Genomic DNA, 57,671 nt, shown 5'->3' with positions numbered 1-57,671 from the left:
CTTTTAAAAATTATAACTAAAATTAATATTGAAATTTTCACGGATCTGCACTTTTTCTGATTCGTTTGTGAAATACCTCAAATGTGCTAATATTCGTGTTGAGAGGAAGCGATTAATTCGCAAATCAGCAATAACCTCCCAGTCTACTTGCACTTGAGGATCTTTACCTTTCTCACGCCTACCCAAATATTGATAGAAGGCATCCAACCTCGACGACAATTTAATTTCACGTGACAATTCGTAAGACAGGTTATTAACAACCGAGAGACCGTTAACCAAATGACTCATCTTATCCTTCGGTACACCAAACTTTGTTTGATTAAACTTGACAGTGTCAGCTACTATGGTTAAACGCGAGGTAATAGGTGACAAAAGCAGCGTAAAGTTACTATTGGGCTTATAGTCCATACCGACTGCAAACGACATGTATGCAGGTGCCATAAAACCAGACACGGGATCTTCGTTATCTTTATCGTAGCCATAAAACAGCTGCGTTTTAAAGTTATACAGAAAACTATAATACCACTTTTCAGATGCTTTATGTCCGTATTTGGTATTGATCTCAATCAGGTCGGTATTTACTCGTCCTTTTTCTGTTTCGGTTGAGATAATGCCAACTTTATGAATAATGTAATTATCCCAATCGTGTTTACCCTCCTTATAGTTGGCCGTCAATCGTAAGTCACTCCCCAGGCTTATGCTACTCTCACCTCCTTTGACCCAATTCTCAACATATCCCTGTGAGAACAGAATATTTTCGGTTCCCTGAAATGTCCATGGCCCCGCTGTTACCTTAATTTTCTCAAGGCTAGGTTGAGCCTCCACCGAATTATCGCGTAATAACAGACTGATACCTTCACGTGCCGAACGGCGTTTTAAATAACCATCACGTCCAATTTTGGGCGGATCAGGAATTGAATCCCACGACAAACCCACCTGATCAAGGTGGCTATATATATAATCCTGATGTACCTCTTTAATGAAGTATTTTTTCGCAAATACCTCTTCACTCTGATTTGAGAAGACTTTTGAATTCATCAACTCTTGAAACTCCTCAATGGCACTTTTACTGTAATCATGAGGTTTAAAGGCAATTACTGGATACTCAGGCACTTTAAATTTTGCACTAAACTTATAGGTTTTAACAGGATAGTCTCGTAACGGTGGAAACAGATTAGTATCAAACAGTTGCTCCTTATCTATCTGCCTTTTAAAATATTCTGCTAAAAACAGCTGCTCAAAAGCAGGGTACCTGGAGGTATTATATTTATACAGTTCTTTCTGCCAATGAGCGGTTCTCTCATTATTTGCCCAATAGCTCCAATCCACCATACTTATTTGTCCTTTCATTGACTGCATACCAAGCCCCAATAAGCTAAACACAAATAAATGAAATAAGTATATCCTAATACATCCCTTCATCCGATAGCGGTTATTTTGAGAATCGTTCATATTAAATTTAAACGCAAAAATAACAGGATATCTTATAAACCCGAAAGCGAAAGGTGTTGTAAATAGTTTAAATGACGCTTGAAATGTTCATATCAAAGCACCAAAACAACCACAAAAGCAACTAAGCCGTAGGTACTGACAACAAACTACTTACAATTATCACTTCAGCCCACCACCAATTAAACCACTCATCAAATGCACATTATAAAACACCAGAACAAAACCAACAAGCATTTAAAACATGACTTATTACAAATTATCACAAGTTCTTTTCTTCAATTGCAATTGTTTTTTACATTTGCAACATGGAGTCTTTTTTGATGGCAAATATTAACATACAATCTGCGTTGTCTGTTCGGGTTTTCATCAATATTAAAAACCGCGACGAGTTTACCTGCTAAGAGCTGGCAGTCTGCCAGTGCCTCTATTTTTCTTTTTTAAGTAATTCATTTGTTCATCGCAACACCTACAGGCTGATGCCGGGTATTGAGCGATCTGAACAACCGATATATTATAAAATCATTAAAAAATATACACAATGGAACTTCCTTTTTCAGAATCGTTCAAGATTAAAATGGTTGAACCAATCCGCAAAAGTACTCGCGAAGAGAGAGAAACATGGATTAAAGCAGCCAAATACAACTTGTTCAACCTTCGTAGCGACCAGGTATTCATCGACCTGCTAACCGACAGTGGTACTGGCGCGATGAGTGACCGTCAATGGGCCGCCATGATGCTGGGTGATGAGAGCTATGCTGGCGCCTCATCGTACTACAACCTGAAAAATGCCATTAAAAACATCCTTGGTTTTGAGTACTTTTTACCTACTCACCAGGGACGGGCTGCCGAAAACGTATTATTCTCTGCCTTAGTAAAAGAAGGCGACGTAGTACCTGGCAACTCTCATTTCGATACTACCAAAGGACATATCGAGTTTAGAAAAGCACGCGCAATTGATTGTACTATTGATGAGGCGTTTGATACTACTGTTGATCACCCGTTTAAAGGCAACCTCGATTTAAACAAGCTGGAGCATGTATTACAATCTCATCCAAAGGAAAACATCCCGATGATTATTGTAACAGTGACTTGTAATTCATCAGGCGGACAGCCTGTATCGATGCAAAACATGCGCGATGTGTATGCCATGGCTAAAGAGTATGGCATCCGTGTATTATTTGACTCTGCACGCTTTGCTGAGAATGCTTACTTTATCAAGCTACGTGAAGAAGGTTATGCTGATAAAAGCATCAAAGAGATTGTTAGGGAAATGTATACCTATGCTGATGGCATGACCATGAGCAGTAAAAAAGATGCTATTGTTAACATGGGCGGTTTCATTGCTTTACGCGAAGAAGAGCTATTCAAAAAGGCCAGTCAGTTTAACATCATCTACGAAGGATTTGTTACCTACGGTGGCATGTCAGGCCGCGACATGAATGCATTAGCTCAAGGTTTAGACGAAGGTACCGAATTTGATTACCTGGAGACACGCATTAAGCAGGTAGCCTACTTAGGTAACAAGCTGAAAGAATTTGGTGTACCGGTGCAGGAACCATTTGGTGGCCACGCAATTTTTGTAGATGCCAAGCGTTTTTTACCACACATCCCAAAAGAAGAATACATTGCTCAAACATTGGCCATTGAGCTATATAAGGAAGCTGGTATCCGAGGCGTTGAGATAGGCACCCTGCTGGCCGACCGCGATCCGGCTACTCGCGAAAACCGATATCCTGCATTAGAACTCTTACGTTTGGCTATTCCTCGCCGGGTATACACCAATAACCACATGGATGTAATTGCTGTAGCACTTAAGAACGTATTCGAACGTCGCAATGAAATTAAACGTGGTTATGCTATCCTGGAGGAAGCACCAATTATGCGTCACTTCACGGTTGAATTAGCTCCTGCAGTTAAAGAAACCGTCTAATTAATACTCAATCACACACTTAAGGTTGACTCATTCGTGGGTCAACCTTTTTTTTATTCGAAGCTTTGCATGCCCCTGATTTTTTGGTTTGTTTTGTATTCCGTAAAACAGCGGTAAACCAAAGCAGCCTGCTAATGGTTGTACTTGTCAATAAACGAATCAACACCAATGAAAGACCTCACCATAGGTAATGAAGCGAAACTGATCTTTAAATTTGCCCTACCTATGGTATTTGGCAACCTGCTTCAGCAACTTTACCATTTGGTCGACAGCATTATTGTTGGTAATTACCTAGGCAAAGAGGCTCTGGCCGCATTAGGTGCCTCATCTCCTATCTTTTATGCGCTGATTGCCTTTGTTATTGGTATTGGCAGTGGGGCTACCATTATTATCAGCCAGTATTTTGGCGCAAAAAATCTTGATAAGGTCAAAAGAGCCATTGACACCACCTATATCTTCCTGTTTGTTGCATCCATAATAATTACAAGCATAGGCATTTTCTTCAGCGAAGAGATATTCAGGCTATTGCACGTTGAAGAAAAAGTAATACCACTGGCCACGGAATACTTTAACGTATTTATGATTGGGATGATTGCCTTTTTCGGATTTAGCGGCACCTCCTCCATACTACGTGGACTTGGTGATTCAATGACACCACTGTATTTTATGGTAATCGCCACTTTTGTTAATATCGCACTCGACATTATATTTATTGTGGTGTTTAACTGGGGGATTAGCGGTGTAGCATATGCAACAGTAATAGCTCAGGCAGGTGCTTTTATTTCAGGAGCCATCTATCTGAATAAAAAGCATCAGATTATCTCCTTCAATGTATTTAAGTTCCGCTTTGATAAGGAACTATTTCTTCAAAGCATACGCATTGGCTTACCAACCGGTTTTCAGCAAACATTTGTAGCATTGGGAATAATGGCACTTATCCGCATTGTGAACAACTTTGATACGGATGTACTGGCGGCTTTTTCGGTTGCCAGCCGCATTGATGCCTTAGCCGCCATGCCAGCTCTCAACCTGGCTAGTGCTCTTTCTGCTTTTGTGGGACAAAACCTGGGAGCACAAAGAGTTGATCGTATTAAAAAAGGTCTGCGGGCCACATTATTTATGGCCTGGGGCATGTCGCTAATCGTTATGCTATCAGTTATTTTCTTTGGCGAACATATGATGAGTGCGTTTACGAAGGACCAATCAGTGATTGACCATGGTGCCAATTACCTGGTCATCGTGAGTTCATTCTACATGATATTCTCCACCATGTTTGTGATGCATGGCGTACTGCGTGGCGCCGGCGATACACTTATACCCATGTTTATTACCCTTTTTTCGCTTTGGGTTATACGCATTCCGTTTGCATTGGTACTGTCCAAACACTTTGGCGTTAATGGAATCTGGTGGGCCATACCTATCGGATGGAGCATGGGACTAATCGGCTCCTTGTTTTATTACTTATCAGGTCGCTGGAAATACAAAGGTGTGGTAAGGCAACAGTCTAAATAACTACATAGCATTTAGCCTCGCTTTAAAATCTTTAGCGGTTGTTATTACTTCAAACTGCTTCGGTAAGGCTGGCTTCAATTCCCTTACCTGCAACCCGGTTACGAAAGAAGTAACAGCAGGGACACGCTCTTCAATCCCTTTCATAACCGCTTCTATATCCTCTTTTTTACCGGCAGATACAAAAGAAGTAAACATGGCATCAGCCTTACGAACATCAAAAACAACCTTCAGATCTTCGACAGGAACAGACGCCCCCAGGTAGATGACACTAAATCCTTCTTTACGGGCAATTAAACTATAGAAAAGTAAGCCAATTTCATGCAGTTCATTCTCGGGCAAAAAGAAAACGATTGTTTTATCAGCTTTGGGAATAAAATTCTGCATCTCATTATCTATGGCCACAATCAGTTTTTGCCTGATGAGATTAGATATAAAATGCTCCTGCGCCGGATTAATGGTGCCGGCCTGCCAAAGTATGCCAATTCTATCGAGGAATGGAAATAAGATGACCTCTACAGTTGCTTCAAAGCCTAGTTTTATGATGGAGTTGGTCAGTACATTTGTGAATTTACTTTCATCCATCTCAAGCATGGCTACCAACAAGCTTTCAATTTGCACATCTGTATTACGGGTATCCAGGCACAGGTCAATCACACGCTCGCGCAGCTGCTCCTCAGTCATGTCGGCAATCTTCGATATCTTATACCCGTTCTGATTCAGAATCGACACATTTAGTATACGCTTTAGGTCATCATCATCGTAATAACGAATATTAGTTGACGTACGTTGTGGCTCAATAAGATTATATCGGCGTTCCCATATTCTTATTGTATGTGCCTTAATACCTGAAATTTTTTCTAAATCTTTTATCGAATAAAATGCCATACCTGGTTACAATAATTTTAGATGTTACTCTATCGTTGGATCTTTAACGCTTAGTCATTAAATAATGTTCATGGTTACTACATCAACTACGAACAAAAAACAAGGGGGTATTGCTACCCCCTATTAATCTCGATTAAAAATCGACAATTAAGGAATAATCACCTTATCAATTACGTGAACTATTCCGTTCTTACCTTGAATATCTGCAGCAACCACATTAATGGCTTCATCAATGGTAACACCACCATCAACAGCAACGGCTAAGGTCTTTTGATCATTAAGCGTTGGCACAGTACCATTACTTAAATCCGTTGATTTAACGTTACCACTAACTACGTGAGCCAATAAAATAGGTGTTAAGTCCTCTTTGGTCAGGTCATCAATACCTGTGATATTTAGTTCTGTAAACAATGCATCAAATGCGGCATTGGTTGGAGCAAACACGGTAAATGGACCGTCGCCTGACAGAGCATCGACCAACTCAGCCTTAACAACTGCCTGCACTAATGTGCTGAAATTTGTATTATCAATGGCGATATCAACAACACTAGGCGGCATAATCACTTTGTTGATGGCATGTACAATACCGTTGGTGGCTACAACATCTGTAGCTACAACCTCGCTATCTGAATTTAAGAATACTCCGCCTTCAGTATCTATTTTAAGACTTATCGCGTTGTCAAAAGCAGTACTTAGGGTTGGAAAATAACCAGGCTCTACCATCGAAGCTGGAACAGCGTCACCCATAGCATGATAAAGAATTACCGAACTAAGTGTTTCTTTCGAAAGATCATCAAGGGTCACACCAAGATCCGTAAAAAACATCTCGAAAGCATCGTTTGTTGGTGCAAACACAGTATACATAGCTGACTCATCGTCAAGAGCACCAGCCAATTCGGCTTTAGTTACACCAGCAACCAACGATGAAAAGGCAGGGTTGGCCACAGCATGGTCTGTAATGGTCATTGGCAACATCACCTTATCAATCACATGGATAATACCGTTATCAGCCTTAATGTCGGTAGCGGTTATTTTAGCTCGGGCATTAATCATTGCTGAACTCATATCTACATAAAATGACAGACCATATCCATCTTTTGGGCCGTCGCTTAGAGAACTATAGTAGCCCGTTTCGATCATATTCGCCATTTTCGAACCCGACACAACGTGGTATAGTAACACGCTTGTTAGCACATCATTAGGTATATCATCCAACCCTGAAACATTTAATTCTGTCAGCAAAGCCGTAAAAGCATCATTAGTTGGCGCGAACACTGTAAATTCATTGTTCTCTGACGCTAGGTCGTCATCTAAACCTACTTTCTGAAGTGCAGCAACCAAAATACTGAAATCTGCATTACTTGCAGCAATATCAGTTATGGTCATCGGATTTTCCGGCATCGGATCATCATTCCCTGAATCATCATCGTCTTCACACGATACATTTACAAAAGCTAGTCCTAACATTAATATTAGTACCCAAATGTTTTTTCCAAAATTGTCAATTACTCGTTTCATGTCCTTAATATTTAGATTATTTAATTGGTGATTTGTAAGGTAAACTGGACACTAATGTTTTTGTTTAATCTTTTATTCTTTTTCTTAGTCGTTTTTGTGTCGTTCTAAATAAATCACTCTGATTGTTTGATGTTTATGAAAATAATTTAGACAAAAATAAATCCTCACTTTTAACTGTTATCGATTTACATAGTCAAGTAGTGGAAAAAGATTACCTTTGCGCTTTACTTGAAATAATTGAGACCTATGATTCAATCAATGACCGGTTATGGGAAAGCCGTTTGTGAGCTTCCTAACAAAAAGATTAGCATTGAGATTAAATCACTTAACAGCAAGCAGCTTGATTTAAATACACGACTGCCAAACCTGTACCGGGAGAAAGAAATTGAAGTAAGAAGCCTTTTAGGCAAGCAGCTCTCGCGCGGAAAAATTGACCTTAGTTTTTATGTAGAAGCAGCCACCTCCGATAAGATCACCAAAATTAATCAACAGGTTATCGCCAATTATCATGCTCAACTGAAGTCTATAGCCTCTGAACTTGGACTGGAGCAATCAACCGATTACCTGAAAGTGATTATGCCACTTCCGGATACCGTTAAGGTTGAACTGGCCGAGCTGGATGAAGAGGAATGGAAAGCGATTACTGAAACCCTTCGTGCTGCCATTGCTGACATTACAGATTTCAGAAGAAGAGAAGGCGCGGCCCTGGAAGCCGATATTAAAGAACGCATACAGTTGATTGGCGAATTACTGACAGAAGTACCCAAGTATGAAACTCAGCGAATTGAGAAAATAAAAACACGTATACGCGAAAACCTTGAAGAACTGGGACAAAACAATAAGATTGATGAAAATCGTTTTGAGCAGGAAATCATCTTCTACCTCGAGAAACTTGATGTAACTGAAGAAAAAGTGCGCCTGAGCAACCACCTGGAATATTTCATGGAAACCATTGACAGCAAAGAACCTGTTGGTAAAAAATTGGGATTCATCACCCAGGAGATTGGCCGTGAAATAAACACGCTGGGTTCAAAAGCCAATGATGCAGACCTGCAAAAAATAGTCATCAGAATGAAGGACGAGTTAGAGAAAATTAAGGAACAAATTCTGAACGTTTTATAATTATAAGCACATTCTCCCCATTTTAATGAAAGACTTTTGTTATCACACCACTGTCAACAAAATGAATAAAGAAGGTAAGCTCATCATATTTTCAGCCCCGTCGGGTGCTGGCAAAAGCACTATTGTACAGGCACTTCTGAATAAAGGATTTGATCTGGAATTCTCTATTTCAGCCACCAGCCGCGCTCCACGTGGCAATGAAAAGCACGGCGTGGAATATTACTTTTTGTCGCCTGAAGAGTTTAAAAAACGCATTAATCAGGATGATTTCCTGGAGTGGGAAGAGGTGTATGAAAACACCTTTTATGGTACGCTCAAAAGTGAAGTAGAGCGCATCTGTTCCAAAGGCCACAACATTGTTTTTGATGTAGATGTAGTTGGTGGTGTTAATATCAAAAAGATGTATGGCGACAAGGCGCTGAGCCTGTTTATTCAGCCCCCTTCGGTTGAGGAGCTGCGCAACCGGCTACTGAACAGAGGTACTGACTCTGCTGAAAAGATAGCTATGCGAATAGCCAAAGCTGAAAAGGAACTTGCCTTTGCACCTGATTTTGATAAAGTCATTGTTAATGATAACCTTGAGCAAGCCTTACAAGCAACAGAAGCAGCACTAAATGACTTTCTAAAAAAATAGTTCATGAAGCAAGTAGGTCTCTTCTTTGGTTCATTCAATCCCATTCACATAGGCCATTTGGCGCTGGCCAATTACATGCTTGAATTTGAAAACATAGAAGAGATCTGGTTTGTGGTGAGCCCGCAAAATCCTTTTAAAAATGCTGATGAGCTGTTAAGTGCCGAACAAAGATTGGAGATGGTGCGCATTGCCACCCAAAAAGAGCCAAAGTACCAGGCTGAAGATATTGAGTTAAGTTTACCAATACCATCTTACACTATTGACACGCTTAAGGCTCTGGAAAAGAAATATGCGAATTGTTGTTTTAGTATCATCATGGGCGCCGACAACATTGCACGCTTTGAGCATTGGAAATCGGCTGAGGAAATAATAGCCAGGTACCGTATATATGTATATCCACGCCTTGGTACCAACCTGAATAGTCACACACTTCCTGACAACTGCAAAATAACAGCTGCCCCACTCATTGAGATTGCGTCATCAGATATTCGACAGTGGATAAAAGAAGGTAAGCAAACCCCATTCTTTTTACCCGCTAAGGTGTTTGAGTATATCCAAAGCAAAGGGTTATACCTTGATGATAAAAACTAAAAAAGGCCGGCAGCACGTTAGCTCACCGACCTTTTTCATAACTAAAGGTATAAACTAATACTTATTAAGTACGATATAAACCGGGAAATGATCGCTATAACCACCATCATAGCGTTTACCTACATAAGTGCGGTATGGGTAGCCTTTATACTTACCATCTGCCACCTTCAGGCGATCATGATTATAAATGTATGCTTTCTCAAAACTTAATCCATTTTCAGTATCCATCAGGCTCTGCGTAAGTACAATCTGATCAAACATATTCCAAAAGCCACGGTAACAAAGCGTTCCCACTCCTTCAACATGCATGTCGGCATAGGGATTATATAAATCTTTTGCTTCATTCAACTCAGCTGCCTTAATGGCTTTCAACACTTCCTTAACACTAATATTATCCGGATCATCATTCAAGTCGCCCATCAAAATTACCTTAGCTGCATTATCAATGGCTTGTAACGAATCAACAATAGCCCGGCTTAGTTCTGCCGCTACTCTGCGCGAAGGTCGACTACGCTCCTCACCTCCGTAACGCGAAGGCCAGTGATTAACAACCACGTGCACCTTTTCACCCAAAAGCAAGCCTGACACCAAGAGCTGATCGCGCGTATAAATGCGCTCACCGTCTTCCTGATCATAAATATAAAGCGGTAGTGCAGTCACCTGATCTAACTGAAAAAAATCAGGTCGATAAAGCAGAGCCACATCAATACCTCTCTTATCAGGCGAATCCTGATGAACCACCTGATAGCCCAAATCTGCAAGGTGTTTATTCGCAATGAGATCATTGACTACATTAATATTTTCCACCTCACACAGCCCCATAATAGCCGGACCGCCCTTTCCAATGGTATCACCCAAACTGGCTATTACTTCTGCCATATTATTCAACTTGGCTGCATAGCGAGCTGATGTCCATTGTTTAACACACTGCGGAGTAAATTCCTCATCATTAACCCCAGGTGCGTCAATGGTGTCAAACAAATTCTCCAGATTATAAAATCCAATGACGGCTTGCTGGTCATGGGTTCCATCAACGCGCTTCCCGGTGTTACAACCAGAAAGAAGCACCAGAAGGACAACAAAAACAACAGAATGCCTAATTATTAACATATACAATTCAGGTTTAGGCCCGAAAATTAGTAATTTAAGCAGAAACTTCACAGCTTCAATTGCTAATTTTCAACATTTTAATAATCAATTAACTTTGGAAATTAAATCACAAACAGACCTATTGGTCTAATCAATAAATGATTAAATAACGATTTTAGACACAAAAAAATAATCAATAACAAAGATGATAGGAGTATTGCCAGTTATCCTTTTTTTTTGTCAATTTGCAATGATGACCTCAATGACGAGGCAGAGTTAAATGCATTAGTAAAAACGAAACATTAGGTTTTTTATTACAACTTATCAAATGGGTAAAGTTTTAATTATTGGAGCAGGTGGTGTTGGCACCGTTGTAGCTCACAAAATGGCATCATTGCCAGATGTATTTTCTGAAATAATGCTGGCCAGCCGTACCAAAAGTAAATGCGATGCAATAGCAGAGCGCATTGGTAAGGATCGCATTCAAACCGCTCAGGTAGATGCAGATAATGTACCTGAATTGGTAGAGTTAATTAATTCATTTCAGCCTGACATTGTGGTTAATGTGGCATTACCCTATCAGGATCTGACTATAATGGATGCCTGTTTAGAAACAAAAACAGCTTATTTAGATACGGCCAACTACGAACCTATTGATGAGGCTAAATTTGAATACAAATGGCAATGGGCCTACCAGGACCGCTTCAAAGAGGCGGGCATCACTGCTATTCTGGGGTGTGGATTTGACCCGGGCGTTACCAGTATTTTTACGGCGCATGCAGCCAAGCACCACTTTGATGAGATTCAATATTTGGATATTGTTGACTGTAATGGCGGCGATCATGGTAAGGCTTTTGCCACCAATTTCAATCCGGAAATCAACATTCGCGAAGTCACTCAAAAAGGGAAGTATTGGGAGAATGGCCAGTGGGTGGAGACTGAACCACACGAAATTCATAGGCCATTAAACTATCCGAATATTGGCGAACGCGAATCATACGTTATTTACCATGAAGAACTGGAGTCACTGACCAAGAATTTCCCAAGTCTGAAACGTGCCCGTTTCTGGATGACCTTTGGGCAGGAGTATTTAACACACCTGCGCGTTATCCAAAACATTGGCATGGCTGGTATTGAGCCTATCATGTACGAAGGAAAAGAGATTGTACCGATTCAGTTCCTGAAAGCGGTATTACCTGATCCGGGTGATTTGGGTGAAAACTATACCGGCGAAACATCGATTGGCTGTCGTATACGTGGTTTAAAAGATGGTAAGGAAAAGACCTACTACGTCTATAACAATTGCAAGCACCAGGATGCCTATAACGAAACAGGCGCACAGGGTGTGAGCTACACCACAGGTGTACCGGCCACTATTGGTGCCATGATGTACCTGCAGGGACTATGGAGAAAACCAGGTGTATTTAATGTTGAAGAGTTTAATCCGGATCCGTTTATGGAGCAACTCAACAAGCTGGGCTTACCTTGGGTTGAGCAACACGATGTGGATATTGAATTGTAATCCAGTCTAAAATAATAATAGAAGCTGTCACCTGTGGCAGCTTTTTTTATGCAATCCTCAGCCACCTGCCAGGCATCATCACTTTAATTAGCAAAAGGGTCACCAATATTCCTGCAAGCCTGCAGCAACATACCTGCACAATTGTCTGCGCCATTGCTGCAACTTTGCAGCAGGACATTGCATCCCCGCATTGAATAATTTGAATTTTAAGAAAGGTGTGGTCAATACCAGATTAAGACGCAATAACTTCACAAACGCCACAGAGCGATATATTAATACTTAATCAACCCCATATATTACTATTTAATATTTCTCATTTACTTTTTGCAACTATTTATTATTTTTTCAATTAGTTAATGACAACCCCCAATTTCATCTTGTTTTCGTCTTAAAAAATCACAATTCCCACTTACAAGCTATGTTTTTAAGAGCTTTACGAACTTGATTCGATGTTTTTTTTTCAGGACATCCTCACATATGCGCAAAGTATCAATATGACACTTCCAAATGATTTTTACTTATTTTTTGTAAGTTTTTCTTGTTTTTAAATAATGATTCATTACTTTTGAATCAGAAATAAAAACAATTACTCCATTACAAATTAAAAAATTAAATGTCATGTGTGGATTTGCAGTTTATACAGGAAGCGACAAAATGGACAAACTAAAGTTTGCCCGCGAGTTTAAGAAGATCCAATACAGAGGTCCGGATAACTCAATAACAAGAGATTTTGATGACGAAGGATGGATGGGGTTCCACCGCCTAAGTATTATGGACGTGTCTGCAAATGGTAATCAGCCCTTAGTTTATAAGCACATAAATTTGGTATGTAATGGAGAAGTATACAATTACAATGCGCTTAGAACTAATTACGAGGAGTCATTTGAGTTTAAGTCGAGCAGCGACTGCGAAGTCATCATTCCTTTATTTTTAGAGAAAGGCATTGAAGAAACAGCCAAAGCACTGGATGCCGAGTTTGTGTTTGTGATCTACGACTCTGTAGCTAAAAAATATTTTGCAGCACGCGATCCAATCGGTATCCGTCCACTATTCTATGGTTACTCCAAAGAAGGTGATATCCTATTTGCCAGTGAAATGAAAACCCTGCATGAACTTTGTGCAGAAGTGAAACCATTTCCTCCGGGACATTATTATGATGGTGAAACCATCAAGCAATACCGCGACATTTCGAAAGTCGAAAAATTCGTTGACCATGAGCAGGATGAGATATTTATGCACATCAACCACTACCTGACCAAAGGTATTGAGAAGCGTTTACACGCCGATGTGCCCGTAGGTTTCCTGCTAAGCGGCGGCCTCGATTCGAGCCTGGCATGTGCAGTTGGTGCACGCATGCTCGACAAACCCATCAGAACCTTTGCCGTGGGCATTGAAGACGACCCGATTGACACAAAATATGCACGTATTGTAGCAGATTACCTGGGTGCCGATCACACTGAGGTACTGTTTAAGAAACAGGATATTTTTGATTCTCTGAGTCACTTAATTTATTGTATCGAAACCTACGATATAACCACCATCAGAGCCTCAATGGGTATGTACATGGTTTGTAAATACGTGGCAGAGAATACTGACATTAAGGTACTGATGACAGGAGAAATAAGCGATGAGATATTCGGGTACAAATACACTGATTTTGCACCATCGCCAGCAGCCTTCCAGAAAGAGGCCGAGAAGCGCCTGAAAGAGATTTACATGTACGATGTACTCCGTGCTGACAGAAGTATCTCATGCAACGGATTGGAAGCTCGTGTGCCTTTTGGTGACCTCGACTTTGTTGAGTATGTGATGAGCATTCGTCCTGAGAAGAAAATGAACTTTACCGGCATTGGCAAGTACCTGCTGCGTAAAGCTTTTGAAGGCGACTACCTGCCAAAGGATATTCTGTACCGCGAGAAAGCAGCATTCTCTGATGCCGTTGGACACAGTGTGGTAGATTATCTGAAGGCCTATGCCGAAGACATGTACAGCGATGAAGAATTTGAGGCTAGAAAAGCGAAGTATACACATGCCACTCCTATCTCTAAAGAATCAATGATGTACCGCGAGCTGTTTGAAGAACACTTCCCTGGCCGAAGTCAATCAGTAAAAGACTTCTGGATGCCTAACAAGGAATGGGAAAACTGTGACGTGAACGATCCAAGTGCTCGCGTATTGCCCAACTACGGTAAGAGTGGCGAATAAATACAAGGCAGAAGACGGAAGTTGAGTGAAAATCGGCGCCATGAGAATCGCTGACTGCCGGTAACTAGAAACATTATATCATTAGCCATAAAAACAAAAGTCTGCATAAGGTCGGAGCCCAATAGGGTTTCGGCCTTTGTAGTATATCAGCTGCAGATTCATTACTTTTACAGCAAAAAGATAAATCAATGGCAATTGACTATACCAAAGTTCCAACCCCTAGCTATGTGCTGGATGAACAGTTGCTTCGCAATAATCTAAAACTCATAAAATCGGTGAAGGAGAAAGCCGGCATTGAAATCATCTTGGCCTTCAAAGCCTTTTCAATGTGGAGCGCCTTCCCAATTGTGACAGAATACATTCCTAAGGCTACCGCCAGCTCAATACACGAAGCTCAACTGGCCTACGAAGAAATGGGAGCCAAAGCACATACCTATTCGCCTGCCTATAAAAAAGATGATTTTGAAACCCTGATGCGCTACAGCAGTCATATTACATTCAACTCCCTGTCGCAGTTTGAGCTTTTTAAGGAGGATATCAAACAATACCCCGATAAAATATCAGCCGGCATTCGTATTAACCCACAGTTCAGCGATGTAGAAACTGACTTATACAATCCATGTGCACCCGGATCGCGCCTGGGAGTTATTGCCAGCCAGCTACCCGCGCAGTTACCCGAAGGCATTGAAGGACTGCATTTTCATACCCTTTGCGAATCCACCTCCTACGATCTGGAAAAAACACTTAAAGCAGTAGAAGAGCGTTTCGCCAATTACCTGCCACAGGTAAAATGGATCAATATGGGAGGCGGTCATTTAATGACCCGCAAAGGCTATGACACCGAACATCTGGTGGAGCTACTCAAACGATTTAAAGAAAAGTGGAATCTGGACATCATATTAGAACCAGGCAGTGCTTTTGCCTGGGAAACAGGCGACTTAGTTGCATCAGTAGTAGATATAGTTGAGAATCAAGGCGTAAAAACAGCTATTATGGATGTTTCCTTTACAGCACATATGCCCGATTGCCTTGAGATGCCCTACCAGCCACGGGTACGAAACAGTAAGCAGGGCGCTATAGAAGGGATGCACATCTATCGACTGGGAGGTAATAGCTGCCTGGCTGGTGACTATATGGAGTATTGGTCATTTGAGCAGGAACTTAAGCCCGGTGATAAATTGGTCTTTGAAGATATGATTCACTACACCATGGTTAAAACCACCATGTTCAACGGGGTACCACATCCAAATATTGCCATCTGGAATGATTCAACAGGCCTGAAGATAGTTAAGAAGTTCACCTATGAGGATTACAAAAACAGGTTAAGCTAAAAAGTAAAGAGCGCTTCAAAACAGAGGCGCTCTTTGTTATCATTAACCTGCACTATTATTTAATCGGGTACTTCCAGAATAAACGTTCAATCATTTCATCCATCGCCTTAGTGCGTTTTTCTCCACCCGACGGAGGCGCTATTCCTTCTGCGCGACCTTCCCATATCATTTGCTTCTTTCTCACATCTATCAGGCTAACAATCAGCGTTCCCTCGCGGTAATTATTAACATCGGTGGAAGTATACCAGCCACCCCAACCATAAAAATAAGGACCATAACCACCATAGTGCGTATTTGTTACCACTGTTTTTTCTACTGATGTAACATAGCCATTAATAAGCAAGTCTGGCTGAGTTGATAAAACATACCCCCTCTTCTCCATCTCCGCCTGAACAGCATTTTTAACTCGCCGTTTATCTAAATCATTGAGCTTAATTTCTTCAAAACTCTCACTAAAATTAAAGGATTGGTAGCCTCTGAAGTCTGCTGATGGATCCCAATCTGCAGTTGTCCTTACTGATGAACAAGCTGAAAACAGCCAAACACTTATAGCAAAAAATACTATCCGTTTCATAACAAACAGTTTATCGTTATACACTCCTATTATTACAAACTAAAAATCATCGCCGTTTAAAACCTCCGGCTGGACGAGCAGCAGGGCGTGTAGCCGGTGTTGAAGGCCGACTCCAGTTCTGCCTGAAACTTTCGTTGGAACGATAGTTATTATAATTTACCGGCGGACTTGCCGGACGGGTAGTCGGACGAGTTGATGGCTGCACCGGTTGTGTAGCAGGCCGGGTGGACGGGCGTTGTGTTGGCTGTGTAGGTCGGGTAGACGGACGCGTAGCAGGCCTTGTTTCTGGCCGCTGCACCGGGCGTTCACCAGGGCGCACATCCGGACGGGTAGCTGGTCGTTCAGCAGGCCACTGCTTTGGAATAATCTTAGAGCGATTGTTGTCTATCCTCGCTAAATTTGACCTATCGAGGTAAATATTGTTGTTAATATTCACATTTACTGTACGATTAAAATTATAGTACGAACGCAGATGACGGTGCGCATGACGATAATAGTGATACGTTAAGTGTGGGTATCTGTTAGGGTAATAGCGATGATGCCAGCCAACATACCAATACGAAGGCATACCTATATAGATAATGCGCCCCCCGGAACCGTAGTAAAAACCTGTATGGTAATACCATGGGTATGGTCGCCAATACGGATAGCTGTACCAGTATGGATATCCATACCAGTATGAATAATGATTGACATTTACAACTTCCACCTGTTGAGTCACAGGATCGGTTATGCTTTTATTATTCATCTCCTCCGATGCAAATTGCTCCGCTGCTGCCAGCATTTCCTGATAAGCCTCTTCATCCTCCTCCATTTTCTGTTGATAATCTTCCAGCTCTTTAGCCTTCTGCACCTTAATCTGATTATGCATTTCTTCCAGCTTAGCTGACATATCTGCCGGATACTGATTATAGACACTTCCGGCCAACCTGGTAAATTCAAGATTATCAGCCATGGTTGCCAACACTTCAGGTGTATCAATTAGTCGCTTAATAGCCTTCTGGAATGAACTGTCATATTTGCCAATTAGCGCTTCAAAATCATCTTTATTTTTCTGATTTAAGCGATCAATGGCTGCCAATATTTTATACTGAGAACGTCCATACTTCAATGCCGCCTCATGAATATCCTGAGGATACGCGATTATGATATTCTCAACATCACTTTTTTTCGGCTTTCCATTAATTGTTAATTCCTGAATCAGATCGGGATATCGACTCAACTCATAAATACCAAATTGCTTATCCCTGTCAAGCCCTTCTATTAATGCTCTGAACGAGTTTTGCGAGGCCTGTTGCATATCTTTAATCTGCTGCACCACTTCTGGATGCTGGGCAACAGCCAATATATCATTGCGCACAGCTTTATCATATCCTGCTAAACCATAAATGAGGGTACTATCCTCCTCAACCACCTTTTTAAACTGTTTCAAATCAGTTTGCGCAAAAGCAGTATTGGTAAAGTTAATTAGCATTACCATGGCAAGTATCATGGTAGTGGTCAAAATATTTAAGTGGCTTCTCATAGCAGTATTTTTTTCGAGTTATAAAGTTTTTAGTTTCAAATAACATGCCATGATGAATATAACAATAATATCACCTGATACAAAACCCTTTACAATTCTTATAGCAATACAATAAGCAAATTTGCGTTTAAAGCAAAACAAATGCAGACACTAGTCCATGAAAGCTATTATGATTAACTTTGTCATGGCATCATACTAATACACTAACCATGACCGCACCAAATAAAAAGATAGCCATTATAACGGGGCCAACAAGTGGAATCGGACAGGCCTTTGCCATTAAACTGGCAGAGCAGGGCTATGAGCTATTGCTTATTGCCAGACGCAAGGAGAAACTCGTTGAATTATCCAGCTTTCTTTCTGCCAATTACAACACAACGATTAATTACATTGTAGCCGATCTATCTAAAGAAAGCGATATACAACAAGTTGAACAGCACATCCATTCTCTTCAAAATATTCATTTATTAATCAACAATGCAGGCTTTGGTATTGCTGGTTATTTCATGGAAGTGTCAATGGAAGAGCAATTGCGCATGATAAACGTGCACCTAACCAGTACTGTGAGATTCAGCAAAGCTGTATTGCCAGAAATGATTAAGCAACAATCTGGCTATATAATCAACCTGGCATCCTTTGCTGCGTTTATGGAGCTACCAGGAAGTGTGATGTATGCAACCACCAAGGCGGCCATCATCAAGTTCAGCCAAACCTTGCAGAGTGAGGTGGGGCGATACGGCATAAAAATTCAGGCCTTAAGTCCTGGTTTTACCCCAACCTCCTTTCATTCCGCCATTGACCGGAAAGCTGAATTCGTCAATCGTGTACCAGATTTTCTATGGACACCTGTTGAACAGGTAGTAGAAGCTTCACTGGCTAACCTGAATAGTAATAAAGTCATATGCATACCGGGCACTATCAATACCCTTCTGTTTTGGCTGAACAAGTCGCCCTTATTGTCTCGCTGGATTCAACACGTTGCCACTAAAAGGCAAAAACCTCCCAAAAGCTCGGTGCTTACAACTAAAATCTAACTATTGGGCACAAAAAAGCGACAAAAGCCTATCATGTTTTGACCTTTGTCGCTTTTTGATATGCGATACTATTATTTTCTTTCCAGAAGCACTACATTTTCAACATGGTGCGTATGCGGAAACATATCCACAGGCTGCACTTTGGTTACTTTATAACGAACATCCAGCATATTAAGATCGCGTGCCTGTGTAGCTGAGTTACAGCTTACATAAACAATACGATCCGGTGCCGTGGTTAAAATTGTTTCAACTACATCGGCGTGCATACCTGCTCTTGGCGGATCAACGATCATTACATCAGGGTGCCCTTGTTTCTTTATAAAATCAAAGTTGAGTACATCCTTCATATCACCCGCAAAGAAGCTGGTATTATCGATGCCATTAATGGTTGAATTCACCTTTGCATCTTCGATGGCTTCAGGCACATATTCTACTCCAATCACTTTTTTAGCCTGACTTGCCACAAAATTAGCAATGGTACCCGTGCCTGTATATAAGTCATAAACGACTTCATGACTTTTAATGTTAGCAAAATCACGTGTTACCTTATAAAGTTCGTAGGCTTGCTCCGAATTCGTTTGATAGAAAGATTTTGGGCCAATTTTAAATTTCAAGCCTTCCATCTCTTCAAAGATATGATCCTGACCTGCAAAAAGAACAATATCCTGGTCGGCAATGGTATCATTCTTCTTTGAATTGATAACATACATCAGTGATGTTATTTCAGGAAACTTTGTTTGAATAAAACTCAGAAGACCTTCCCGCCATTCTTTATTCTCATGAAATAAAGTAAGAATAACCATTAATTCGCCGGTAGAACTCGTGCGAATAATCAGTGTTCTTAAAAAACCCTCCTGTTTCTTAAGGTCGAAAAAGGTTAGGCCATGTTCAAGGGCATAGTCTTTAATAGCCAAACGAATAGCATTGGACGGATCCTTTTGTAAATAGCACTTCTTGACATCCTCAACCTTATCATACATACCAGGAATGTGAAATCCAACCCCATTACGATGCTCAACAGGCTCATCGGTCTTTAGTTCTTCCTCAGATAACCAGCGGTTATTCGAGAACGTAAACTCCAATTTATTTCGGTAAAACTCAGTTTTTTCAGAACGCAAGATAGGTGTAACATCTGGCAAAGTTACCTTACCAATCCTACTTAAGTTATTAACCACTTCACGTTCTTTGTATTTTAACTGATGCTCATAAGGCAATGCCTGCCATTTACAGCCACCACACACACCAAAATGCTCACACATAGGCTCCTGGCGAATACTGCTGTATTCATGAAAAAATACCGGAAAACCTTCGTAGTAGTTGCGTCGTTTCTTAGTTACCTGCACATCCACTACATCGCCAGGCACAGTGCGCTGCACAAATACCACCCTGTCCTCTACCCGGCACATGGCTTTGCCTTCAGCTGCCACATCTGTTATGGTTACCTTCTTTAATAAAGGTTTACTTTTTCGTGATCGTCCCACTTTCTATCTGTTTTTCGGGCGCAAAATTAGTTAAAAAAGTCCGAAGTCCGAAGAAGGAAGTCCAAAGAGAACATAAAACATATTGCTTCCTTCTCCTTCCTCCACTTTCTAATAAAAACTAACATTTATCACCATTCCTCTCATCATCTATTATAAATCATTATTTTTGTTCTTCATAAAGCAAAACAAAAACCGAAATTATTTAATTAATGGAACAGCAAGTTTTAACGTACAAAGACATTGACCAGTCTATACTAAAGTCGCTGCCTAACCCCACTGGACAGGCATATGAGATTAAGATTAAGATTCCTGAATTCACCTTTCTGGGGGTTAAGAATCAGCCCGACTTTGCAGATGTATTCATTACTTTTTATCCTAAGAAACGCATCATTGAGCTGAAGTCACTTAAAGAATACGTGCATCACCTGAGAAACATCACGGTATCATACGAGCGCCTGATTAACGTATTCTACGACCATTTGGTTGAGGTATATGAGCCGGAGCGCATTCGTGTTACCATGATTTGCAATCCTCGCGGAGGCATCAGTTCTAAGCTAACGGTTGACTCAGATTGGAAAGTACGTGGTGGTGATGAAAAATTCAGCGATTGGAAAAATAACCTGGAAGATACCTGGCAAGTAACCATGTAACAAATACCGGCAATGATATAACAATAAAGGCGACCAATGGTCGCCTTTCTGTTTTTATCTATTTTAAATTGTTCTCTTCAAACGGATTATCCTGCAAGGAAGATGAAGATTGCTGGGCTGTTGGTTGAGGAGGCCCACCACCACCACCAGGATCTGGCGGTCCAGTTCCATCGTTTGGAGAAGCCATTACCAGCAAGATATCCTTATCTAGTTCATACTCTTTTAATTCAGGAGCCCTATATGTATTTCTTTTAACTTTTAACATATTCATTTTCCAATACAAAGAAACTGTTTTTTCTTATTCCACAAAAACCTTTTTTACAAATGTACCCTCACGACTATTAACCTTTATAATAACAATCCCTTTATTCATTGCAAGAACCTTATTTAAACTATTCCCAACTAGTTGTCCATTAGCAATTAACTGCCCGCTAATATTAAAAAGATGATATGTTGGATTATTTAGATTCGGAATATCTATATACAAATAGTTGTTATTGCTATAAATCTGAATTTGTTCAGAATCTTCGGTGTTAATATTAGTTGCACCATCATTCTTGGGTTGAATATGCAAATTAAAACGATTAGTTGTCAATCCTTGAGCTATTGAAAATTCATATTGACCAACCTCTTGCATATCAATAAAATTAGATATTCCTGTTGATAAATCTTCTAGCTTAACCTCTATTTCTTTATTAAAGTTATTGACTTCCTTCAACTCAATAGTATAATTTCCCTCACTTGGCGCATTAACACCAATAGGAACTATAATCGCATCACTAAGTTCATCAAAGCTATTAATGCATAATTTCTTATCCTGAAGCAATGAGAATATTTCAAACACATTGCCATATTTACTTGCAAATCGTTTTTCTGTATCATGCGTATCAAATACCGCTTTGGCTTCATTATTAAAAGCAATAACAGCCTCATCTTTACTTTCACCATTAACTCCAACCAGTCTAATAACACCCTTATTATCCGACTTAGTTGACTTGAGATAAGTATTAGTATTGTGAACTCTCGCCGATGAAGGAATTGATAATGCTCCGGACAACTCTCCATCAGGAACTCGAACCCAGAAAGCATGATGAGAAGGAATTACACTAGTTCCTAACTCAGGTAAGTTAGTTCCCAACTCTGCATTTCCATTGTACGTTCCATACTGCTGTGAATCATTTAAATACACCCAAAAAGCATTAAGCAATCCAGCTGTCCCAATATCCAATAAATTCCAGTCTATCGAACATGGATATGGATTCCCTGCTAGATTAAAACCTCCATTATGGGTCGTTTTCAATGCATTTACATTATAAGAAGAGGCATTATTAATAGCACCACTGAACACCATATTCTCGAAAGAATATGACTGATATCCTTTCGCCACATCCATTGGGGTATTTGCTCCAATGGGCACCCATTCATTAATACTCATATCATATTCAGAAACAACGCCTACACAATTAATATTTGCTTGAGTTGCTCCTGCAACGGGCGATGAAATCATCATCCACTTAGTTGGGTTACTCGTGACATTTTGTTGTATTTGCACTTTATTACTGCTAGAAATATTCAATGTACCGTTATTTATCAGTGAGGCATTTCCTTTTCCTGTATTTGATGAGGTCATAACAAAATATCCTGTTACTAATAAATTACCCATAGAACCTATGTTTAATTCAGCTCCGGCTTCAATAACAATGTCTTTCACGTAATAGCCCGTATTAGTAGTAACATTAGGCCAATTTGAAACACCAGTAGCTGGAATAAGCGCATTAAATCCTGCAACTAATGCTCCTGTCCAGTTATCCGGATCGCTCCAATCACTAGAAACACTTCCATTCCAGGTTACAAAATCAGAAGTCGTAAATGAACTTGCCATTACTTCTGTTTGCTCATTGCCAAACCAATCCTCTACTGGATTAACAATAACGGAATAAGTTGTGCTACTAGCAAACGGCACATTTGGGGTGATAGTTAAAATTTGTTTAGTTGGATCAATCGTAACACTATAATCAGAGAATCCAGGAATATTAACTAGATTATGTGCGTTAGTATTATCAATAACTGAACCATCTACGTTTCGGATCGCTTCATTATAGGTTACAAGAATATTAGAAGAAACTGAAATATTAGTAGCCCCATCAACAGGATTAAAATCAGCAGTTGGAGCATCTCTCTCAACTGTTGTGAAACTAGTTACTCCAACTTGAGAATCTAATCCTTGATCCGAAACTGCAAGATAATACACATAATAGGTTGTTGGAGCAATATCAATCCCATCAATATCCAAAACATCAACAAACTCTATATTTGCCTGCATAGTTCCTGGGGCTGTTGAATTATGAAATAAGGCTACTGCACCATTATGATCTAAACCATTCATAATTTGAGCAACTGAAGGCTGCGTGATACTGCTCGTTACAACGTAATAATAGGTACCTGCCTTATCTGTTCGCCCTACTATATCAACATTAGTTCTGGATAAATTTCTAGTCGATGGATAACCACTGGTCCAAATCGGAGGTCCAACAGTGGTGAATCTCCAGTTATTATCCGCCGCATTGTTGATGCCACCATAACCGGCACCAGAAGTTGACTCAATAACTCCGTTGGGAACTGTAATATAATAAGCTGTATTCGGATTCAGTGCTGTAGGCAAAGTAATTGAGAGTACATCCGAAGTAATATTCAAGTTAGCATTTATTTCTCCATTTCCTATCAAATAATTAATTACGGGAGATTGAGTTGCATTATCATTAATCCTAATATAATAGTCTGATGTAACATTAACCCACTGTATATCTCGGTCAAAAGTAAGTCGAAATGTTTTATCTATTGGCACATTTATTGAGTCCTGAGTAGGACTATAAATTATAGGAATTGGAGGATATGATATGGCTGTAAATCGCCAATTATTACCTTCTGAGTTATCAATACCATCAAAACCATTGATTGCCCCTTGATCAATCGTTATATAATAACTTGTTCCTTCCAGAAGATTATCGGTTGGATTGATAGTAAGTACATTATCAGATATTGAAACCCCTGGTGATGCACTTCCCAATGTACAAGTCCAGGATTCCAACAAGGCATCAGCATCACCATTATATAATCTTATTTCAGGGAAAGTGAAATTTGGATTAAATGAAATACTATTCTGAAAAGTTAAGGTCATAGAAGTAATCAATGGAACATCAATTGCATCTTGCAGTGGGTAATAAATCAATGACGATACCGTTGCGAAACGCCAGTTATTTAATTCTGAGTTATCAATTCCTCCAAATCCGTCAATTGCTCCAGGATCAATTTCAATATGGTAACTGATTCCCTCAAGTAGATCATCTGAAGGATTTATAATCAGATCATCTCCCGAAATTGTCACACCTGGCTGTGCAGAACTATTTATACAAACCCAAGTCTCAATTAATGAACTGCTATCGTCATTATACAATCGTATTTCAAGAAAAGTAAAGTTGGGATTAAAACTGATATTCTGATCAAAAGTTAAAACCAGATTTTGTGCTTTATCAGCATCATTCGCATCCTGCCCTGGTTCATAGCCAATTATCGATTGACTATAAGCACCAACACTAATAACCAATCCAACAAATATGCATAATAACGCGTAAATATTTCTCATAACCTATTATTTTTCATAGACGAACAATCCGAAAGATACTAAAATCCATCGTATTAACATTAACAACTTCTGTTCAATAACCCTTTCAACCAGATTCTTTGACAAAAACTTCATTTAGGGTTATTATCGGTTAATTTCAAGTGATAAGTTGCAAGCGTGCCAGATAATCATAATGATACCCATCCGCCATCTTCTCAAAACTAAACCCATTTTCTTTAGCTTTTGCTGCCAACAAAGCTGAGTCAATAAACAGCCACTCAAATGGTATTGTTTTATGTTGCCTGAAAGTCATAGTGTACATCACCTCGCCATAATATTGCTCATCAGGTAAATCGCAGTAACTATCCTCGTCCATGTATAAGTAGCGTAGATCCGAACTATCAAGGATAACCTGACCACCAGGTTTTAACAACCTTTTTATCTGAGCGAAGAAAACCGGCAAATGCTCAATTGCTGCGGCTAATCCAATTCCGTTCATCATCAGCAGCAATGTATCATATCCCTGCTCAGATGTCAATGAATAGAAGTCATCATTGATTACTTTTTTCACCCCTCTTTGCTTAGCTGCCAGACAGCATCCATGCGAAACATCAAGCATGGTGACATCCAATCCTTTCTTTTGCAACTCCAGGGCATGCGAACCAACGCCACCACCAATATCCAGCACACTTCCCCGACAATGAAGGATCGCTTGTTGCTCCAAAACAGGCATTTCATTGAATTGCCTGAACAGGTAATCCACCGGAATAACGTCGTCTTCTACAATATTCGATTGTACTTTAATCTTAAGGTTTCTTTTCCCAGCCAGGTAGGCAAGTGCTGCCTCGCCAAGTGGGTCATTATAGTTCGAATCTGTTGTACTGCTTTCCATATAGCACAAAAGTAATATTTCGACACGGTGCTTACAAGCTGCGAATTATTTTCTTCGGTTAAAACAAATTAGACCTTCGATCTGCCATCGATACCGCTTCGATCATTCATCGATCCAGCTTCGATCCTGCTTCGATCCATGTTCGATCCAGCTTCGCTTATATAGAATTCGAACAAACACCGAAGCTGTATCGAGCATGGTACATACATGGTACCTGCACAACACCTCTAAGCAACATAAAACCATCACTCCTTCCAGCCCCTTACAACAGAAGGATTACACACTCATCTTTTTCTAATCCAATTTATTTAATGGTTAAAACGATAAATTCTTTAATCCAGAAATGGTCTGCTCAGGGTTCACTGACTTAAAAACATAACTTCCTGCCACTAACACATCAGCTCCTTTCTCCACCAACTGTGCCGCATTGGTATTATCAACACCACCATCAACCTGAATAAGTGCCCGACTATTTTTTCGCAGAACGAGCTCTTTAAGCTGCTCAACCTTATTGTACGTGTTTTCAATATACTTTTGTCCTCCAAATCCAGGATTTACCGACATAAGAAGCACCAAATCCAGCTCACTCACAATATCTTCAAGAACACTAACGGGAGTATGAGGATTCAGGGTTACGCCTGCTTTCATGTCATTGGCATGAATGGTTTGAACCGTTCTGTGTAAATGCGTGCTTGCCTCGTAGTGCACATTAAACAGGTCAGCTCCTGCCTTTTTAAACGTCTCAATATACCTTTCGGGTTGCACAATCATCAGGTGCACATCAAAAGGTTTTTCAGCCAAAGGTTTGATAGCTTCTAATATTGGAATACCAAAGGAGATATTAGGCACAAAAACACCATCCATTATATCCAGGTGAAACCAGTCGGCTTCACTTCTATTGAGCATTTCAACATCTTTCTTGAGATTACTAAAATCGGCTGCTAATAAGGATGGAGCAATTAAATGTTTCATTGTAAACAGTTCTCTAATCAATAAAAAATGTGTTGCAAAAATACAACACATTCCTTTATACTGATATGATAATTAACACTTTTTACTATTGCCCCAGGAAAGAGCGTAATATTTTACTTCTGTAGGTATTCTTAAGTCGCTTGATAGCTTTCTCTTTTATTTGACGCACCCGCTCTCTGGTCAGATTAAATAATTTACCAATTTCCTCCAGGGAATATGGTGGTTCACCACTTAATCCATAATACAGTTTAATAATATCTGACTCACGTGTTGAAAGTGTGGCCAAAGACCGATCAATCTCCTGCCTGAGGGAGTCATCAAGCAGATGAGTATCCGGACTTAAGGAGTCGTTGGATAAAAGGACATCGTATAAGGTGTTATCCTCATCCTTTTTCAAAGGCGCATCCATTGATACATGTCGCGACGATACCTTTAAAGCTTCTTTCACCTCTTTGGGTGCAATCTCCAAAACTTTTGCAATTTCATCAGCAGTTGGCTCACGCTGAAAATCCTGCTCTAACCTCGAAAATGCATTACTAACCTTATTGATGGAACCTATTTTATTGAGAGGCAGCCGCACAATACGAGCTTGTTCGGCCAAAGCTTGCAGTATTGATTGGCGTATCCACCAAACAGCATAACTAATAAACTTAAATCCTCGCGTTTCATCAAAGCGTTGGGCTGCTTTTATAAGCCCAAGGTTACCTTCATTGATTAAATCAGGTAAGCTCAGCCCCTGATTCTGATATTGCTTGGAGACAGATACCACAAAACGGAGGTTAGCATTTATAAGTCGCTCAAGGGCCTTGTTATCGCCTTGTCTTATTTTTTTTGCCAAAACAACTTCTTCATCTGCGTTAAGCAGCTTCACCTTCCCTATTTCATGAAGGTATTTGTCTAAAGAAGGCGTTTCCCGATTGGTAACCTGTTTGGTAATTTTGAGTTGTCTCATATCGAATCAGTTATGTTTAAGTATACCTATTTTAGAACAACGCAGATTTCGGTTTAATTGTTTTTGTTACTTTAAAAATGCATTTTTTTTTGTGACTGACAAAGTGATTGACAATTAAATTAATACAACATTTTCATTAATTTGATGATTTTTTTTTGCGCGTCAACAAACTTTCCCTAGATTTGCATCAATAAGTTGACGCCTGTCAGGTGGTCAATCCTAATTTAACTTTCAAGCAAAATTCAATTACAAAATCTAATTCAGAAGATTTTCCTAAATAAGTTACATTACTTATGTATGATATACTAGAACTTAATAAGAAGCTTTTGACCGAATTGCGTCAAATAGCAAAAGAACTTAACGTAAAACGCGTTGAGTCATATAAAAAGCAGGACTTGGTGTATAAAATCCTTGATGAACAAGCTATTCAGGTATCAAGTGATAAGAAACCTAAAAAGGATAAACCTGTAGATAAGAAAGCACGCACCAAACGCCCGCGCACCCAGCGTAACGATGGCCCAATTGCCTCATCGGTGCAATCAAAAGTGGCAGAAGCAGCCAATGCTATAGCCGAAAAGGAAGAGAAACCTGCAAAAGAAGCTAAACCAGCAGAAAAAGAACAGCCTAAAGAGACCAAAAAGGAGCAGCAACCTAAAGAGGTAAAAAGAGAAGCTAAACCAAAAGCTGCTGCACCTAAAGTGGAAGAAGAAAAAGTTGTTAAAGCAGAAACAGTAGCTCCTGCAGAAGAAAAAGAAGAAGCACCACGTGAGTTTAAGCGTCGTGATGATAAGGATAATCGCCAGCGCGATAACCGTCAGCAGGATGATAGCAACAAACGTCGCTTTCAAAATGATAAAGGGCGCGACAACCGCCGTCAACAAGAGCGCAAGGATGACAAGCAATATGAGTTTGAAGGTATTATTTCAGCTTCAGGTGTATTAGAGATTATGCCTGATGGATATGGTTTTCTGCGCTCGTCGGATTACAACTACCTTAACTCGCCAGATGACATTTACGTGTCGCAATCGCAAATCAAATTATTCGGATTAAAAACCGGTGATAGTGTTTTAGGAACCATTCGCCCACCTAAAGAGGGAGAGAAATACTTCCCACTTATCAAGGTTGAGCAAATCAATGGCCGTCAGCCTGCATTTGTGCGCGATCGTGTGCCATTTGATCATTTGACACCAATCTTCCCGGATGAGAAATTTGATTTAACAACAGGACCGAAAGCCAACCTTTCTTCACGAGTTGTAGACATGTTCTCACCTATTGGAAAAGGACAGCGCGGACTAATTGTTGCTCAACCTAAAACAGGTAAAACGGTACTATTGAAGGACGTGGCCAATGCCATTGCAGCCAATCACCCTGAAGTGTATATGATTATCCTGCTGATTGACGAGCGTCCTGAAGAGGTAACTGACATGGCACGTAGCGTTAATGCCGAAGTGGTATCATCTACCTTTGACGAACCGGCAGAACGCCATGTAAAGGTTGCCAACATTGTATTAGAGAAAGCTAAGCGCATGGTGGAGTGCGGCCACGATGTGGTTGTATTACTTGATTCTATTACTCGTCTGGCCCGTGCCTACAATACTGTATCACCTGCCTCAGGTAAAGTATTATCTGGTGGTGTTGATGCCAATGCTCTACACCGTCCTAAGCGCTTCTTTGGTGCCGCGCGTAACATCGAAAACGGTGGTTCATTAACCATCATTGCCACTGCTCTTACCGAAACAGGTTCAAAGATGGATGAAGTGATATTCGAAGAATTTAAGGGAACAGGTAACATGGAATTACAATTGGACCGTCGCCTGTCGAACAAGCGTATATTCCCTGCTGTGGATGTCAACCTGTCAAGCACGCGTCGTGAAGATCTGTTGATAGAGCCAGACATGATGAATCGCATCTGGATTCTGCGTAACTACCTGTCGGATATGACAGCAGTTGAAGCTATGGAGTTCCTGCACGACAGGATGAAAAAAACAAAATCAAATGAAGAGTTCCTGATATCAATGAACGATAATTAGACCTTCTATTTTCATTAATAGCATTAAGCGGGATTTCGATTGAAATCCCGCTTTCTTTTTGCACAATCCTGACTGCATTCTTATAAAAGCTTCCTTTCTTCCCTTGCTTTGCTTAATTTTGTATTGACTTGATATAAACACATATCTCCAATGAAAAAAGTAGTTTTGTTTTTGGCCGAAGGCTTTGAGGAAGTTGAAGCACTAACTCCTGTAGACGTGCTCCGAAGAGCAAATATAGAGGTAACAACTGTATCAGTCTGCCAAAGTAAGCAGGTTGAAGGAGCGCATGCTATAACAGTTAGTGCAGATTATTTATTTGATGAAATCAGCTATTCGAACTTTGACGCATTGCTGCTACCTGGAGGCATGCCAGGTACTTCTAACCTGATGACTCATGATGGCCTGAAAAGGGTAATCTTAGATTTTGACGCTCATAAAAAACTAATTGGTGCCATTTGTGCAGCTCCAATGATTCTTGGTGAACTGGGGTTATTAGCCGGTAAAAAAGCGGTTTGCTATCCAGGATTTGAGAAACATCTCAAAAAAGCCATTTATACTAAACTACCTGTCGTTAAAGACGGGCAATACATTACTGCCAACGGAATAGGCAGTGCTATGACATTCTCTTTAGCTCTTGTAGAAGAATTGATTGATAAAGATACAGCGAACAGATTGGGACAAAAAATGTTAGTTCAATAAAAAAGAAAAGGACATAAAGCCGTTGCTCATGTCCTATTCAATAACCTAACCCAAATCTATGAAAAAAAATCTGACAAGAATATTCCAATTAGCATGCCAAACGATTACACTAAATAGTTATAAATAGTTAAATTGACTATTGATTTGTTAATACTGAATCCAATGCCCTATTCGATTTATTAAAGCAACTCAAAATGCGCCCACAAGCCTACTTCATACTCATTCTGTTATTATTCAGCATTCAGGTAGCCGGTGTTACTAAAAAATACAGGAGCTACCACCTTGATGATGGATTATCAAGCAGCACCGTAACCTGCTTTTATAAGGCTGAAAATAATTTAGTTTGGATAGGCACAGCAAAAGGCGTTGATTTGTTTACTGGCCATGAGTTTATTCCTTTAAGCCACTTCTTCACCGACTCTGCGGGTGCGACCAACACCACTATCACTGCCATAACTGAATTTAAAGATAATACCCTGTGGGCCGGCACATGGGGTGATGGACTTTTTAGTGTTAATATTGAGAATGGAAAATACACACATTACCGGGGTACTGAAGAATTATCTAACGCAAGCGTTAGTGATAATTACATCAATTGCTTAGAAGTATTTGACGACTATTTATGGGTAGGAACCAATTTCGGACTCTGCCAAACCAGCGGCAATGGTCATTTCTTCCATTACACATTTACCGAAGTTCTATCAAGAAACTCGGCCGATATAAGAGCCGTCATCCAGAAATATGAACATTTGCTATTGGTATTTACAGATAATGGTGAAATAATTGAGCTTAATACGCAAAGCGGTGCATACAAAAAGGTGGCAGAAATAAATGTGCCTCTCAAGAACATAACAAAAGTAACCAAAGACCACCTGGGGCGCTATTGGATTAGTACAGCCTATTTGGGATTATTCATACTAGATGAGCACTTCCAGCTAATACCAATACCTAAGCAACTAAAAAAAACGTTAACCAGCGCCAGCATTTCTGATATTATTTACAACCCCGAGTTTGGCTTGTTTATTAGTTCTGATGGTGGTGGCCTCATTATTATCAATCCAGATAACCTGGAGGCACAAGTAATAAAAGCATCAAAAAATGATGATGCACTATTCAGTAATCAGACAGAGAGTTTATACCTGGATGAAGATGGGATTTTGTGGATTGGTTACTACAAAGATGGGTTTAGTAAAACTTATTTAAAAGACGATGGCATCCGTCATATATCGCCCAATGACAAAGACCAATTAATCCCCAATAAAAACGTCAACTGTTTTGCCAAAGATTTCAATCAACACATTTGGATTGGAACTGAAAGTGGACTGGCAATACTTGACACAGATTTCAACAGTATAGCCCAAACTCAGATATACCGAAAAGCACTTCACTTGCTTAAAGACTACCCGATTACCTCTTTATCAACAAACACTGAATTATCGATAGTATATGCGGGCACCTATAATAATGGACTGTACAGCATCGATCTAAAAAAGAATAAGATCATTAATTATAACAAGACTAACAGTGCACTTGAAAGTAATTTTGTCCGACATTTAAAATCGTACAATGATACTATTAACTATGTTGCTACGGTTGATGGAGGTGTTTATAAATTTGATGGCAGCAACTTTGAAAAAATCAAAGTCGTTTACCAGAATAATTATGAACTACTAGACTTCCTGCACATAGAAATAATTGACAGTCAAAACATTTGGCTATCAAGCACTGGAAAGGGTGTCATCCGCATTAATACATCATCTGGCACTGGACAGATGTTCAACGCTGTTATATCAACCATATGCTATAGTAGCTGTCTGACCAACGACTCTACTGTCTTTTTAGCCACCAATAAAGGTGTATTTGAATATTCTGATGAAATAAAGGACTTTATTCCTATCAGCGATGAACTAATTAACATGGATGTTTATGGCATTATTGAGGACGATGAACATGCGTTGTGGTTAAGCTGCTCAACAGGGCTTTACCGTTATTACAGACATAATAAGACAATTGAAAAGGTCACCAGTATAAATATTCAGGATAGAGAATTTTTACCTGGTTCCTTTTTCAAGCTCTCCAACAACAACTTTTTATTTGGAGGGACCAACGGTTTTAATGCTGTTTCGCCACAACAATACAAGTCAAACATCACCAATACATCACTATTCATTAGTGAATTTAAAGTTTATAACAGGCCTGTTAAACCAGGCGACACCTACAATGGCGAGGAACCACTGCAACAACAAGTTAATTACATTTCAGAACTTACCATTCCATCTCACATCGAACTTTTTAGTGTTACTGCAAAAACAATTGATTACAAATCTGCAGATAATAAGAAAGTGGCCTATACGCTTAAAAACGGCAAAAAAGACAGCAAACTATTTTATACTGATGGTGAAATTGCGTTTCTGAATATGAAACCCGGCAGATATAAGTTAAGCATTTACCCTATAAGCGACGTCAATAATCAGCTTATTGAAAGTTCTGCAAAACATCTGCTAATACAGAAGATGTCGCCCTGGTGGCACTCCACCAGGATCTATATCGCACTTTTTGTAATAATCACCGGCATCATTTTAGCACTGCACCTGATGCGTGTAAGAGAATACCAAAAAACCAAAAAACTTCTGCAGGAAAAAGTGACCGAAAGAACAGCCACGCTCTTAAGTCAAAAAGAACGGCTTGAACGACAAAAGACAGAACTGCAGGAAATGTTGGCTAAAAACAAAAAACTGGAATCATTCAAGGAAAATATTATCAATATGATTGTACACGACCTTAAAAATCCGCTAAACGGAATAATAGGTCTGTCATCGCTGAATGAAGCAGAATACCTTGAGCATATTAATAGTGCCAGCCGACAGATGCTTTGCCTGGTGGAGAATATTCTGGATGTACGCAGATACGAAACACACTCACTTCAACTGTTCTACCAACAATGCGATATAAGACAGCTGGTTAACGAAGCCATTGACGAAGTTAGATTCTTACTGAAAGACAATCAAATAGAGATAATCAACCTGACTAACTCCATTATTGTACAGGTAGATAAAGACATACTAAGACGTGTTTACATTAACCTGCTGACCAATGCCATCAAATACAGCCAGGTAAATGGTAAAATTATACTCAGGGGTCAATTGAAACCTGATGCATCAGAAAAAACACTACTTTTGTCGGTGCAGGATGAAGGTCCAGGTATATCAAAAAAGTTTCAGGAAAGTATATTTGACCTTTATCAGCAGATTGACACCAAGAAATCGGGCCAGGCCAACTCTAATGGATTAGGATTAAGCTTTTGCAAGATGGCCATTAATGAGCATAATGGAAAAATATGGGTTGAATCCGAAGTTGGACAAGGAGCCCTTTTCAACATGGAAATACCGCAGCAAAAAGCCAAAGCCTAAGCAAAGTAGTTTATTAACCTTAATTTTAGAAATGAAGAAGAGTTTTATTTTGCTGGCTGTTAGCCTGCTAGGGATGACAGCTTTCGGACAAGTAAAAAATCAGCATGCTCTTGGAGCCAGGCTGGGTGGTGGTAATACCTTCGGTTCGCAGGTAACCTATCAATATGGTCTGTCGAACTACAACCGCATTGAAGCAGACCTTGGATTTCATTCCAATAACGATGGTAATGGTTTTATTCTGGCCGGTGCTTATCAGTGGGTGTGGGCCATAGAAAATGGCTTTAACTGGTACGCAGGACCAGCAGCATCATTGGGTTCGTGGAGTTACAACAGTAAATACGACGGAAGTGGTGATTCAGGGGCCTACCTGGGATTGGGAGGACAAATCGGTATTGAATACAATTTTGTTGAAGTACCTCTAAATATGAGTATTGACTCGATGCCACTTTTCGGGTTTGGATCAACTAATCAACATTTCAGTATGGGACTATCATTGAGTCTTCGGTACACGTTCTAAAGCGTCTAATTGAAAAAATAGATGAAGGCTCTTGCATGCGCGAGGGCCTTTGTTGTATTAGTTTCATTTTCATGTTATATATCAGTTTTCGTATTTTTTTCGGTACCTGATGCGCCGAAATAATTTGAATTTATTACATTGCGATTCTCAAAGACAAACATGCAATGAATCAACTGACAGCATATAAAACTGTTACCACAAAGCGCCTTGCACTTAAGGGGCACTTTACATTGCATTTTACTATCTCATCCATCGCATTAATTAGCCTGTACGGCCGTTTCGGCATGGGCCTGTTCGAATGCTGGATTTTTTGATATCCCTGATTTAAGTACTTCTGCTGATTTGATGGCATATGCCATCTCCCAATAAACATGTGCCCGGATTGGTACATGCAATGGTCTAAAACAAACTAAACTGTTTATAAGTAAATCAAAACCAATGAAGAAGATTCTTTTTCTTTTAGGTGTTGCATGCAATCTGGCCTCGGCAATAGGCCAGGTTAGCATCGACACAACAGATTATCAGCGAGCTGAAGCTTTTATCTCGTCCAACATTACCAAAAAGTATTACCGCTCATGGGTCAATCCTCAATGGGTGAAGGATGCAACTTTTTTCTGGTACTCAATTAACACTAAAAATGGTACTGAATACATCAAATGCCAGATGAAAAACGGATCGAAATCACCACTTTTCGATCAACAAAAGCTGGCTAAGCTATTGGCTACCGAGCTTGATAAGACAGTAGAACCCTATAAACTGCCCATTACTTCTATAGAAATAGATAAAACCGGTAAAACACTCACTTTCAAAGCCAATAAACTACCATACAGCTACCAGATTAAGCAGAATACGTTGCAAAAGATTGTTAGTAAAAAAACTCAGCAACTGGCATCGACTTCTCCGGATAAAGCAAAAACAGCTGTTGTGCATGATTATAATCTCTGGCTTAAAACAGGAAACGATTCGGTACAAGTGACCCAAGACGGCACACGAGCATATGGCTACGGTGTTTCTCCATCGTGGTACTCCACTAAAAATATTGAGTTGGAAAGCGACCTCCCATTAGAGCTAAACATTAGCTGGAGCCCCGACAGTAAATACATCATTGCTGGTAAATACGACAGAAGAGAAGCCCGCAACTTGTATCTGTACAAAGTATTACCAGATGAAGGTCATCGTGCCGAAGTACGTGAATATGAGCGACCCATTGCCGGCGACAGCATTGTGCCAACCGTTGAATTTATTCTTATAGACGTTGAAAAAAACAGCTACCAGCTACTCGATATACCGGCTAAAGCTACTTTTTTGGCCTATGGCTTCAACTGGACAAAGGATGGCAGCAGAGCCTACCAGGTCAGTTTTGTCAGAGGTTACCAATCGGTGGATATATACGAAGTAACAGCTGCCAGCAGCCAGGTGCGTACCGTTTTTACAGAAAGCGCTGCCACTTACGTTGACCCCAACACAAATGACCTTAGAATACTTGATGCATCCAACGAACTGCTGTGGCTATCGGAGCGCGATGGCTGGCAGCATATTTATCGGATCAATCAGCAGACAGGCCAGGTCATCAATCAGGTAACGAAAGGCACATATGTGGTGCGAGGCATCGAACACATCGATGAAAAATCACAACGCATTTATTTCACGGCAGGTGATAAAGAACCTGGCATCGATCCATACTATCCACTGCTCTACTCTATCCGATTTGATGGAACAGGCCTTACACAACTAACGCATGAAGCTGCACACCATACAGTTTTCTTCAGCACAAAGGGAGACTATTTTGTTGACAACTACTCAACCGTTGAAGAGCCTAACATAGCTGTACTAAGACGCAGTAAAGATGGCCGCGTGATGGCACAGCTTGAGCAGGGTGATATCTCCAAGATAATTGCCATGGGCTGGCAAAAACCAGAACCATTTAAAGTAAAAGGGCGCGATGGCAAGACTGATATTTACGGTGTATTATTCAAGCCCAATAATTTTGATCCCAATCAAAAATATCCGGTGATTGAAGGCACCTACAGTGGCCCGCAAACCATACGTGCCCCCAAAACATTTTACCGCGGTTTGTCTAACGATGACACACCCATGACCCAGCTTGGTTTTGTAATGGTCAATATCGATGGTATGGGTTCCGCTTTTCGTTCCAAAGCCTTTCATGATGTATCGTATAAAAACCTGGGCGACATTGGCGGACCAGATAAAATGATAGCCATTAAAACACTGGCCGGTCAATATCCATGGATAGATACTACCCGCGTTGGTATTTTCGGTCACTCGGCAGGGGGTTATGATGCAGCACGTGCCCTGCTGGCCTATCCTGAGTTTTATAAGGTGGGAGTAGCAACTGCCGGCAATCATGATCATCGCTCTGCCAAGGCATGGTGGCCCGAATTATACATGGGCTACCCGGCGGGTAAAAACTACGACGACCAGAGCAATTACACGCACGCAAAAAACCTGCAAGGAAACTTGCTGCTGGTACATGGCGATCAGGATCAGAACGTGAATCCCACAGCATCTATGCGACTTGCTGCTGAGTTGATTAAAGCCAATAAAGATTTTGAATTATTGCTTATCCCCAATAAAGACCATAGCCAGGTGTATTACGATAAGTACCTGATTCGAAAACGTTGGGATTTCTTTGTGAAGCACCTGCACGGCATCCAACCACCTAAAAATTATCAAATAAAATAACACCAATACCATATGTTTAGTAAAGACACCTATATCAAACGCCGCCAGCAATTGGCCCAGGATGTTGACAAAGGCCTGCTCCTGTTTATTGGCAACACCGAAAGTCCGATGAACTACGCCGACAACACCTACCGCTTTCGTCAGGACAGCAGCTTCCTCTATTTCTTTGGATTAAATCACCCCGATTTAGTTGGGGTGGTAGATGCTGAGTCAGGTGAATCAGCCATTTATGGTGATGATTACACCATTGATCACATTGTGTGGATGGGCAACCAGCCTACCATTGCCCAACGAGCTACCACATGTGGCGTGCAACAAACCGGCACAACATCAGAATTGGTAAAAACACTGGAAAAAGCCAAAGCGGCCGGACGCCCCATCCATTTTTTGCCTGTTTACCGCGGCGAAAGCAAGATTAAGCTACTGGAATGGTTAAGTATTCAGCCCTCAGAAGTAAAAGAAAAAGCCTCGCTGGAGCTGGTCCTGGCCGTTATTAAACAGCGCAACTACAAATCAGCCGAAGAAATTGTTGAAATAGAAAAAGCGGTGAACACCACAGTAGATATGCACCTGGCGGCCATGCGCATGGCTCGTCCGGGTATGACAGAGGCACAGATTGCTGCTGAAGTGGAACGTATAGCTCTGGCTGAAGATGGCGGTATCTCTTTCCCGGTTATTGCCACCATCAACGGACAAACATTACACAACCATTACCACGGCAACACCCTGAAAGAAGGCCAATTATTTTTACTGGATGCCGGAGCCGAAACCTCCATGGGCTATGCCGGTGATATGTCAAGCACCTTCCCGGTATCAAAAACTTTTACAGCACGCCAAAAAGACATTTACCAGGTAGCTTTAAACTCGCACGAAAAAGCGATATCGATGCTAAAGCCCGGTGTAGCCTTTAAAGAGATTTACCTGGAGTCGGCACGTGTGGTGATGCAAGGCATGAAAGACCTGGGCTTTGCCAAAGGTAATATTGACGATGCCGTTATGTGTGGTGCTCATGCCATGTTCTTCCCTTGCGGGCTTGGACATATGATGGGGCTGGATGTGCACGACATGGAGGATTTGGGCGAACAATATGTTGGCTACCACAATGAGGCAAAAAGCACGCAGTTTGGTATGAAGTCACTGCGCCTGGGCCGCAAGCTGGAGCCGGGTTTTGTACTCACCATCGAACCTGGTATTTACTTTATCCCACAGCTAATTGATAAATGGAAATCGGAAAAACATTTGACAGAGTTCTTAAATTTCGATAAACTTGAAGAATACAAAGATTTTGGTGGTTGCCGCAATGAGGAGGATTTTCTGATAACCGAACAAGGATACCGGTTGTTAGGCAAGCCCCTGCCAAAAACCATCGAAGATGTTGAACAAGAGCGATTAAAAGCTTTTTAAATCCGATTTATGCGAATTTTATCTTCACAGGTTATTGAGCAGGCTGCCACGCCTACTTTGTGGACAGACATCATGGAACTGGCCTTAAGAGCATCGGCCGACCAGGACTATTTCACCCCCAATCGCATGCATGTTGACATTAACGACAACACACTGTTGTTGATGCCTGCTGTGGGGCCTGATATGTTTGCCACCAAGCTGGTATCTGTTTTTCCGGGCAACAGCCATCATGGAAAGGCAGTGATTAACGGTACAGTTTTGCTCAACGATGGTGCTACCGGCGCAGCACTGGCACTATTTAATGGAGCCAAGCTTACCGCCATGCGCACTGCGGCTGTAGCCTGTGTAGGTATTCGTCATTTATCCGATCCACTGGCAACTACACTGGGCATTATCGGTGGCGGTGCACAAGGCCGTCACATTGCCTGGATGGCCTGTCACGAGCGCGACTTTGAGCGGGTGTATGTATATGATCGTTCCCCGCAGGTGATTAGTGACTTTATCAGTTTTATGGCCGAAAAATGCCCCAATGTAGATGTGGCACTGTGTGAAGATGCCCAACAGGTAGTCGTTAACTGCGAGGTGGTGGTAACAGCTACCACTTCCCCGGAACCGGTGATACCCAACCTGGAAGATTTGATAGTTGGCAAGTGTTTTATTTGTGTTGGCTCCTATAAGCCTGATATGCGGGAGATACCAGAGTCCATCTTCCGATTAATTGATAGTGTATGGATTGATGCCGAACACGGTAAAACAGAAAGTGGTGATTTGCTCTTTCCGCTCAGCAACCACCTGGTTAGCCCCGAGCAGATTAAACACATCTCACTACTCTTAAACGAACCGGGAGCATTAGGTTTCAGAGAGACGCGCCTGTTTAAAACCGTAGGTGAAGGTACCTTTGATTTATTTGCAGCCAAATTGGTATACGAAAAAGCACGCGAGGGTGATTTGGGTGAAGAAGTGTCTTTATAGCTGATGATATAGTGCGAGGTGCATAGTGCGCAGAAAATGCAGATAACAGTTCGACTGCATGGTATAAATTATTCAGTGTCTGGTGCACAGTGCACCAAGCACCAGGTACCAACTTCTGCCCTCTGCCTAATAACTAACCAACTAATAAAAAACTAATGATCAACCTTACTAACTGGAGCTGGCATCCGCCCAAGGATTGGCTCCGCATACAAACCGTTGATTTACATACGGGTGGTGAACCCCTGCGCGTACTTTACGGAGGCTTACCACCAATAAAAGGTCAAAACATTTTGGAGAAACGGCGCTATTTCAGAGATGAGCTGGACTATATCCGCACGGGCACCCTATTTGAGCCACGCGGCCATGCTGATATGTATGGTGCCATAATCACTGAGCCCATCACGCCCAAAGCCGATTTCGGCACATTCTTTCTGCACAACGAGGGTTACAGTACCATGTGTGGCCATGCCATCATCGCCCTTACCAAACTGGTGTTTGATACGGGTATGATCGAAAAAGAAGGCCATGAACCAGAGCTGGTGATTGATGCCCCTCCGGGATTAATCCGCGCTAAAGCCTATCGGAAGAATGGGTGGGTTGAAAAAGTTTCGTTCCTCAATGTTCCGTCCTTCCTGCTCATTAAAGACGAGACGATACATGTGGAAGGAATTGGTGAAGTGACCTTTGATGTGGCCTATGGCGGTGCTTTTTATGCCTTTGTGGATGCCGATAAGCTGGGCATTGGCATGCAGGAGAGTGATTATAACCAGCTTATTGACTGGGGACGACGTATCAAATATTCAGTGATGGAACATTACGCCATTAAACATCCCTTTGAAGAGGATCTCAGTTTTTTATATGGCACCATCTTTACCGGCAAACCCAATAACCCCATGCATCACAGCCGTAATGTCTGCATCTTTGCCGAGGGCGAGGTAGACCGTTCATCCACCGGTTCGGGGGTAAGTGCACGTGCGGCTCTTCATCATGCCAAAGGTGAATTAAAAACAGGTGAAAGCATTACCATCGAAAGCATATTAGGCACAACCATGGATGTGATGGTGACAGAAACAACGACCTACGGCCCCCACCAGGCTGTGATACCCGAGGTTAGCGGCACCGCTCACCTGACCGGCAAAAATGAATTTTGGTTTGCTCCAAACGACCCATTGAAGGAAGGCTTTATCTTCCGCTAAACAATTGATAAACAGTTAAAAATACAATCATGAAGCATCTTATATCTATCTTATTAGTATTCATTGCCGGGTATAGCCATTTATATGCCTGCACCGTTATTGCCATTGGCAAAAAAGCATCGGCCGACGGTTCGGTTATTGTATCTCATACCGATGCAGGCCCCGATTGCCGCCTGCACCTGGTGCCTGGCCAACAATTTAAGGCTGGAGAGAAAGCGCCTGTTTATTGGGGCATGGTTGAGTCGGGTCGTCCGCTGGGCGATTATGGTGAGGTGATAGGCCATATTCCACAGGTGGAGCAAACCCACACCTATTTTCAAACGGCCTACCCACAAATTAATTCCAGGCAGCTGGCCATTGGTGAGAGTACACTGAGCCAGCGCCCCGAACTGATGCTTGACCGTTCGATATGCGAACAAATAATGACCATTGAACAGGCTCAAGCCTTTGCCCTGCAACGCTGCACCACTGCACAGGACGCTTTACAACTCATTACCGGTCTGCTGGAAACCTATGGTTTTCTGCCCTCGTGTGTGGACGAGAGTGAATCGTTGGTGATTGCTGATACCGAAGAGATTTGGGTATTGGAAGTATTTAGTGTGGGAAATGATTGGAAGAAAGACAGCGGTAAGCCTGGCTGCATTTGGGCAGCCCAGCGCGTACCCGACGACCATGCTATGATCATCCCAAATTGGAGCATCATCAAGCAAATTGACCTGGAGGATACAGCTAATTTCCGCGCTTCACCCAACTACATGCAGGAAGCCATTGACCGTGGCTGGTACAACCCGGCATCAGCCCGTCCGTTTATCTGGCAGGAGGCCTACTCTCCCATTCCGCGTGAATGGTCAACCTCACGCTTCTGGCTGTTTTATGCCACCTTTGCACCTAACTATACCGAGTGGCCCGACCGCTTTACCAACTCGGTATGGGAAGGCGAAAATCAGTACACGCAGTATGTTGAGCCACTTTCCATCTACCCATTCTCAGTTAAACCAGAGCGAAAACTATCGGTGCAGGACGTGATGGCCTTTCAGCGTTCCACCTTCGAAGGCACCATCTACGACAAAGAGAATGTACAAGCCTGGTATTACCCCAACGAAGAAGGACAGCTGACAAAAAGTGCTTTTGCCACGCCTTTCCCAACCCTGGAAATGCGCCGTGTCATGAACATTAACAGCCGTCGTAATGTGGCGCGCGCCCGTGGTGAATACGGCATGGTGGCCCAGTTGCGTGGTTGGCTGCCCGATGAAGTAGGTGGCATCTACTGGTTTTATGTGGATAATGCCTACACCAGTGCTTATGTACCCATTTATACAGGTGCTACTGATGTGGCCGAGTGTTACAAAGTATATGACCCGGCCTACTATCAGGAGAACAGCATACGCTGGGCTGTGGACTTTGTGGATAACCTGATGTACCTACGCTGGCAGGATGCCCACAAAATGGTGCTGGAGAAGCGTGATCCATTGGAAGCCCGTTTCTTTGCCGAGCAGGCAGAAGTAGATAAAAAGGCGCAGGAGTTACTGGCGAAGAATCCTAAAAAAGCACAAGCCTACCTGACGCAGCTAACCATTGACCGGATGAATGAAGTACATCAACTCTTTAAGGAACTTAAGCTGGACCTGATTTCGGAGTTTACCAACAACAAACAAGGTATTTAAAAAAGCTAAAAGCCTTTAGCTGATGGCTGATAGCCAAAAATAGAAAGGCCTTGAGTAAAATACTCAAGGCCTTTCTATTTTATTCTCGCTTAGCGAAAGCTATTTCTTCTTCACTACTTCAATCAAATCAAGGTCAAAGATAAGCGCCGCATTAGGGCCAATTTTAGCACCCGAACCACGCTCACCATAAGCCAGGTCAGCCGGAATGTATAAACGCCACTTACTTCCTTCAGGCATCAATTGTAAAGCCTCAGTCCAGCCTTTGATAACACCTGTTACAGCAAACTGAGCTGTATCCTTACGCTCTACCGAGCTATCAAATACGGTACCGTCCAAGAGTGTACCATGGTACTGACACTTCACACGATCGCTGGTAGTAGCCACTGTTCCGTTACCTTCTTCCAGTACTTCGTACTGTAAACCCGATTCGGTTGTTTTCACTTCAGGACGCTTCGCATTTTCTTCCAAAAATTTCTGTCCTTCAGCTAAATTAGCAGCTGCCTTCTCGGCACGTTCAGCGTCTTTTACCTTACGGATTTCTTCCATCACCTTACGCAGATAAACATCAGCGGTCATCTCGGTGAAATAAGGATTTTTGTTGTAGACGAATTCATTAAGGAAACCTCTCATAAAGGCATCTTCACTAATGTCATTGAACATCCCTTTCAGGTGCTCAAGGTTAGCCTTATTGATTTCCTGCTTGGCCATCACCTTCGCAAAATCCCTCATAGCAACAGAATCAACCTCTAATGGCCAACGATCAAATTGCTTCTTTAAATTAGCAGCCTGAAGATAACCCAGTGCATAGCTCACACTATCTGTCTGGTCTGCAAAATCCATTTTTCCTGTGTTCGGAACTTTTGTACACGAAGCCAATACCATAATGATTAAAGTAAAGGCAGCTAGTAGATTTGTTACTTTCATCTGTTAATTATTTAGTTTACATTGGCCAGGTGTCACTCATCGCATGCCGGCTTTCAAACGAAGCTGAAGCAAATGCCATTCATCACACCTGATTAAGTTAGAAAATACGGTTTATGCTTACTTAATAGCTAATAGCTCAACTTCAAATACCAGTGTAGTGTGAGGTCCAATGTGCTGACCGGCTCCACGCTCACCATAAGCCAGATTTGATGGAATAAATAAACGCCACTTACTTCCCACAGGCATTAACTGAAGCGCTTCAACCCATCCCTGAATAACACCACCTACAGGGAATGTAGCAGGCTCGCCACGCTGCACAGAGCTGTCGAATACAGTTCCGTCAATTAAAGTACCATGATAGTGACACTCCACCTGATCAGCTGCGCTTGGCTTAGCTCCGTTACCTTCTGTAATCACTTCATACTGAAGACCACTTTCTAAAGTCACCACGCCTTCTTTTTTAGCATTCTCAGCTAAAAAGTCTTGACCGGCCTTAATAGCCGCTTCTGCCTGCTTAGCCTGCAGCTCACCAAAAAACTGTTGTAATGTTTGATTAGCTTCGTCGGCTGACATTTGAGTTTCCTTACCTTCAAAAGCAGCTTCCAGCCCTTTTGTAAATTCTGCATATTCGATCGTCTCAATACCTGATGCTTTCAGATTTTGCGCCAGGTTCATACCAAGGGCATAACTAATTTTGTTCATATAACTATTCTTTAAAATATAATTCATGGAAATCGTGTGCGAAAGTACATTATTAATGGCAATTAGAAAAACCTTATGTCCTTTGCTATGCAGAAGACACGTTTTTTTTCATAAAAAAATGCATAGGTGTAGCCATACTGATTAGTAAGCCATTGAAACAAAACACCGCAGCTAAATGTGCTTTTTTTTTCTTTCCTACCCAAAAACATTTTGTGAATTTAGTTTTTGGTTCTACATTTGCAGCCGCAAGCCCAGATGGCGAAATTGGTAGACGCGCTGGTTTCAGGGACCAGTGTCAGCAATGACGTGCAGGTTCGAGTCCTGTTCTGGGCACACTCGAAGAATTCATTTTTACACAAAAGCGCTTAAAATCAACATTTTAAGCGCTTTTTCTTTTTAGCAAAAACCCACAAAAAAGCATCAAAACAGGGGTTAAAAGGGACTAAATCGAGACCTATTGCTTTTTCAGACAAAATAGGTCTCGGCAAATCCTATCTCACTGACTCACAAAATATTATTCGACTCATTTTGATATATTTTGAACTTGGAAGTCAGAATAAATCGGTCTTAATTTAAGTCTTTAGCGAGACCTATTCTCACTTCCTTAAAAAACTATCTGACATGAGACTGATAAGTAGCTTTGTGATTAAAAAAACAAAAGCCAAAAAAGATGGCTCTTGCCCGATTTACATACGGGTGACGTTGAACCAGAAACGGATGGAACTGTCGAGCGGGATTTTTATTTCTCCCAATGACTGGAATGAAGTTGCTCAAAAGATAGATCCTGGCATTGAGGGAGCAAAGGTCTATAATAACCGCCTCACAAAAATGACAACCAATATCTATGATCTCTATAACCAACTGGTCTCGTTAGGTAAACCATTCGATATCCATACCATTAAAAAGCGCTACCTCGGCATTAGTGAAGTGCCTGGCTTGCTAAAAATATTTGATTACTACTTACATACAATGGAAACAAACTTGGGAAAAGGATATGCCTTTGAAACCTTAAAGCACTATCGCGTATCGCGCAGCAAACTGGCTGAATTCATGTCCGAACAGCTATCCTGTAAGGACATGCCGGTTAATGTCATCAATTACGATTTTCTGAACCGCTTTGATATGTATCTTAAATCCACATATGGCATCCATCAAAATACGGCCTGGAACTACCACAAACATCTGCGAAGAGTGCTTAATCTAGCCATTTCGATGGATCATATTCGCAAAAATCCTTATTCTAAATTTAAAGTTAAACTAGAGGAGGCTCATCGAGACTTTCTAACTAAAGATGAACTGGCACGGATAGAGACTAAAGCCATTGACCTGGAAAGACTTTCTATTGTACGAGACATATTTGTGTTTGCTTGCTACACCGGATTAGCCTATGCTGATATTGCCAAACTAAACAAGGAACACCTCCAGACAAGAAATGACGGAAACCTCTGGATTATTATTAAACGTACTAAAACGAAATCGATCTGTCACATACCGCTGTTCCCAAATGCCATGCATATTCTCAACAAATATGCCGACTATCCTGAAACACTATTGAAGGGGCGTGTATTGCCAGTTTCAAGCAACCAGCGACTTAACAGTTACCTGAAAGAGCTGGCTGACATTTGCGACATCAAGAAAAACCTGACGATGCATATGGCCCGTCACACCTTTGCTACTACTGTCACCCTCTCTAACGGAGTGCCCATTGAAACAGTCTCCAAACTTTTAGGACATCGCTCCTTAAAAGTAACGCAGATTTATGCCAGAGTGCTGGAAAGCAAAATTTCAGAGGATATGATGGTACTTAAAACTAAATTAGGCATGTAGAATAGTTTTCATTTTTGCAAACATTCAATCCAAAAGTTTGCAGAAATGAAAACTTTAAAATACTTTTGACATATGAAGGTTAAATTCAAAACGAATGAATTAGAATACTTCTATACAACCCCTTTAGATGAGATAAAGGGAAAGTTACCGTTTCAAAAAGATGTGATAAAACAGTTTAAACGTAAGATGCAGATATTACTAAGCATCCAACATCTTGAAGAATTAAATCAGTTCAAAAGTTTAAATTTTGAATTCCTTAAAGGTGACCGTAAAGGAGAATGCTCCATCCGTTTAAACAGAACTTATCGGCTTTTATTCATTCCGATGAATGAACAGCATGATGACCTTATTGTGGAAATCATTTTAATCAATGAAATTTCAAAACATTATCAGAAATGAAAAATTTAGCCAACGATATGATTCCCGGGGATGTTTTTCACCCCAGTGAAACCATTCTTGAAGAGATGGAAGCACAAAATATCCGTCAAATAGATTTAGTTAAGGCAACCGGATACAATAAGTCTCATATAAGCCTCCTATTAAAGGGCAAAAGAGGTATTACTATCCCAATTGCTATTGCATTAGAAAAGCTATTAGGCATTGATGCCAAATTCTGGATTCGCCTGCAGAAAAACTATGAACTCAACAAAGAGCTGCTTGAGCTTAAGCACATGCAAGCTTCTTAGGCCATTCGATATAAACTCTTTAACCACTACAATAGCAATACCTAATCATCCAAAAAACCTATTGTTTGCTGGTTGATTCTTCTATACAAAATGATGCATTGCCATTTCGTTTTTTTTGTGCGCCATTGGAAGAATACTATTAATTTGTTACTCTCATTTTATCACAGTCCCACCGGGCAAGTCCTTCCGTTTTTAGGTACCTAAAAACACATCTTGCATCCACTTCGTAAGAGTTTAATTTAACCATTGCATTAACACAGCTTCAAAGTCAGAAATAATAACTAATTCCAACCCTCCTCAGCTGAATGATATCTATTAATCTGGTATGGATTGGGGCTTTTGATATCGCGTAAGCCACTCATTAAACAGGGTTGGTGTCATTTGCAAAAGGAAGCGACTGGCAGCGGAATAAATGGATGGGCATGCCCTCTAAAGGAGGGAAACTTGGCTGTATTTCCATAAACATCGCAGAATAATCAAATGGCTTATAAACAATGTGAAATACAGCTGTGTTTCACCCGCCTGCTTAGGAAATCATGCTCATCCATTGAGCAATCAGGCGTCGCTTTTGCTAATCACACCGTCCGACATACCTTTGCGGTTGCGATATCAAAGGCAGTGGCTTAAGAAGACTGTATTAGTCCTTTAACTGATATGTTTTTCAGTTGAATTAATATACTGTTTCTGTCTAAAAAACCTTCAAGGTGGTCTATATGTAATATAAGCCTATACAGCCCCATTAATACACTTAAACAAAATGTATCAACAGGGCCACACTCACAACTACAGTTCAATGGTTAACCTTTCATTTACATTATAGTCTTTAACCGTTATAGATAGCCTATCTCCTTCAAAACTTATTGCATCTTCATTTATTGACTTGCCGTTTAACAGCACTCTTGAAGGCTGCTGCTTAATGTATTTAAACACCAGATTGTAATTACGTACTTTAACACCACCTTCATACTGCCCTTTGACTGGATAAATAACAACCTTAGTTCCCTGACCTTGTTGATACGCGTATTCAATAGTGGTAAACTGAGACTTACCATTTTGGTAAGCTAGTGAGACACCATCATCTTCATATAAATCAAAAGACGTTGCCATAGAGCTGGTAGCTTGATAAAACTCAATTGTCAGATTCTCCAGAGGTTTCTGATCTGTATAGTCCATGTAATTCATCATAGGAATAATGGCTCCTTCTTTAATATATAAAGGCATTTCATCTATGGGTTTAGCAACCAGGGTTTCAACAGGTCCGTTAATGGCTTCCCCACTAAAATAATCGTACCATGTCCCTTCGGGTATCCAAACATTGTGTTTTGCCTTACCATCCAATCCTTTTTGGTCCTCGGCTGGTGATATAATAGGGGCCACCATAACAGAGGGGCCAAACATATACTGCGATTGACTGTACTGATAAGCCTGTGCATCGCTGGGATAATCCAGATACATCCCATGACAAATCAACAAACCATCATCATGTGCCTGGCGATTCAATGAGTAAGTATATGGCATTAATTTATATTTTAACTGCAAAATTTTCCGAGTCGCATCTAACACTTTATCGCCCCATTTCCATGGTTGACGGCAATGTGCCAAACGCTTATCCCATTCAACACCGCCGGTAGCGTGCAGGCGACAGAAAGGCGACATAGCACCTGCTTGTACCCAGCGTGTAAAAAGCTCGCTGTATTCTATATCTCCAAAGCATTCCATGTGACCTCCAATATCGTGCGACCAATACACGCCATTATTTGCTCCCATCACGGTAAGCTCTGTGTTGAATTTCAGGCTTTCCCAACTTATATAACTATCGGCCGAGAAACCAATTGGATAGCGATGATGATCAAAACTCCCTGCTACCTGTCGTGTTAAAACAATGGCTCTCTGCTGGTTATGAAATTCCGTAAGTTTGTAATATTGCTCCAGGTTCTTAGTAGAAGGCGTACCATCGACCCAATGGAAATCCAATCCTTCATCCATGATTGGTGACAAGAAAACATCAAAGAACGGTTTAATATGATCTGGGTTGCCTTCGCCGTAAAACAAGGCATTTTCAATAAATTCCCAGCCCGATTCTTCATATTGCTTAATGGTTGCCTGCAGCAGCGAATCATAATCCAGCCCGGCTTGCTGACAAAACATTTTTGCACGTTCATCATCTCTAATTACAGCTCCAGGGTGGTGATTAAAGCCCACATGAATACCATTCTTGTGTGTCCATTCAAAAAAACCTTTCATATCAGGAAACTTCTCCAGGTCATAACGGGTGCCAAACCAACCATCAATGTGCCAGTTCATGTCCGGTACAATTACATCAATTGGAATTTGTTCTTTCCTAAAACGATTTACGATGTTTTTATAATCATTGGCTGATAATGGCTGGTAGCGACTAAACCAGGTGCCCAATGTCCATTTGGGTAATAAGGGTACTTGCCCGTTAAGTTGCGTGAAATCTTTTAATGCACTCTTGTAATCAGAACCATAACAAAAGATAAATAAAGCATCTGCCATACCATCTGTGTCACTATGTTTCAGAGTGCCATCAACCGATTTAAGAACTGTAAAACCCCGCTGACTCAACAATCCTTTGGGTATTTCCAAAGGCTTTGCGGCAGATGTATAGTCGTACTCACTGTATTCGAGCCTACCATCACAGCGATCCACCGATTTGATGATTCCCCCCAGGTTTAGTCTATCAATTTGACCAATTTGTGTTTGCACCTGTCCAATGATGCCTTCATAGATAATTTGAATCCGCTCTGTTAGTGCCTCTTCACCGGGAGTATAAACCAAACGACATTTTGAGGTGTGCAACTCCAACTGATGACCATTCTGCACCACCTGAAAATCGCAACTTGGGAATTCATCATTAACAGTGGCGATATGCACACCTTCTTTTTGTACGACTATTAAACCAGGTGAAAGTACCTGAAATTCATAACCATCATAAGTCACTTTATTGCTATTGATAATGTACTTATCGCAACTTGTTAATAAAAGTACAAACATACTCAAAACGAGTAACTGTAATTTATAGAATTTTACCATTATTATCCTGAATTATTAGTCTATATTGAACTCAATGATGGCTGCAACCGGCAGATGGTCAGAAACATGCCTCCCATTAGCTTTTCGCCGATCAATATGCGTATGCTGTTCTACATTGAAATGCTTCACAAAAACATAATCTATCCGCCTGGATATAGGCGAATCAACAAAACCATTAAAAGTTCCTGTCGGACCTTTTCCGGGATAGAGGGCTACATCACGGGTATCGCTAAGCTGAACTTTAAGTATTTTAATGCACAACTCCTGCTCTTCTGCATTGAAATCCCCCATTACACAAACCGGTTCCTGATGGCTGTTTAATTGATTCATCTTCGATAGAATCAGCCTGGCCGATGCTTCTCTCGCTTTTAATCCGATATGATCGAAGTGCGTATTAAACACCCACATTTTTTTGCCGGACGAGTGATGTTGAAACAAGCCATAGGTACAAATCCTTGGATAAGCGGCATCCCAACCTATGCTTATTGAGTCCGGTGTGTCCGAAAGCCAAAAGGTACCCTCTTGAATGACCTTTAATTGTGTGGTATCATAAAAGATGGCGCAATACTCACCTGCTGTGTTCCCGTCATCTCTTCCAGCGCCTATATAGCAATAGTCATCTAAATGAGCCTGCAGATCACTTAACTGATTAAGCAAAGCCTCCTGAACTCCAATTATCGCAGGTGATTCATCGTTGAGTAACCGGGCCATTTCCTGTTTACGGAGCTCCCAGGTGTCTAGCCCCTCTTGCTGATAATCATTTTTAATATTGTAGGTCATAACCTTTAGCTCCTGGGCTGGCAGCTCAAAACACAGCAATAGAAAGATATACCCCAATATGAAAATAAGTGCTGACTTCATACTTAAATGCCACATATGATATTATGGCAGCAGCTACTTCATCCTTGGTTATTCCAATGACAAAGCAACTGCCATCCTGTTTTATTTAACTTCAATGGGTAATGTTTTCCTGATATCCTGAGATGAGGTACCTACCATTAACTTAAACTGTCCGGCTTCAAGATGCCACTCTTCTTTATCTTCGTCGTAATACGCAAATGAATCAACCGGAATACTAAATTCCACCAATTTACTTTCACCAGGCGCCAGCTTCACTTTCCTGAATGCTTTCAGTTCTTTAAGCGGCCGCATTACGGCGGCTTTACTATCGTGGACATATACCTGCAACACTTCTGCACCTGCCTGTTTGCCTGTATTACTGATATTCACAGAAAGTTGCACAGCATCGCCAGGCTGATATTGCGCTGATTCCACCTCTGCAGCATGTATCTTGAAAGAGGTGTAAGATAATCCATGCCCAAAAGCATACAGTGGCTTTATCTGCTTAGTGTCGTGCCAGCGATAGCCTACCAAAATATCTTCTTTGTATACCTGATCAACCCCATCGCCGGGATAAGATAAAGCATCAAAGGCATGTGCGCCGTTATCTTCCAGTTTTACCGGAAATGTAAAAGGTAACTTACCTGATGGATTGACATCACCAGAAAGCACATCCGCTAAAGCATGACCTGTTTCACTACCCAGGTACCAGGCCTGCACTATGGCTTTAGCCTGCGCTTGCCAGGGCATGGCAACGGCATTACCACTCACTAATACCACCCCAACATGGTTATTAACAGCCATGATTTCACTTAACAACTCATCCTGTCCGAAAGGCAGATTCAAGCTTTTTCTGTCACCGTTTTCACAATCCTGTTCGTGATTTTTATTTAAACCACCCACAAACAAGACGATATCAGCTTCTTTTGCTACCTGAATGGCCGCTTGTTTCAGTGAATCAGTATCCAGGTGAGAAGGTATCACTCGACCGTATGCCGAAGGCCCTGATGCATATCCCATGGAATGAATAATATTGGCCTTTGCAAATCGTTTCTGAATGCCTTCTAAAGGTGAAATTTCATGCACCGTTTTTAGCTCTGACGAACCTCCTCCAATAGTCATCATACGCGTAGCATTCTCGCCTATAACAGCAATCGTTTGGGTTGTTTCCGGGTCTAATGGTAAAAAGCTCTTATGATTCTTTAACAAGACAATACCTTCCTGTGCTACCTCACGTGCCACATCAAAATGCTCCTGATTAGCCTTTCGCCCCAAAGGCCGTGCCTTACTCATATTTGTTCGAAACATTAATCGCAGGATTCGGCGCACTTTATCATCCACAACGCTTTCATCAATCTCACCACTTTTAAGCATCTCTAAAAATGGCTTAGCCAGGTAATAATAGTCGTATGCATTCTCAGTGGACGATGTTAAACCATCGGTACCGGTCCCCATTTCAATATCCAGTCCATTCAAAGCAGCTTCCTTTGTATCATGCGCACTTCCCCAGTCAGTCACCACCACACCATCAAATGCCCAATCGCCTTTAAGGATGTCATTAATCAACACCTTATGATGGCTGGTATGCTGACCATTGTATTGATTATAGGCTCCCATTACAGACCAAACTTCGCCGTCCTTCACCGCAGCTTTAAAAGCAGGCAGATAAATCTCATGCAACGCACGATCGCTCACCTTTACGTTAATGTGTCCGCGCCATACTTCCTGGTTATTGAGGGCATAATGCTTCACACAAGCTGCCACGCCATTGGCTTGAACACCCTGAATATAAGGCACACACATCACTGACGCCAGATATGGGTCTTCGCCCATGTATTCAAAATTACGTCCATTAAGAGGTGTGCGATAAATGTTAACCCCAGGTCCCAACAGTATATCTTTCTTACGATAGCGGGCTTCTTCACCAATGGCAACACCATACTTATAGGCCAGCTCAGGATTAAAGGTGGAAGCCAGACATGTTAAGGCCGGAAATGCTGTGCATGAGTCGTTGGTCCACCCGGCGTAGTTCCAACTATCCCATTCTATCTCTGCCCTCACACCATGTGGCCCGTCCGACATCCATATTTCCGGTATCCCCAGACGCTCCACTCCCGGTGAACTAAATTTCGACTGGGCATGACACATCTTTACCTTTTCCTCAAGGGTGAGCTGGCAAATTATCTCATCAATTCTTTTCTCAACATCTTTCTGCTGCTGTTGAGCCAGTAGTTGCAAAGATCCAACCATGAGCAACATCAAGTGAATAACTATTACCTTCTTCATATGCACTGTTTTATAATATTTTGAAACTATTTAACTATTACTTAAGAACTACCACGTTCGGATAATGGAACGTGCCAGCTTACCGGATTGTGTGAGTACCTGTTCGCTCCAGACCCCATTGACTGGTGCTTCCTGCTTCACAATTGACCATTCTTCCTCTTTATCATTGACAGCCCAGTTGCAATGGATTATCTGGTTTTCTTTACACCATTCCATCCATTTCATAGTTTCCGGATCATTTTGTGTATAACCCAAACAGCCCCATTCTGTTACTATTATTGGTAAACCGGCAGCTATGGCTGCTGTGGTTCTGTCACGCAACCATTGGGTGTGATGCACCGAATAAAAATGCATTACATAGGCCACATTGCTATCAGAAGTAATAGGATTTTGTGCAGCTAAATCAACACGCTGCGACCATTCCGGAGTGCCTACGACAATCAGGTTATCTTTATCAAATTCCCTTATTGCAGCAATCACTTTCTCAGCATAAGGTTTAATCACATCATCCCACGATACATCCAATGGCTCGTTATATATCTCATAAATAATATTGTCATAATCGGCATAGGCCTGTGCCATCTCTTTAAAAAAAGCCACTGCATCATCCGGGTAATCTTCAGCATGGTGTGAATGCCAGTCAATAATGACATATAATCCCTCCTCAATAGCTGCATCAACCAGTTTCTTGACATTGGTTTTATTTGCTGCTTGTTTCTCCAAATAACCACCCCATTCATCAACCCCCATTGCGGCACGTACTATGGTGGCTCCCCAATCGAGCTTCAACCAGGATACGACCGAAGCGTTATAAAAACGATTGCCTCCCCATCCTTCATTACTCCAGAAAAAGCTGTTCCCGGCCAGGCTAACGGCCTGACCATGTTTACCAACAATTTTATTTCCTTCCACCTGTAAGCGACCATGCTTTTCAACAATTGATTGGTAATCGTACCGCTCAAATGTCAAAGAATAAGTTTGGGTTGTAACACCATCTTCTGCTGTCACCTCTATTTCAATAGACGAATCCTCCAAACGGAGAGCATCTCCAATTTTAACCGATGCCTTTGCTCCTTTTGAAAGAATCAGAGCACTCACATATAACTCCTCAACTACCCATGGAATAGGGCGATCAATCCTAACTGTATTTCCATCAATGGAAGTATTGAAAACAGATTGCTTATATTCTAAACTAAACAATGATAGTTCGGTGGAAGATGAAAGAACGTTGGGCTCAATTTCATCCTTTAAACCACCACTGCAGGCTAAAAGCAAGTAATTAGATATCAGAACGGTTAATAACCAATATTTCATACCTAAGATTTTCATCTGGAAATTCTCGTATTAAATTGAAAAAGGATTCGGAATGGTCATGAAATCTGCGATTATTTCAAAAACTAATTGATTTAAAAAAGTGTAGAATCTAACCAATAGTGAACCATTCCGAAAACCTAAAATTATTCTATCACAAACACATCTCTTAGACCTTCCTCTGAATTGCATCCTACCATCACCTCAAATTCTCCCGGCTCCATCAGGTAGTCTCCCATTCCATTGTAAAAGCCCATTTCTTTTTCTGTCAGCTTAAAGACAACTTTAATTGTTTGCTCAGGCTCCAGTTTAATTTTCTCAAAACCTTTAAGTTCCTTCACAGGCCGCACCACACTAGCCACCTTATCATGTAAATACAACTGAACCACTTCCTCTCCGGCTCTGTCGCCTATATTTGTTACTTTAACCGCGACCTCCACCTGGTGCTTACTTTTAACAGCCACCTCCAAATCAGTGTATTGAAACTGTGTATAACTCAACCCATAACCAAACGGGTAAAGCGGTTTTTCACTTTCATCCATGTAATGCGGCCAGAACACTTCATTGCGAGGCCCGGGGCGCCCGGTTCGAAACTGGTTATAATAAATGGGCACCTGTCCAACATGTCTTGGAAAAGTCATGGGCAGTTTCCCGGATGGATTATAATCTCCAAACAGCACTTGTGCCACGGCATGTCCTGTCTGGCTTCCTAACTGCCAGGTTTCAATAATAGCAGGTACATGTTCATCGGCCCATGTTATGGTTAATGGGCGTCCATTCATCAATACTAACACCATGTTAGGATTCACCTTGTGTACAGCCTCTAGCAGTTCCTGCTGTAACCCGGGCAAGCCCAAATTGGCCCTTGTGCGCCCCTCTCCACTGTGCAAACCATGCTCACCCAACACCATCACTACAACTTCAGCCTCTCTAGCTGCCTTAAGTGCCTGCTTAAAGCCTGAACGATCAGTTGTATTGACAGTCAGCTCCTGAGAAAAAGCTGTTGGACCAGTAACCAGCTTTGCTCCTTCGGCATAAGTGTAGTTAACTCCATAAGCATCCAATCCCTCGAGCACCGATACAGCCGTATTATCATCAGCCGCCATACGCCAATTTCCCAGAGGGCTATCTTTATCATCCGCCAGGTCTCCAATAACTGCAATTTTATGTGACTTCTTCAGAGGCAATGTAGCTTCCTCATTCTTCAACAAAACAATTGATTTTTTGGCCATATCCAACGCGGCAGCTATGTGCTCAGGATGATAAATCATCTCTTTCTCCCGTTTCTCATTACAATACTTGTAAGGATCATCAAATAAGCCCAAATCGAACTTAACGCGAAGAATCCGACGCACCGCATCATCCACCATGCTCTCATCTACTCTACCAGCTTTTACCAAATCAACCAGGTGCTTCACATAGGCATAGGATTCCATATCCATATCCGAACCAGCCTTAACCGTTAGTTCTGCCGCATGTTCCAGCGAGCTCGCATAGCCATGCTCAATCATTTCACGACCACTGCTCCAATCGGATATAACAAAACCTTTAAATCCCCATTCACCTTTAAGAATATCTCGTTGCAAATACTTATTTGCTGTTGCCGGCACGCCATTCACAATGTTAAATGAATTCATAAATGTTTTTACATCAGCCTCATCAATAGCCGCCTTAAAAGGTGGAAAGATCACATTGTAGTAGGTGACAGTACCCATATCCACTGTATTGTAATCCATACCTGCTTCGGCAAAACCATATCCGGCAAAGTGTTTAGCGCAGGCAGCTATGGTATTATTGGCACTTAAATCATCGCCCTGAAATCCCTTTACACGAGCCACGCCAATTTTGCTACCCAGGTAAGTATCTTCACCGGCCCCTTCCATGACGCGTCCCCATCGCGCATCACGAGAAACATCCACCATGGGAGCAAAGGTCCAGTTAAGCCCCTCTGCTGAAGCTTCGATGGCACCAATCCTTGCCGATTGCTCAATAGCTTTCAAGTCCCAACTGGCTGCCTCGGCCAACGGAATTGGAAACATCGTTTTATGTCCATGAATAACATCAAAGCCAAATATCATGGGAATTCCCAGCCGCGAACTATCAACCGCCAGCGACTGCATTCGGCGCACTTCTTTGGCCCCTCTCACATTAAGCATGGAACCAACCCATCCGTTTTTAATGTGCTCATATTTAACTTGGCCATCCCCCTCTGCAGGTGCCGGACCTGTGACATCATAAAACCCATTGTACTGATTCATCTGCCCCACCTTCTCTTCCAGCGTCATTTGCGCCAATAAATCCTCCACCTGTTTATCAATAGCATCTGTTGGTACGGATTTAACTGAACACCCATTCAGCACCAAAACAATGGCCATTAGCGCCATATATACTTGTCTATCTCTCTTGAAAATCTTCATCTTATCATTTAGTTTTTTGATATACTCTTACATAATCCACCTGCAGGGTGCATGGAAACATACTTTCATCTACGCCGTGTTTACCGCCCCAATTGCCGCCCACAGCCACATTTAGCAAAAGGTGGAATCGTTTATCGAAAGGCCATTCTCCTGAGCCAGCCTGTTTGACTTTTTCAAATTGAAAAACCTCTTCTTCATCCAATAAAAATGTGCATGACTCAGGTGTCCATTCTATTGCATAACAATGAAAAGCTTCTTCAGCGTCAGGCAGGAATGCAGCTTTCCCCCGCTGTGTGCCTTTTGTGTGATTATAATTTTCTGTGTGAATGGTGAAATACACCGAATCGGGCTCGTAGCCCACATGCTCCATAATGTCCAACTCTCCACTGGCTGGCCACGCGCCATACTCTGAATCCGTAGGAAGCATCCAAATGGCTGGCCACGCACCCTTACCTCCACACAGTTTAGCTTTTACTTCAATGCGCCCATACAACCAATCGCCCTTTCCTTTAGTAATTAAGCGAGTTGATGTATATGGTTGGTTAAAGCCACCTTCTTTTCGGGCAATTATATGAAGAACACCATCGCGAACCGTTGCATTCTCTTCCCGGTCAGCGGTGTAATATTGTAGTTCGTTGTTACCCCATTGCCAGCTATTCCCATCGGTATCAAAGCTCCATTTGGTGGAATCGGGTAAGCCATTGTAGTTGAACTCATCGGCCCACACCAATTGGTAGTCATTCCCACTCTGACAGCCGGATAAGGAACTAACAAGGATTAAAAAAAAGATAAGTTTCATTTTACCTGATTTAATTACTTTGCTGATTGACTTTAAAAAGCGCCAAAGATTCTTCGTCTTATCGATCAAGATGAAAACATTAGCTTTAAGAATGCGCCTTTCGGGTGACAGCCAGCATTCGTTAATACAAGCTGTCGCCTATCGTTTAACCTAGCTAATCAAAGAATCTTTGGCTTTTAGCAGAGTATGAATCTCTGAATTGAAAAGCGCATTCCATTATTTCATTTGATATACATGCACATAATCCACTTCCATTGTTGCTGGAAATATATCATCATCGACACCATGTACCCCTCCATAATTCCCACCAACAGCCATATTCAAGAGGAAATAAAAGGGCTGGTCGAAAGGCCAGTTGTCCATGTTGGCATTAGCTGGTTTCTTATATGTTAATAGGATATTGCTACAATCATCCCGATAAAACCGCAGTTCTGTATCCGTCCATATTAAACCGTAAATATGAAAAGCCTCCTCAGCAGTTTCCAATGGCACATGTCCCGAACCAATGGCGTTTCCTTTGGCATGGTTATTACTTTCGATATGAATGGCAGATGATGTTTTATTAGGATCCCAGCTAACGTATTCCATAATATCCATCTCACCACACAATGGCCAGTTTGTACCTTCACGAATGGATTGTCCGAGCATCCAGATGGCTGGCCAAACACCCGGCCCCTGATAGTCTGGCATTTTAGCGCATATTTCGAATATGCCATAGGTAAATGATGGTTTTGAAT

At 41.4% G+C, this 57,671-nt stretch carries 43 protein-coding genes and 1 tRNA gene (1 of these 44 only partly in view); 23 read left to right on the top strand and 21 right to left on the bottom strand.

Annotated features, from left to right (window positions below; genetic code table 11):
- Positions 1-3 precede the first annotated feature (3 nt).
- A complete protein-coding gene (locus KEM09_RS08640) occupies positions 4-1,452 on the bottom strand; it encodes a DUF3078 domain-containing protein (protein WP_212227632.1) in 1,449 nt (482 codons plus the stop codon).
- 538 nt (positions 1,453-1,990) lie between these two features.
- Between KEM09_RS08640 and tnaA the strand changes: the two genes are divergently transcribed.
- Together tnaA and KEM09_RS08630 are read left to right on the top strand one after the other, a co-directional pair.
- Entirely contained in the window at positions 1,991-3,382 is a 1,392-nt protein-coding gene (tnaA, locus tag KEM09_RS08635) for a tryptophanase TnaA (protein ID WP_212227630.1), read from the top strand.
- 168 nt (positions 3,383-3,550) lie between these two features.
- The gene (locus KEM09_RS08630; RefSeq protein ID WP_212227628.1) at positions 3,551-4,894 is read left to right on the top strand and encodes an MATE family efflux transporter; all 1,344 of its coding nucleotides are present in this window, start codon (positions 3,551-3,553) and stop codon (positions 4,892-4,894) included.
- Here the strand turns inward: KEM09_RS08630 and KEM09_RS08625 are convergent, their stop codons facing one another.
- Entirely contained in the window at positions 4,895-5,779 is an 885-nt protein-coding gene (locus KEM09_RS08625) for a MerR family transcriptional regulator (RefSeq protein WP_212227626.1), read from the bottom strand.
- 147 nt (positions 5,780-5,926) lie between these two features.
- The gene (locus KEM09_RS08620; RefSeq protein ID WP_212227624.1) at positions 5,927-7,297 is read right to left on the bottom strand and encodes a fasciclin domain-containing protein; all 1,371 of its coding nucleotides are present in this window, start codon (positions 7,295-7,297) and stop codon (positions 5,927-5,929) included.
- 246 nt (positions 7,298-7,543) lie between these two features.
- Here KEM09_RS08620 and KEM09_RS08615 point away from each other — a divergent pair, with 246 nt between their 5' ends.
- The 3 genes from KEM09_RS08615 to nadD are packed head-to-tail and all read left to right on the top strand — an operon-like array spanning position 7,544 to position 9,644.
- A complete protein-coding gene (locus KEM09_RS08615) occupies positions 7,544-8,419 on the top strand; it encodes a YicC/YloC family endoribonuclease (RefSeq protein WP_212227622.1) in 876 nt (291 codons plus the stop codon).
- Between the two features lie 25 nt (positions 8,420-8,444).
- On the top strand, positions 8,445-9,053 hold the full coding sequence (gene gmk / locus KEM09_RS08610; RefSeq protein WP_244824918.1) for a guanylate kinase: 609 nt from the start codon (positions 8,445-8,447) through the stop codon (positions 9,051-9,053).
- Between the two features lie 3 nt (positions 9,054-9,056).
- A complete protein-coding gene (nadD, locus tag KEM09_RS08605; RefSeq protein WP_212227620.1) occupies positions 9,057-9,644 on the top strand; it encodes a nicotinate (nicotinamide) nucleotide adenylyltransferase in 588 nt (195 codons plus the stop codon).
- Positions 9,645-9,698: 54 nt separating this feature from the next.
- Here nadD and KEM09_RS08600 read toward each other — a convergent pair whose 3' ends face one another.
- Positions 9,699-10,754, bottom strand: a complete 1,056-nt coding sequence (locus KEM09_RS08600) for an endonuclease/exonuclease/phosphatase family protein (protein ID WP_212227618.1) — start codon at positions 10,752-10,754, stop codon at positions 9,699-9,701.
- Between the two features lie 307 nt (positions 10,755-11,061).
- On the opposite strand from KEM09_RS08600, the gene KEM09_RS08595 reads away from it, so the two are divergent.
- The 3 genes from KEM09_RS08595 to nspC all read left to right on the top strand — a co-directional run bounded on the left by KEM09_RS08595 (position 11,062) and on the right by nspC (position 15,791).
- Positions 11,062-12,255, top strand: a complete 1,194-nt coding sequence (locus KEM09_RS08595) for a saccharopine dehydrogenase family protein (protein WP_212227616.1) — start codon at positions 11,062-11,064, stop codon at positions 12,253-12,255.
- Positions 12,256-12,873: 618 nt separating this feature from the next.
- Positions 12,874-14,460 carry an asparagine synthase B gene (gene asnB / locus KEM09_RS08590; protein WP_212227614.1) on the top strand — a complete coding sequence of 529 codons (1,587 nt, stop codon included), beginning with the start codon at positions 12,874-12,876 and terminating at the stop codon, positions 14,458-14,460.
- 188 nt (positions 14,461-14,648) lie between these two features.
- The gene (gene nspC / locus KEM09_RS08585; protein ID WP_212227612.1) at positions 14,649-15,791 is read left to right on the top strand and encodes a carboxynorspermidine decarboxylase; all 1,143 of its coding nucleotides are present in this window, start codon (positions 14,649-14,651) and stop codon (positions 15,789-15,791) included.
- A gap of 55 nt (positions 15,792-15,846) precedes the next feature.
- Here the strand turns inward: nspC and KEM09_RS08580 are convergent, their stop codons facing one another.
- Positions 15,847-16,365: a DUF4136 domain-containing protein gene (locus KEM09_RS08580; RefSeq protein ID WP_212227610.1), complete on the bottom strand. Its 519-nt coding sequence runs from the start codon at positions 16,363-16,365 to the stop codon at positions 15,847-15,849.
- A 46-nt stretch (positions 16,366-16,411) separates the two neighbouring features.
- Positions 16,412-17,890: a DUF3300 domain-containing protein gene (locus tag KEM09_RS08575; RefSeq protein ID WP_212227608.1), complete on the bottom strand. Its 1,479-nt coding sequence runs from the start codon at positions 17,888-17,890 to the stop codon at positions 16,412-16,414.
- A gap of 209 nt (positions 17,891-18,099) precedes the next feature.
- On the opposite strand from KEM09_RS08575, the gene KEM09_RS08570 reads away from it, so the two are divergent.
- Complete coding sequence (locus KEM09_RS08570; protein WP_212227606.1) at positions 18,100-18,924, top strand: SDR family NAD(P)-dependent oxidoreductase; 825 nt, start codon at positions 18,100-18,102, stop codon at positions 18,922-18,924.
- A 71-nt stretch (positions 18,925-18,995) separates the two neighbouring features.
- Here the strand turns inward: KEM09_RS08570 and rlmD are convergent, their stop codons facing one another.
- Entirely contained in the window at positions 18,996-20,405 is a 1,410-nt protein-coding gene (gene rlmD / locus KEM09_RS08565; RefSeq protein ID WP_212227604.1) for a 23S rRNA (uracil(1939)-C(5))-methyltransferase RlmD, read from the bottom strand.
- A gap of 209 nt (positions 20,406-20,614) precedes the next feature.
- Here rlmD and queF point away from each other — a divergent pair, with 209 nt between their 5' ends.
- A complete protein-coding gene (queF, locus tag KEM09_RS08560) occupies positions 20,615-21,055 on the top strand; it encodes a preQ(1) synthase (RefSeq protein ID WP_212192669.1) in 441 nt (146 codons plus the stop codon).
- Between the two features lie 58 nt (positions 21,056-21,113).
- Here the strand turns inward: queF and KEM09_RS08555 are convergent, their stop codons facing one another.
- The 5 genes from KEM09_RS08555 to KEM09_RS08535 all read right to left on the bottom strand — a co-directional run bounded on the left by KEM09_RS08555 (position 21,114) and on the right by KEM09_RS08535 (position 27,493).
- Positions 21,114-21,338 carry a hypothetical protein gene (locus KEM09_RS08555; protein ID WP_212227602.1) on the bottom strand — a complete coding sequence of 75 codons (225 nt, stop codon included), beginning with the start codon at positions 21,336-21,338 and terminating at the stop codon, positions 21,114-21,116.
- A 15-nt stretch (positions 21,339-21,353) separates the two neighbouring features.
- Positions 21,354-24,698, bottom strand: coding sequence for an Ig-like domain-containing protein (locus KEM09_RS08550; protein ID WP_212227600.1), 3,345 nt, complete (start codon positions 24,696-24,698; stop codon positions 21,354-21,356).
- A gap of 136 nt (positions 24,699-24,834) precedes the next feature.
- The gene (locus KEM09_RS08545) at positions 24,835-25,569 is read right to left on the bottom strand and encodes a class I SAM-dependent methyltransferase (RefSeq protein WP_212227598.1); all 735 of its coding nucleotides are present in this window, start codon (positions 25,567-25,569) and stop codon (positions 24,835-24,837) included.
- Positions 25,570-25,884: 315 nt separating this feature from the next.
- Positions 25,885-26,541, bottom strand: coding sequence for a ribulose-phosphate 3-epimerase (gene rpe / locus KEM09_RS08540; protein ID WP_212227597.1), 657 nt, complete (start codon positions 26,539-26,541; stop codon positions 25,885-25,887).
- Between the two features lie 85 nt (positions 26,542-26,626).
- Positions 26,627-27,493, bottom strand: a complete 867-nt coding sequence (locus tag KEM09_RS08535) for a sigma-70 family RNA polymerase sigma factor (RefSeq protein ID WP_212227596.1) — start codon at positions 27,491-27,493, stop codon at positions 26,627-26,629.
- 293 nt (positions 27,494-27,786) lie between these two features.
- On the opposite strand from KEM09_RS08535, the gene rho reads away from it, so the two are divergent.
- The 9 genes from rho (at position 27,787) to KEM09_RS08490 (ending at position 42,088) form a co-directional block, all read left to right on the top strand.
- Positions 27,787-29,523 carry a transcription termination factor Rho gene (rho, locus tag KEM09_RS08530; protein WP_212227595.1) on the top strand — a complete coding sequence of 579 codons (1,737 nt, stop codon included), beginning with the start codon at positions 27,787-27,789 and terminating at the stop codon, positions 29,521-29,523.
- A gap of 150 nt (positions 29,524-29,673) precedes the next feature.
- A complete protein-coding gene (locus KEM09_RS08525; protein WP_212227594.1) occupies positions 29,674-30,222 on the top strand; it encodes a DJ-1 family glyoxalase III in 549 nt (182 codons plus the stop codon).
- Between the two features lie 194 nt (positions 30,223-30,416).
- Positions 30,417-33,632 (top strand): sensor histidine kinase, encoded by a 3,216-nt coding sequence (locus KEM09_RS08520; RefSeq protein ID WP_212227593.1) that lies wholly within the window; start codon positions 30,417-30,419, stop codon positions 33,630-33,632.
- A 31-nt stretch (positions 33,633-33,663) separates the two neighbouring features.
- Positions 33,664-34,149: a hypothetical protein gene (locus KEM09_RS08515; RefSeq protein WP_212227592.1), complete on the top strand. Its 486-nt coding sequence runs from the start codon at positions 33,664-33,666 to the stop codon at positions 34,147-34,149.
- A 438-nt stretch (positions 34,150-34,587) separates the two neighbouring features.
- The gene (locus KEM09_RS08510) at positions 34,588-36,852 is read left to right on the top strand and encodes a S9 family peptidase (RefSeq protein ID WP_212227591.1); all 2,265 of its coding nucleotides are present in this window, start codon (positions 34,588-34,590) and stop codon (positions 36,850-36,852) included.
- 12 nt (positions 36,853-36,864) lie between these two features.
- Positions 36,865-38,256: an aminopeptidase P family protein gene (locus KEM09_RS08505; RefSeq protein ID WP_212227589.1), complete on the top strand. Its 1,392-nt coding sequence runs from the start codon at positions 36,865-36,867 to the stop codon at positions 38,254-38,256.
- A gap of 9 nt (positions 38,257-38,265) precedes the next feature.
- Positions 38,266-39,228 carry an ornithine cyclodeaminase family protein gene (locus KEM09_RS08500; RefSeq protein WP_212227587.1) on the top strand — a complete coding sequence of 321 codons (963 nt, stop codon included), beginning with the start codon at positions 38,266-38,268 and terminating at the stop codon, positions 39,226-39,228.
- Positions 39,229-39,383: 155 nt separating this feature from the next.
- Positions 39,384-40,424, top strand: a complete 1,041-nt coding sequence (locus tag KEM09_RS08495) for a proline racemase family protein (protein ID WP_212227585.1) — start codon at positions 39,384-39,386, stop codon at positions 40,422-40,424.
- Positions 40,425-40,453: 29 nt separating this feature from the next.
- Complete coding sequence (locus KEM09_RS08490) at positions 40,454-42,088, top strand: dipeptidase (RefSeq protein ID WP_212227583.1); 1,635 nt, start codon at positions 40,454-40,456, stop codon at positions 42,086-42,088.
- Positions 42,089-42,187: 99 nt separating this feature from the next.
- Here the strand turns inward: KEM09_RS08490 and bamJ (KEM09_RS08485) are convergent, their stop codons facing one another.
- Positions 42,188-43,012 (bottom strand): BamJ family beta-barrel-assembly machinery protein, encoded by an 825-nt coding sequence (gene bamJ, locus KEM09_RS08485; RefSeq protein ID WP_212227581.1) that lies wholly within the window; start codon positions 43,010-43,012, stop codon positions 42,188-42,190.
- 117 nt (positions 43,013-43,129) lie between these two features.
- Positions 43,130-43,714: a BamJ family beta-barrel-assembly machinery protein gene (bamJ, locus tag KEM09_RS08480; RefSeq protein ID WP_342344000.1), complete on the bottom strand. Its 585-nt coding sequence runs from the start codon at positions 43,712-43,714 to the stop codon at positions 43,130-43,132.
- Positions 43,715-43,963: 249 nt separating this feature from the next.
- On the opposite strand from bamJ (KEM09_RS08480), the gene KEM09_RS08475 reads away from it, so the two are divergent.
- The 4 genes from KEM09_RS08475 to KEM09_RS08460 all read left to right on the top strand — a co-directional run bounded on the left by KEM09_RS08475 (position 43,964) and on the right by KEM09_RS08460 (position 46,227).
- A tRNA-Leu gene (locus KEM09_RS08475) sits at positions 43,964-44,047 on the top strand.
- A 288-nt stretch (positions 44,048-44,335) separates the two neighbouring features.
- A complete protein-coding gene (locus KEM09_RS08470) occupies positions 44,336-45,541 on the top strand; it encodes a site-specific integrase (RefSeq protein ID WP_212227577.1) in 1,206 nt (401 codons plus the stop codon).
- Between the two features lie 72 nt (positions 45,542-45,613).
- A complete protein-coding gene (locus KEM09_RS08465; RefSeq protein ID WP_212227575.1) occupies positions 45,614-45,940 on the top strand; it encodes a type II toxin-antitoxin system RelE/ParE family toxin in 327 nt (108 codons plus the stop codon).
- Positions 45,937-46,227 carry a HigA family addiction module antitoxin gene (locus KEM09_RS08460; RefSeq protein WP_212227573.1) on the top strand — a complete coding sequence of 97 codons (291 nt, stop codon included), beginning with the start codon at positions 45,937-45,939 and terminating at the stop codon, positions 46,225-46,227. The genes KEM09_RS08465 and KEM09_RS08460 overlap by 4 nt, the downstream gene beginning before the upstream one ends.
- A 783-nt stretch (positions 46,228-47,010) precedes the next feature.
- On the opposite strand, the gene KEM09_RS08455 is transcribed toward KEM09_RS08460, so the two are convergent.
- The 7 genes from KEM09_RS08455 to KEM09_RS08425 all read right to left on the bottom strand — a co-directional run.
- On the bottom strand, positions 47,011-49,242 hold the full coding sequence (locus tag KEM09_RS08455) for a glycoside hydrolase family 31 protein (RefSeq protein WP_212227571.1): 2,232 nt from the start codon (positions 49,240-49,242) through the stop codon (positions 47,011-47,013).
- 54 nt (positions 49,243-49,296) lie between these two features.
- Positions 49,297-50,142 carry an endonuclease/exonuclease/phosphatase family protein gene (locus KEM09_RS08450; protein WP_212227569.1) on the bottom strand — a complete coding sequence of 282 codons (846 nt, stop codon included), beginning with the start codon at positions 50,140-50,142 and terminating at the stop codon, positions 49,297-49,299.
- A gap of 81 nt (positions 50,143-50,223) precedes the next feature.
- A complete protein-coding gene (locus KEM09_RS08445; protein WP_212227567.1) occupies positions 50,224-52,407 on the bottom strand; it encodes a beta-glucosidase in 2,184 nt (727 codons plus the stop codon).
- A gap of 48 nt (positions 52,408-52,455) precedes the next feature.
- Complete coding sequence (locus KEM09_RS08440) at positions 52,456-53,721, bottom strand: cellulase family glycosylhydrolase (protein WP_212227565.1); 1,266 nt, start codon at positions 53,719-53,721, stop codon at positions 52,456-52,458.
- 143 nt (positions 53,722-53,864) lie between these two features.
- Positions 53,865-56,135 carry a beta-glucosidase BglX gene (gene bglX / locus KEM09_RS08435; protein ID WP_212227563.1) on the bottom strand — a complete coding sequence of 757 codons (2,271 nt, stop codon included), beginning with the start codon at positions 56,133-56,135 and terminating at the stop codon, positions 53,865-53,867.
- A 4-nt stretch (positions 56,136-56,139) separates the two neighbouring features.
- The gene (locus tag KEM09_RS08430; protein WP_212227562.1) at positions 56,140-56,934 is read right to left on the bottom strand and encodes a glycoside hydrolase family 16 protein; all 795 of its coding nucleotides are present in this window, start codon (positions 56,932-56,934) and stop codon (positions 56,140-56,142) included.
- Positions 56,935-57,150: 216 nt separating this feature from the next.
- A protein-coding gene (locus KEM09_RS08425; protein ID WP_212227561.1) for a family 16 glycosylhydrolase crosses the window boundary here: on the bottom strand, positions 57,151-57,671 show its final stretch. The gene runs 823 nt beyond the window's last position; the window shows 521 of its 1,344 coding nt (coding positions 824-1,344); its start codon lies off the right edge, out of view; its stop codon occupies positions 57,151-57,153.

This window comes from Carboxylicivirga mesophila, from assembly GCF_018271975.1.
Classification (GTDB): Bacteria; Bacteroidota; Bacteroidia; order Bacteroidales; family Marinilabiliaceae; genus Carboxylicivirga; species Carboxylicivirga mesophila.
Note: the sequence above shows the minus strand (reverse complement) of the source record. Positions and strands in the feature narration are given on the sequence as shown.

What these genes read in the sequence shown, in the direction of transcription:
- KEM09_RS08640 (WP_212227632.1), bottom strand. Translation starts at nt 1,452, where the DNA reads ATGAACGATTCTCAAAATAACCGCTATCGGATGAAGGGATGTATTAGG.
- tnaA (WP_212227630.1), top strand. Translation starts at nt 1,991, where the DNA reads ATGGAACTTCCTTTTTCAGAATCGTTCAAGATTAAAATGGTTGAACCA.
- KEM09_RS08630 (WP_212227628.1), top strand. Translation starts at nt 3,551, where the DNA reads ATGAAAGACCTCACCATAGGTAATGAAGCGAAACTGATCTTTAAATTT.
- KEM09_RS08625 (WP_212227626.1), bottom strand. Translation starts at nt 5,779, where the DNA reads ATGGCATTTTATTCGATAAAAGATTTAGAAAAAATTTCAGGTATTAAG.
- KEM09_RS08620 (WP_212227624.1), bottom strand. Translation starts at nt 7,297, where the DNA reads ATGAAACGAGTAATTGACAATTTTGGAAAAAACATTTGGGTACTAATA.
- KEM09_RS08615 (WP_212227622.1), top strand. Translation starts at nt 7,544, where the DNA reads ATGATTCAATCAATGACCGGTTATGGGAAAGCCGTTTGTGAGCTTCCT.
- gmk (WP_244824918.1), top strand. Translation starts at nt 8,445, where the DNA reads ATGAAAGACTTTTGTTATCACACCACTGTCAACAAAATGAATAAAGAA.
- nadD (WP_212227620.1), top strand. Translation starts at nt 9,057, where the DNA reads ATGAAGCAAGTAGGTCTCTTCTTTGGTTCATTCAATCCCATTCACATA.
- KEM09_RS08600 (WP_212227618.1), bottom strand. Translation starts at nt 10,754, where the DNA reads ATGTTAATAATTAGGCATTCTGTTGTTTTTGTTGTCCTTCTGGTGCTT.
- KEM09_RS08595 (WP_212227616.1), top strand. Translation starts at nt 11,062, where the DNA reads ATGGGTAAAGTTTTAATTATTGGAGCAGGTGGTGTTGGCACCGTTGTA.
- asnB (WP_212227614.1), top strand. Translation starts at nt 12,874, where the DNA reads ATGTGTGGATTTGCAGTTTATACAGGAAGCGACAAAATGGACAAACTA.
- nspC (WP_212227612.1), top strand. Translation starts at nt 14,649, where the DNA reads ATGGCAATTGACTATACCAAAGTTCCAACCCCTAGCTATGTGCTGGAT.
- KEM09_RS08580 (WP_212227610.1), bottom strand. Translation starts at nt 16,365, where the DNA reads ATGAAACGGATAGTATTTTTTGCTATAAGTGTTTGGCTGTTTTCAGCT.
- KEM09_RS08575 (WP_212227608.1), bottom strand. Translation starts at nt 17,890, where the DNA reads ATGAGAAGCCACTTAAATATTTTGACCACTACCATGATACTTGCCATG.
- KEM09_RS08570 (WP_212227606.1), top strand. Translation starts at nt 18,100, where the DNA reads ATGACCGCACCAAATAAAAAGATAGCCATTATAACGGGGCCAACAAGT.
- queF (WP_212192669.1), top strand. Translation starts at nt 20,615, where the DNA reads ATGGAACAGCAAGTTTTAACGTACAAAGACATTGACCAGTCTATACTA.
- KEM09_RS08550 (WP_212227600.1), bottom strand. Translation starts at nt 24,698, where the DNA reads ATGAGAAATATTTACGCGTTATTATGCATATTTGTTGGATTGGTTATT.
- KEM09_RS08545 (WP_212227598.1), bottom strand. Translation starts at nt 25,569, where the DNA reads ATGGAAAGCAGTACAACAGATTCGAACTATAATGACCCACTTGGCGAG.
- rpe (WP_212227597.1), bottom strand. Translation starts at nt 26,541, where the DNA reads ATGAAACATTTAATTGCTCCATCCTTATTAGCAGCCGATTTTAGTAAT.
- KEM09_RS08535 (WP_212227596.1), bottom strand. Translation starts at nt 27,493, where the DNA reads ATGAGACAACTCAAAATTACCAAACAGGTTACCAATCGGGAAACGCCT.
- rho (WP_212227595.1), top strand. Translation starts at nt 27,787, where the DNA reads ATGTATGATATACTAGAACTTAATAAGAAGCTTTTGACCGAATTGCGT.
- KEM09_RS08525 (WP_212227594.1), top strand. Translation starts at nt 29,674, where the DNA reads ATGAAAAAAGTAGTTTTGTTTTTGGCCGAAGGCTTTGAGGAAGTTGAA.
- KEM09_RS08520 (WP_212227593.1), top strand. Translation starts at nt 30,417, where the DNA reads ATGCGCCCACAAGCCTACTTCATACTCATTCTGTTATTATTCAGCATT.
- KEM09_RS08515 (WP_212227592.1), top strand. Translation starts at nt 33,664, where the DNA reads ATGAAGAAGAGTTTTATTTTGCTGGCTGTTAGCCTGCTAGGGATGACA.
- KEM09_RS08510 (WP_212227591.1), top strand. Translation starts at nt 34,588, where the DNA reads ATGAAGAAGATTCTTTTTCTTTTAGGTGTTGCATGCAATCTGGCCTCG.
- KEM09_RS08505 (WP_212227589.1), top strand. Translation starts at nt 36,865, where the DNA reads ATGTTTAGTAAAGACACCTATATCAAACGCCGCCAGCAATTGGCCCAG.
- KEM09_RS08500 (WP_212227587.1), top strand. Translation starts at nt 38,266, where the DNA reads ATGCGAATTTTATCTTCACAGGTTATTGAGCAGGCTGCCACGCCTACT.
- KEM09_RS08495 (WP_212227585.1), top strand. Translation starts at nt 39,384, where the DNA reads ATGATCAACCTTACTAACTGGAGCTGGCATCCGCCCAAGGATTGGCTC.
- KEM09_RS08490 (WP_212227583.1), top strand. Translation starts at nt 40,454, where the DNA reads ATGAAGCATCTTATATCTATCTTATTAGTATTCATTGCCGGGTATAGC.
- bamJ (WP_212227581.1), bottom strand. Translation starts at nt 43,012, where the DNA reads ATGAAAGTAACAAATCTACTAGCTGCCTTTACTTTAATCATTATGGTA.
- bamJ (WP_342344000.1), bottom strand. Translation starts at nt 43,714, where the DNA reads ATGAACAAAATTAGTTATGCCCTTGGTATGAACCTGGCGCAAAATCTG.
- KEM09_RS08470 (WP_212227577.1), top strand. Translation starts at nt 44,336, where the DNA reads ATGAGACTGATAAGTAGCTTTGTGATTAAAAAAACAAAAGCCAAAAAA.
- KEM09_RS08465 (WP_212227575.1), top strand. Translation starts at nt 45,614, where the DNA reads ATGAAGGTTAAATTCAAAACGAATGAATTAGAATACTTCTATACAACC.
- KEM09_RS08460 (WP_212227573.1), top strand. Translation starts at nt 45,937, where the DNA reads ATGAAAAATTTAGCCAACGATATGATTCCCGGGGATGTTTTTCACCCC.
- KEM09_RS08455 (WP_212227571.1), bottom strand. Translation starts at nt 49,242, where the DNA reads ATGTTTGTACTTTTATTAACAAGTTGCGATAAGTACATTATCAATAGC.
- KEM09_RS08450 (WP_212227569.1), bottom strand. Translation starts at nt 50,142, where the DNA reads ATGAAGTCAGCACTTATTTTCATATTGGGGTATATCTTTCTATTGCTG.
- KEM09_RS08445 (WP_212227567.1), bottom strand. Translation starts at nt 52,407, where the DNA reads ATGAAGAAGGTAATAGTTATTCACTTGATGTTGCTCATGGTTGGATCT.
- KEM09_RS08440 (WP_212227565.1), bottom strand. Translation starts at nt 53,721, where the DNA reads ATGAAATATTGGTTATTAACCGTTCTGATATCTAATTACTTGCTTTTA.
- bglX (WP_212227563.1), bottom strand. Translation starts at nt 56,135, where the DNA reads ATGAAGATTTTCAAGAGAGATAGACAAGTATATATGGCGCTAATGGCC.
- KEM09_RS08430 (WP_212227562.1), bottom strand. Translation starts at nt 56,934, where the DNA reads ATGAAACTTATCTTTTTTTTAATCCTTGTTAGTTCCTTATCCGGCTGT.